Source organism: Aquirufa sp. ROCK2-A2 (genome assembly GCF_054558485.1).
The window spans coordinates 576,211-633,397 of record NZ_JBPXKA010000001.1 but is presented as its reverse complement, the minus strand read 5'-3'; the positions used below and the strand labels follow the sequence as shown (position 1 = coordinate 633,397).

Here is a 57,187-nt window from a genome sequence, read left to right as displayed (position 1 = left end):
CACTTCTTCTAGAAGGTGCTAATTCACCAATACCACCAATTTGAATCGCCACTGAACTAAAATTAGCAAATCCACATAACGCGAAGCTGGTGATGGCAACTGTTTTAGGATCTAATGTATGCTTGATTTTAACCATATCTAAATAGGCGACAAACTCATTAACGACCATTTTTTTACCCATTAATGCTCCTGCTACTTCCACATCAACCGCAGGAACTCCCATTGCAAATGCAAAAACAGAAAATACTTTTCCTAAAATCAAGTTCATAGATAAGGTAGGCAGTCCAACCAAATTTCCTATTTGACCTAAACCTAAATCGACCAAAGCAATCAAAGCAATAAAACCAATCAGCATAGCAATCACGTTCAATCCTACCTTTAAACCTTCGCTTGCACCTGCTGCAATTGCATCAACTAAATTGGCATGCGATTTTTGAATTTCTAACTTAACTTCTCCATGTGATTCCGACTTAACAGTTTCAGGGAACATAATTTTGGAAATTACCAGTGCACCTGGAGCTGCCATCAAACTTGCAGCTAATAAATATGCAGCAGGTACTCCCAACGAAATATATACAGCCATCACTCCACCTGCAATACATGCAAAACTACCCGTCATGGATGCCATTAATTCGGAGTTCGTCATGTTTTTCAAATAAGGCTTGATCATAATTTGAGCCTCCACTTGACCAACAAAAGTAGATGCCACATTGGACAATGCCTCCGCTCCACTAACACCCATTAACCAATGTACACCTTTGCCTAAAACGGAAACAACTCTTTGTAAAACACCTAAATGATAGAACATATTGACCAAAACCGCCACAAAAATGATGGTAGGAACCACTTTAAAAAAGAAAATATAATCATTTCCTGCTCCAAAAGCCTTTGTCATTAAACTACGATCCACCAAAGAACCAAATACAAAAACGGCGCCTTTATCTGCTTGTCCCAACAAGGTATTAATGGAATCACCCAACCAACGAAAAGTAGCTTGTCCAACTTCTGTTTTTAAAATAAAAACGGCTAAAATAACTTGCAATAGTAAGCCTACTCCAACGGTTCTATAATTAATCGCCTTTCGGTTATTCGACATTAAAAACGAAACGCCCAGAATAAGCACTATTCCTAAAAGGCCAGTAAATCTTTCCATAATATATTGGTATTGGTTAATTTTTGGTTTCTAAATTATGTGTGTATTGATTGAAATTAATTTCATTAACTAAATCATTCTCAGCTAAATGATAAAATTCTTCGTGAATATTGAATGGGGTATCACTTTGAATTTTCCAGTAGGTTCCATCTTCTTGCATTTCATAAGAATTGACAGAATCACGTAAATTCCAATCCAAAATGGTAATGGCTAAATTTTTAGATCGAGTGTTCACTAATTCGAACAATGATTCTATTCTTCGATCAAAACTCCGAACCATTACATCTGCTGAACCGCCATACACTTTGGGTTCACCCGCATTATGGAAGTAATACAAACGTGTGTGCTCCAAATAATTACCCACAATGGATTTAATGAAAATATTCTCAGAAAGGCCTTTCCGTTGTGGTTTTAAACAACAAACTCCACGAATGATTAACAATATAGGTAATCCTTCATTGGATGCAGCATAAAGTGCCTCGATGACTTTCTTATCCTGTAGGGAGTTGATTTTCCAACAAATACCTGCCGGAATTCCATTTTTGAAATTCGCCACTTCCTGTTCAATCATTTCCACCAACCGATTTCGCATATCTCTTGGCGCAGTAATTAAATGTTCGTAATGCGTCGGCATGGAATGACCCGTAATTACATTAAAGAACTCTGAAATGTCTTGCGTAATTCTTGAATCGGTGGTTAATAAACCAATATCAGTGTACAATTTGGCTGTATCTTCATTGTAATTTCCTGAAGATAAATGGGCATAACTCATCACATGTGTTCCTTCATTTCGAATAACTTGTAATAATTTGGTATGCGTTTTTAAACCTGGGATTCCGTAAATCACAAAACAACCTGCCTTTTGTAATTTGGTAGCTTCTCTAATATTATTTTCTTCATCAAAACGAGCCTTTACCTCAAACAAAACAGAAACGTGTTTACCTTGTTCGGCAGCACGTAACAAGGCATTGGATATTCGAGAATGCTTAGAAATTCGATAAAGAGTAATTTTGATAGCCAAAACATTGGGATCATCCGCTGCTTGCTCCAATAACTGGATCACTAGCTCAAAATTATTATAAGGATGGTGTAATAAAATATCCCCACGACGAATCGTATCAAAAATATCATCAATTTTCACCGACTTTAAGCCCAAAGGCGGAACCACGGCATGTTGACTAGGTAATTGAGCTTTAAACTCAGGATGCTTTAATATTTGCCAAAATGCTGTAAAATCAAGAATGGAAGTTTTTACAAAAATATCCGATTTTTCCAAGGACCAACGCTTCAGCATTTCATCCAATAAATATTCGGAATGGTGTTCTTCCACTTCTACCCGAGTAACACGACCCAATCGGCGATCTTTGATTTTTTTCTTGATTTCATCCACGAAATCTGTTTCAGCATCTTCATGTTCTACCACATCAAAATCGCCATTACGCGTAATTCTAAAAAGTGTTGAAGATTCTATATCGACGTTCCGATACAAAACCTGAAGATGGTGACGAATAATTTCCTCAATGGGAATAAATAATACTTGATCTTCTCGTTCAATCACATAAAATCTCGCCAAATTCAAGGGAATTTGAACAAAAGAAATCTTATGGTCTTTATCAATCTTACCTTTCCCATGTTTTTTTTCCGAATACCCCACCGTCACTACTCCAAAAATCAAGGTTTTCGCTAATAAACTCGGAAATGTATGCGTATGGTCAAAAACCATTGGAGTTAACATCGGATAAATAGTTCGATGAAAATAAGTTTCAACCTCCATCATCTCCTCTGAATTGAGGCCGTCCAAATTAGCAGCCAATGTCAGACCATTATCAGGAAATAAGGGTAAAATTTCTTCTCTAAAAATCCGATGCTTTTCAACACTAAATACTTGAGCCTCAGAAATTAAAGTATGTTTAAACGGCATTAAGGTTAAGCCGGAATAATCCGTTCTTTCTTTACCAAAATCAATGTAATTATAAAGAGAGCCAACACGAATTGTAAAAAACTCATCTAAATTAGATGCCGTAATGGCCAAAAATTTTAATCGATCGAACAAATTTTTGGATGAATCTCTGGCTTGATCCAGTACTCTTTCATCAAATTTTAACCAAGATAAATCACGTGAAATGAATTTTGACTTAGCGATAATCTCTTGCGATTTCAACAAAGTCTTATCGGATTTTTTATGCTTGGGCTGAGATACCGTTAAATTGATTTTCCAATTTTTGGGTTGTAAGAACGACAAAAGATTCCCTTTTTGGGAATCTTTTGAACTTACCTTATCATGATCTCCAGTAGTAAGACTCATATATTAATCATTATTTTGTTGATCCTTTATTGCCTCGTAATCGGAGCCCAAACGACCCACTTCCTGCATTAAATACTTTTGCAATTCAATATTAAAAAAACGTTTTTCTTCTTCGGAAAGTGATGCATAATAATCTTTTAATTCTTGATTAATTGCCGCTTTTTCTAAATCAGAATGCGCATTAATGGCTCTAACATGGTAGGATTTAAAATCAAATTCCATATCCTACACGTCAACCTTAGCGTATTTAGCATTTTTTTCAATGAAATCTCTACGAGGAGCAACTTCATCACCCATTAACATAGAGAACAACAAATCTGCCTCAATGGCCGAATCAACTGTCACTTGTTTTAATGTTCTTGATTCTGGATTCATCGTAGTCTCCCACAATTGTTCAGCATTCATTTCTCCCAAACCTTTATAACGTTGAATACCCACACTTTCCTCTTTCCCACCACCGGCTAATTCACGAATGGCTTCATCTCTTTGTTGCTCTGTCCAAACATAACGAACCGCTTGTCCTTTTTTCACTTGGTATAAAGGAGGTTGAGCGATATAGATATATCCATGATCAACCAATTCACGCATGTATCGGAAGAAGAATGTTAATATTAAGGTACGAATGTGACTACCATCAACGTCCGCATCGGTCATGATAATGATTTTATGATAACGTAGTTTTTCAATGTTCAAAGCTCTTTCGTCACCATCTTTACCGAAGTAAACGCCCAAAGCAGTGATCATGTTTTTGATCTCTTCGTTCTCATAGATACGATATTCCTGCGCTTTTTCTACGTTCAAAATTTTACCTCTTAATGGTAAAATTGCTTGAAAAGCTCTATTTCTTCCTTGCTTGGCAGTTCCACCAGCTGAGTCCCCTTCGACAAGGTATAACTCGCAAACATTGGGATCTGAATCAGAACAATCGGCCAATTTACCCGGTAATGAATTCGAGCCTAGGACCGTTTTTCTTTGAACCATTTCACGAGCCTTACGAGCCGCATGGCGTGCCTGTGCTGCTAAAATAACCTTGGCTACAATCTGACGAGCCTCTTTAGGATGCTCTTCCAACCATGATTCCAACATATCTGACATAGCAGATGAAACCGCACCGGAAACTTCACCATTTCCTAATTTGGTTTTCGTTTGACCTTCAAATTGAGGTTCAGCTACTTTGACCGAAATAACAGCTGTCAAACCCTCACGGAAATCGTCACCTGCGATATCAATTTTTAATTTATCTAAAGCACCAGATTTATCAGCATAATTCTTCAAGGTACGTGTCAAGGCTCCACGGAAACCCGCAACGTGCGTTCCCCCTTCAATGGTATTAATGTTGTTTACATACGAAACCACGTTTTCCGTGTAAGACGTATTGTACATCATGGCCACTTGAACGGGAACTCCATTTTTATCACCTTCCATGTAAATAGGCTCAGATAATAATGGCTCACGTGTTGAATCCAAGAACATAACGAACTCACGAAGTCCACCTTCAGAGAAAAATTCTTCCGTTTTCGCAACACCATTTTCATCCAGTTCACGTAAATCCGTTAATTGAATACGGATACCAGCATTCAAGAAAGATAACTCGCGCAAACGACCAGCTACTGTCTCATATTTGTATTCAGTAACCGTAAAAATGGTCTCATCTGGCTTAAATAAAACCGAAGTACCAGTACGATCAGTTGTTCCAACTTCTTTTACTGGATATTGAGGAACACCAATTTTATATTCTTGTTGGTAAATTTTACCATCTCTACTATAAACCGTTACTTTCAAATCAGTCGACAAGGCATTCACACACGAAACCCCCACCCCGTGCAAACCTCCAGACACCTTGTAAGTATCCTTATCAAATTTACCACCAGCGTGTAGTACTGTCATTACAACCTCTAAAGCAGAACGCTTCTCCTTGGTATGCATTCCGGTTGGAATACCTCTACCGTTGTCTTCAACCAATATAGAATTATCCGTATTGATCGTTACGTTGATTTGATCACAATGACCTGCTAAAGCTTCGTCAATGGAGTTATCAACTACCTCCCATATCAAATGATGTAGACCTTTAAATCCCGTATCACCAATGTACATGGATGGACGCTTACGAACCGCCTCTAAACCTTCTAATACTTGAATATTATCTGCACCATAATTTGCTCTATCCTGAGCGGCTGAATCTTGTGCTTCTGACATAATTTGTATAAATGTTATTTTTATAGCCTTCTAAATTTATAGAGACTATCCTTTATTTGATTATTAAATTTCAATCTTAAAAATACAATTTTTTCCTTTGAAAAACTAAATTATTAGCAGAAAAAAACGAGCAGTAATTTTAGTGTTTGAAATGACGAATTCCAGTCATGACCATCGCAATGCCATTCGCATCACAATATTCGATGGAATCCTTATCTTTGATAGAACCACCTGGTTGAGTTACGGCAACAATTCCTGCTTTTCCCGCAATTTCAACACAATCTGGGAATGGGAAAAACGCATCAGATGCCATCACAGATCCTTGCAAATCAAATCCAAATTCTTTTGCTTTCTCAATGGCTTGCTTCAAAGCATCTACACGAGATGTTTGACCAACTCCTGAAGCCAACAATTGGCCTTCTTTAGCTAATACAATTGTATTCGATTTCGTATGCTTGCAAATTTTCAATGCAAAAGCTAAAGCACGCTTTTGCTCTTCCGTTGGTGCCATTTGGGTAACTGTTTTAAAGTCTTCTACACCTTCCATCACTAAATCTTTATCTTGCTCCAAAACACCATTCAACAATGTTTTGAACATTACTTTTGGAAAATCTTGCGCATTTCTTTTTAACAAAATACGATTTTTCTTGGTCCTTAAAACTTCCAAAGCCTCCTCAGTAAACCCTGGAGCTATTAATATTTCACAAAACAATGGATTAATAGACTCGGCAGCTGCCTTGTCAACCGTTTGATTCGTAGCCAACACGCCTCCAAAAGCAGAAATCGGATCACAAGCCAAAGCTTTTTCGTATGCTTCTTGTACACTATTTCCTGTCGCTACTCCACAAGCATTCATGTGCTTAATAATCACAAAAGCCGTTTCTGCAAATTCATCCAACAAAGTCAAACACGCATCCACATCTACTAAATTATTATATGACAATTCTTTTCCATGTAACTTATCAAAAAGACTTTCTAAATCACCGTAAAATTTTCCTTGTTGATGTGGATTTTCACCGTATCTCAAAGAATGAGCAGGCAAAGCTTTATAACTTGCCAAATCCGCCACTTCACCCGCAAAATAGCGTTGAATAGCTCCATCATAATGAGAAGAAACCGCAAATGCTTTTTGAGCAAAACTTCTTCTTTGATCTAAGCTTGTCGCTGCACCATTCTCAGAAAAAATGGTAAGCACCTCTGCGTATTGATCGCGAGAGGATACAATTAAAACATCAGCAAAATTTTTCGCTGCACCACGAATTAATGATATACCACCAATATCAATCTTCTCAATAATATCTTCATCTGAGGCACCAGAAGCAACAGTTTCTTCAAATGGATACAAATCCACCATCACCAAATCCAAAGCTGGAATTTCATATTGTTTTGCTACCTCAACATCCGAAGGTAAATCGCGACGATATAAAATACCACCAAAAACCTTTGGATGTAGGGTTTTTACCCGACCACCAAAAATAGAAGGATAACCTGTTAAATCCTCTACAGGAATCACAGGAATCCCCATTTCCTCAATGAATTGTTGCGTTCCACCAGTGGAATACAATACAACTCCTGATTGATGAAGTTCTTGAATAATTGGCGCTAAACCGTCTTTGTAATAAACTGAAATTAAGGCTGATTGAATTTTCTTTAATGACATGGGGCTTGTAATAAATGGAAGCCCCAAAGGTACGAATTAAAACAAAATTCGACTAATTTTTAGATTTCTTATTCCTTAATTTTTCGTATCTCAATAATCCTTCCAAATAATAATAATCGGCATAAATCAAAGGTACATCGATTTCAGAATTCAAACCTTTTGCTCCCACGCAGTGCTTGATCAAGAAATTATTATTTTCTCCAAGAGCTGCACGGTAGGCAGGACTCGATAAGGATTCCAACATTTTAACCGCATCAGCGTAGTATTTTTTACCTTTAGCACCTGAATACGTGGATAATTCCAACAAAGCAGAAGCGGTAATTGCTCCAGCGGAAGCATCTCTTTCTTCGTTAGGCATGTTAGGAGCAAAGAAATCCCAATAAGGAATTTTATCGGATGGCAAATTCGGATGATTCAAATAGTAATCCGTAATTTTCTGCGCAAAATCCAAATATTTCTGATCCTTTGTTTCGCGATACATGGTCACATATCCATAAATCGCCCAAGCATGGCCACGCGTCCAAGTCGATTCATCTTGATATCCTTGATGTTGTTTTTTGGCCAAAACTTTTCCATCTATATCGTAACAAATCACATGATAGCTAGAAAAATCAGGCCTAAAATGATTTTTTATCGTATTATCAGCATGTGTAATAGCTATTTGACGAAACGAGTTATCTCCCGTTTCTCTTGATGCCCAAAACAATAATTCCAAATTCATCATGTTATCGATGATAACCGGAAATTTATATCCGCCTTTGAAACTGTTCCAAGATTTAATCAAACCAATATTTGGATCAAAACGAGAAGCCAATGATTTCGCCGACTGAATCAAAACTTTCTTAGCTTTTGGATCCTTTGTTAATCGCAATTCATTCCCAAAAGAATCAAACATCATGAAACCTAAATCATGGGTTCCTTTGTTGTATTGCTCTTTTTCAACAGCGGCAGTCCATAATCTTGCCGCTTTTTCCCATTTAACATCCTTGGTTTTTTCATACAAATACCACAATCCACCCGGGAAAAATCCAGAACACCACCAATGGGATGGCATATTTCGATAGGACCCATCTGCTTTTGCCGAATGTATGGTTACGCTCGTATCTGGATGATCTGCCAACATACGCTCATATTGTTGACCAGCTAATTGAAATTGCTTATTAACATCAATTTTTTGTGCAAAGACACTACTGGATAATAAAACGAATAAAGGAATTAATTTTTTCATAGTTTTAACAAGGTTTATATTTCTATTTTTATCTTCCCATCCAACCGCCATCAACGGTCAAAATCGTACCATTAACATAATTTGAAGCTGCAGAGGCTAAAAACACTACTGGACCCTTAAAGTCATCAGGTTGTCCCCAACGACCCGCAGGAATACGTGCTAAAATAGAAGCACTTCGGTCCGCATCATTTCTCAAAGCTTCTGTATTATCCGTTGAGATATATCCCGGTGCGATCGCATTAACATTGATTCCTTTACTTGCCCATTCATTGGCCAAAGCCATGGTCAAACGAGCAATTCCACCTTTACTTGCTGCATAACCAGGAACGTTTATTCCGCCTTGAAAACTTAATAAAGAAGCTGTGAAAATAATTTTTCCAGATCCATTGGCAATCATATTACGACCAATTTCTCTACTCAAGATAAACTGGGAAGTTAAATTTACCTCCAACACTTCATCCCAATATTCATCCGAATGGTCAGCAGCTGGATCTCTTAAGATGGTTCCTGCATTGTTCACCAAAATATCTATCCGAGGAAACTTTTTAATCAATTGTTTGATAAAATCATACAAAGATTCACGATCTGAAAAATCTGCTTGATAGGCCGTGAAATTTCTTCCTAAAGCGGTAATTTCTTTTTCAACTTCCGAATGATTTATTTCTAAATTAGCCGAAACACCGATTATATCTGCACCTGCCTCTGCCAAGGCCACTGCCATTGCTTTCCCAATCCCTCTTTTACAACCTGTTACTAAGGCAATTTTACCAGATAAATCAAATGAATTTTGCATGTTTTAAATTTACTCTAAAAGAAATTCAAAGCAAATCTTTACTCAATCAAAGGTTAATTTTTACTAATACTTCAAATGAATAACTTGCGCTCCATCTTTAACCGCTTCATACGCTACTAACCAAGTTTTACCTGTCCATTGTATGGCTGGATAAGAACAATCCCATTTCGGATCAGAAATGTATTTTTTGGTCAACTTGCCGTTCAGATCTTTTACCACTAATCCAATTTGTTTAAAATACCGATCACCTTCTTGCTTAATTGCTGCAAAAACCAAAGCAGTTTCACCTTTCGGATTCGAGGCTAACTGAGGCATCCTGATTTTATCACCAGTTAAATGGAGAATCATCTTTTTAGATCCTTGATACGCCCATTTTACACCAGAGGAACCCTCTGCACCGGTATACCAAGCAGCTTCTAGACCTTTTGACCCACGAACTAAAGATGGACCTGCGTGAGGGCACGCATTCACCAACCAATGATCCTCATACAATGGAACCGATTCTGAATAATTTTTTCCAAAATCTTCAGAATGAATATAACCCATATCTCTTTCACCTTTATCGTTTAAATCCCGATAAATTACATCTACATTTCCTTTTTCATCAGCCAAGGCATCAATTCGACAACATTCGCAGGTTTGTTTGTCGAGAATTTTCATGTCCCCAAAACCTAAACCAGGCGCAGTAGAAGCCGTAACGAGCGTACGGCCTTTGGGCCCTACTTTCACATCTAACCAATAAGCGCCCACCTGACCATTCGGCAAGGAAATGATCTTCCCAAAGGAGTGGCTCAGTCCAGCCGCGGTATCTGTGTGAATGTGTTGTGGTTTTTGCCAAACCCCATTCTCCTCCATCGCATACAGCAAATCCCCATTAAATCGAGAGGCTGCTGTAGGGCGATTCATCTCATACAAAAGGATACAAGTACCATCCGCTTTATAGGCCAGTTTAGGCATTCCCTCTGCGTGCGTTGACGCTTTTTTATCAATAGGGACCTGCTCCACAGGCCCCTGATTAACTTTTCGAAAGAATAAAACCCCATTGGCTGATTTCTCTACCCAAGATAGAACGACATCGCCGTTTGATTTCAGTGCAAAAGAGGGGTCTAACGCCTGATTAGCAGGATTAGACACCGTTTGCGCGAAAGAGACCTGCGCAAAGAAAACGAGCAAAAGGATTAATTTTTTCATTTTTTGAATAGTTGGAATACGTCGATTTGTACACCGGCAACCACTGTACGAGGAGCCGCTGGCGTATAGGTTGATTTATCTGTAGCGTTATTTCCACGAGTCGCCGTTGTGGCATATAAAGCATCACCTAGATTCAAGATGTTAGTGAAGAATTGATACGCTTTGTAGTTATACCCTACACGTAAATTGAAAACAGATACGCCTTCGAAACTTACTTTGTTCACTTGATCTTGAAACCAAGGCCCAATTTTTTGCCATTCTAAGGAAATACGCGCTCCTTTGTACTTGTAAGTTATCTCTGAGTTTGCGATGAAGTTAGGCGCTTGTGGCATCTCTTTTCCATTCACATTTTTCAATGCGTCTGACGAACGCGTACTTAATACAAAATCCACAAACGTATGTTTTGCATTTGTTCCTCCAAAGCGGAAGTTCCAAGAATCGTTCGGCCGGATCGTGATTTGGTACTCAATCCCCTCGTGCAAAGTCTTACCTGCAGATTGATAATCCGTCGTGTTATCCGGCTGGCGAATTCCTAAAAGCTCATTATTACCCTCTAAACGATAGAACGTGTAATCAAAGAAGACTTTATTTTGCCAAAGTGAAGCCCAACCTCCAACTTCGTAATTCGAAAACACAGCTGGGTCAATGCTTAAATAGAATTTCTCCCCTGTTGCCGCCGCTTGTGCCGCTGGTCTCGCGCGGAATACCGCTGAAAGGGCAGGTGGCGAGAAGCCTTTGGAGAAATTACCATAGAAACCTAGGACTGAGGAAGCCTCATACGTGACCCCTAACTTAGGCGAGAATTGTTCGTAGCTTTTTGTGCCCGTTGAATTATCGATGAAATTCGTGTAGTCAAAGGACATTTGATCGAAACGACCTCCTAAAGAAAGACGCAATTTCTCTATTGGATGCAGGTCAAACTGTGCGTAAGCCGCTTTGTTCCAAATCACCGCCGAATAATTGCCTAAGTACGTCGATGGCAAGACTTGTGTAATCGTGAATTTCTCCACCGATTTCTTGTCCGGGCGAAGCGTCGCAGCTAAGTTAATTTTGTAAGCCCAATAATCATTAGGCGAGCGATCTAACAAAAAGCCCGCTACTAATTTTGAGTTCAGAAATTCAAAATTTTGCGAGTGCTGGCCCATCAAGCCAAAGCTTTTGAAACTGTTTTGGTTTATCTGTCCTGACGCCGTAACCGCTGGACTGGTCCAAGAAATCGAATAGGATGGGTTTTGACCTAAGGCATTATCCCGATAAAAAGCGGTCAAACTAGAGTTCGCCTGATCCGACCATTTGTGCTCTAAGGTCAACCGTGAACGAGACGAGAACGAAGAACGGTAGGTAAAATCCGCCGGGCTTTTATAGCTACGAGAATAATAACCCGTACTGTCGATGTTGCCACCCGTCTGCGAGAAGTAATCATTATAGGCAAATGAGCCCCAAAGTTTTGTCTTAGGCGTAAATTGATAATCTAAACGTACGTTGATTGAAGACTTGTCGAAGTCGGAATTAGAGGCCCAAGATCCTTTTTGGCGAGCCACATAACCGCCCGTCATAATCGACCATTTCTTGCCTACTTGTGCTCCAGCTGTGAATTGAATCCTATTGTAACCCCATTCATCTACTTGTAAACCTACTTGTGCCGTCGGAATACCTGGTGCCGTCTTCGTGATCAAGTTAATCGCTCCACCCACGGCCTCAGGCCCATAAAGGGAGGACGCTGGGCCCTTAATTACTTCCACTGAATTCAATCCTTGTAGATTCGATTCAATTAAGGCGTTGTGATTAAATACCCCCAAAGGACGCAATGCAAGCGCATCTTCCATGTACAAGAAATAAGCAGATGTTCCAAAAGGCTGGCGAATACCCATCCCGTGTTGTTCATTTCGGTAATCTAACATCACCACACCGGGGACTTTATTGATAATCTCCGTTAATTGAAGCGCCTTCGTATCTTGAATCAGCGCAGATCCAATTTTATGAATGGCTACGGGCGTCTCTGCACGCGTCGCCGTTTGGCGAGAGGCAGTCACCACGACTGATTCTAAAGTTTGAGTGGATTCCTCTAGAAAAATAGGGCTTGTTTCCCCAGTCGTTTTAGCTGCTTTAAAACCTAAAGCCGTTACCGTGAATTCTCCCTTTTCTTTAACTTGGAATTCCCCTCTTTCATTTGAAATGGAAATTGTTTTATCGCCTTTTTTTAGGCTAGCACCTACGATAGGCTCGTTTGTAATCGAATTAAGTACTTTAATTTGAGCTTGAGCTACGGATGTAATGCACAACAATAGCCCCAGAATGATCTGTTTCATGTATAATTAATTAAAATGAGTAATGCCCATGACTTCCAGCCAAGGGTAAAGTGTCAAGAAAATTAATTAGACCTGTGGAGGGTGGAAAAAGCCTTTATCGGCTGAGTTAGGGAAGAATTCCGTTGAAGTGAAATGATTTTCAATGAGTTCTGAAGCAGTGAAACGGGAATTAAAAACAGGCTGAATGGCTTGAAAACTCAACACCACTTCCGGCATTTTTTCTAAACGCTCTGAATTTGATTTCTGCTCTTTTTCTTCTGCAGCCTTTAGTTTTTTCGCTAAATAACATTGACCATTACAGTTCAACATCGGTTTATCACGGTTCACACAAAGGTTTTCTGCAATGTAATCGCGATTAATCTGATAATAAGCTACCGAACCCCACTTATTAAAAAGGGGTAATTGCAAGGAAAAAAGCAAAAAGATAGCTAAAACGCGAATCATGCTGCAAAAGTAAGGAAATTGTAACAAATAAAATCTGACTTATCTCATTTTTCTATCAAATGAACAGCTGAATCATTGATTTGATATTTTTTATTGGTCAGCAATTCCATCATTGATGAACCTGCCAATAAAACAGGTCCATAACCATGTGCAGCAAAGGGTGAAATTGGACGATGGTAATAAAAAGCGGGATCCCAGGCTAAACCAGTTCCTACGCAAGTTCCTTCTACATGTCCTTTCTCATTAACTTTCGTTGCCACAGCATTCCAAGCCAAAATAGCAGCGGGTCCAAAGGTTTTTGCATCTAACCAACCCATGTTGATACCTTTTGAAATCACATAACAATAAATAGCTGTGGCTGAAGTTTCCAAATAAGAATCATTTTTATCGATTAATTGATGCCAAAAACCCGTACCATCTTGGTAAGACATTAAGCCTTTCAAATGATTTTTCAATTGCTTCATAATTTCAGGTCTAGCGGGATGATTCGCTGGTAAATATTCCAACATTTCAGCGGTTGTCAACAAAGCCCAACCATTTGCTCTGGCCCAATGAAATTCCGGATGTTCCGTTGCGTCCACCAAATAACCATGCATAAATATGTTCAAATTAGAATTAAACATCCTTTTGCGATAAGCCTCAAACTGAAAAACCGCTTCATCATATTCCCCTAATTGTAATAATGCAGGAATTGCCATATACAAATCATCCAACCACATGGTATGATGTAAAGGACGTATACGGACTAAGGTTTTATCTGGCAAACGATGTTCTTCCTTCAAAATAAAATCTTTAGCACGTTGAGTCACAAAGGACATATCGGTCGTAAAACCATCCTTTTGGGCCTTCACTACTGCCATACCCATTGCTCCAATATCATCCAATGCTCGAGGGTGAATCAATCCGTGCAATACATGTTTGGTATTGTTTTTTTGTGCAGCTGGAATTGCAGATGCAATTAAATTCAACCGATTGAATACGTACTCTTTGTATTTAGGATTTCCTGTTACTTTGGTCAATGCCAACATCCCAGAATAAGTTACTCCCCATTCATAGGAAATGGGTCGAAAATCACCTTTTGAAAAAACGGTTTGATCAGTAAATTCTTGACCTGATTTCCAAATCTCACCGGACACTTTATTGACAAATTTATTAGGAGTCGCTATTTCTAAATAAGTAAAAACACGATCAATGGTTGATTGTATATTCTCCACCGAAGGGGCACCATAAGGTATGGGATAATCAGGTTGCAAAGCATGTAATGGAGCCGTTGCGTCAGATGCTGCCGTAATGTTTTTTTGCGCAAAAACATGCACGGAAAGGAAAAGAAAAATTACTATATATCTCATAAAAAAAGGTTTCTAAGCATGAAAGCGAAGAAACCTTTTTTTTTACTTAAAATAGTAAAACCTTATTTGAAATTTAAATTCTAATTATTTTTTCATTTCAATACCCGAAATCTGAACAACAATTTGTTGCTCTTTCACTGTCGGATTAACCGCTACAAAATACACATCATGTGTTCCCAAAGTTGGAACTACTGATACTTTTTGTGCCGCAGGCGCCATTCTACGAGGTCCTTGTCCTCCAGCTGGTGCAGCTGCAGGTGCAACAGGACCTGTTGGAGTACCTAAAGGAGCACCTTTTTGATTGGGGTTAGCTGCTGGAGCCGGACCGCCAAAACCACCTTGTGCTACTTCAATTGGATTTGTTTTTCCAATGATTGCACCGGTCGGCGAATCCATATGTATTTCAATTACTCCTCCAGAAGCATTGGTTCTAGCTTGTGCAGATGCAGAAATTTCCATGGTATTGATACCTGTTAAATCTAATCCTTTGTAAGCAATGTATGGATTTTTGCCAACCATATTAGTTGCTCGCATCGGAGTAATTAATTGTTGAATTCCACTCGACAAATCTGCTTTTTCAACATCCAATGCAGGATGACGCAAAAACAACCATTCTTCAGATTGAACAGGTGCAATTTTGTTATTACCCTTATCTAAATATGTAGCACGAACTACAAAAACACCTTTTGTCCCAGTTTGATTATCTGGTTTTTTCAATGCTAACTCTCCTGACAAGGCAATGTTATTCGATGCTTTTTTCTCAGTCAAACTCATGATATAAGATACCATCGTTTTCGCATCTGCTTTTGAGATCCCCGGGTGAGCAGCCATCGAATGTTCTCCCCAAACTCCCGTACCACCAACGATGATTTTATCCGCTAATTTATCCAATACATCTTGACCTTTGTATTTTTCTGCAACTTCTTGGTAACTAGGTCCCACAGAACGAACATTTAAAATATGGCAAGATTTACAATCGCTTTTATTGATTAAACGTAAACCAGCTGATGCAAATAACTCGCTATCTGCTTTGCGGTGACTTTGAGACATTTCAATTGGATCATAACCATATGGTATATAATCTAATGTTGCAGCCACTGACTCTGGAGCAATACCTTTACCTAAAGATCCATCTTCCTTATCTTCTACTTCAATTTTATATTTAGGTGCAGAATCTGAGAAGTAAAATGATTTATTTGCATTCTCAAAAGCGATTTTTACTTTAGGAGCTTCATTTCCAACCAATAATTCCAAAGATTTTGTATTGCTCAAACCCTTAGGATCTGTTGCTTTCAAAGTAACCGTGTATTTACCTGCGTCCTTTAGATTAAGTTGAGCCGAAGAACCACTCAAATTTTTGACAAATTTACCGGCTTTTTTAATGGTCCACGTGTAAGTCAAAGCATCTCCATCATAGTCTTTGGAACCATCAGCAGAAAGTTGTGTGGTCATTGGTGCAGCGCCTTTTGTTTTGCTTGCGCTTAGTTCTACATAAGGTTTGCGGTTACCGCCTTGGTATTCAATTTTCACCAATCGAGCATTGTCATTACCTTTAAACCAAGCAGAACCATATTCCAATACATATAAATCGCCTTCTGGACTAAAATCCATATCAATTGCACTACCAAAAGAGGAATTAGGCATAAAACGCTCCATGGATTTATAATTTCCATTTTCATCCATGGTAACAGACATAATCCAACCACGCATAAATTCAACTATCAACCATTTTCCTTCATAATAAGAAGGAAATGCTCTTTTTGCATTTGGAAAATCTGAACGATGATAAACCGGCCCGCCCGTAGCACTTCTACCCGAAGAACCTACCAAAGGAAAGTCTTCTGAAATACCATAAGGATACCAAATCATAGGTTTTTGTGCGGCAGGTAATTCTCTTAAACCCGTGTTATTTGGAGAGTTATTCACCGGATGAGCAGGATCAAACTTCGGCCCAATCGCCATTGTTTCGAAATTGAAATCCGTATAAGGTTGATTGTTTCCAATAAAATATGGCCAGCCGAAAAATCCTGGACCTTTCGCTTGATTAAATTCATCAAATCCTTTCGATCCTTTATCTGAATCTACCGAAGCATCTGGACCAACTTCTCCCCAATATAAAAAGCCTGTTTTGGAATCTAAACTTGGTCTCCAAGGATTACGATGACCCATGGTATATATTTCTGGACGAGTTTTAGGAGTACCAGGCGCAAACATATTTCCTTTTGGAATGGTATAAGAACCATCTTTTTCGGGGTGAATGCGTAAAATTTTTCCCAATAAACTATTGCTATTCGCTGCCCCACGCTGATCATCCCAATAGGCTTGACCTGGACGCTCATCAATCGTTGCATAACCATCAGAATTACTATTTGATGTATTATTTCCAATCGTTAAGAATAAATTACCTGATTTATCAAAAACCATTCCACCTCCTGTATGGCAACATTCTTCCCGTTGTGTCGGAACTTCCATGATCACCTTTTGTTGATCAATCAGTAATTCCTCATCTTTTAATTCCATACGAGCCAACACATGTTTAGCTTCTGTTGGATGTGCATAATACAAATAAAGCCAATGATTTTCTTTGAACTTAGGATCTACAATGATACCCATCAAACCTTCTTCCGCCTCACGCTTCTGGCCAGCTCTGTTGGTATATTTTGTATTGACATTAATATGACCAATGACCTTCGTAATTTTAGACATGGGATCATATTGCTTGACATCACCTTTTCTTTCCGCAAAAAGTATTCGGCCGTCCGGTAAAAAAGTTAATTCCATCGGCTCATCCAATTTCTCCACCAAAACAGATTTTACAAATCTATTTTCCTCAGGAGCTTGAGCATTAGCTTGAAATAAAATGGAATAAAATAAAGAAACTAATAAAAATGAAAGAAGAAGTCGTTTCATAGATTTGGATTTGACAGGTTTTAATATGTTATTTTACAAAAATGATACAATAATACCATAACAAAAAATGAATTATCCTGAATGATACCAAATAAGGTTTTTTGTCGACAATAATTTCTCCTATATTTATCAAAAAATTTGCTAAACCTATGTTAAAACAATCCCTTTTGGTCTTCTTTATTTTCTTTAGTATATCTCTAACTGCTCAATCAACATCCGATCAAGAGGATATCAAAAAAGTTCTTTTTCAACAACAAGAACTTTGGAACAAAGGTAATATTCGAGAATTCATGGAATATTATGACAAATCGGAAGATTTGAAATTCATCGGAAAAACAAATATTGTCAAAGGATGGAATGCCACCTTGCAAAGATATCTTACCTCCTACCCAAACCAAGAGACCATGGGAAAGTTGACGTTTAACATAGTAGAAATTGACATTACAGAAGGTAAAACTGCATGGGTGCTCGGTAGATGGGATCTTAATAGGCCTAAATTAGGAGATGTGGGCGGACATTTTACCTTATTAATGAAAAAAATCAACGGAAAATGGCTCGTTCTAAGAGATCATACTTCTTAATTAAACCACTTAAATATCTATACAATATGATTTCAATTTTCGAAAAATCATTGCCTTATTTGGACAAAATCGCCATTCATTCTGATGGAAGCCAATATACCTATTCTGAATTACATCAAGCTAGTAATGCATTTGCTCAATTACTTCTTCACCCATCTTCCGATTTAAATGAAGCAAGAGTGGCCTACATGGTTAATCCCGGATTCGATTATGTTCGGGTCCAATGGGGCATATGGTTAGCGGGCGGTGTCGCAGTTCCTTTATGTTTAAGTTATCCATTACCCTCCTTAAGGTACACTATCGAAAATTCGGGCGCAAGTATTTTAGTGGTTTCTCAAGAATATGCCGAATTTTTGAAGGAACTTGCTCAAGAATTAAATTGTCGATTGATTATCCTTGGAACTAATGATGAAAATTCAAAACCTTCCGTAGCACTACCTACAATTACAGACGATAGAAGGGCTTTGATTTTATATACCAGCGGAACAACCAATTTACCCAAAGGAGTGGTCAGTTCTCACGGAAATTTAAACGCTCAAATATCATCTTTGATCGAGGCTTGGAAATGGGAAATGTCAGATACTACGGTTTGCATTTTACCATTGCATCATGTGCATGGAGTTGTTAATGTCGTATCATGTTCCTTGTGGGCGGGTGCGACCATTCTATTTCCAGCAAACAATGGATTTTCTGCAGAACAAATTTTCAAACTTATACTAGAAGACAAATTAAGTGTCTTCATGGCCGTTCCTACTATTTATTTCAAACTTATTTCTTATTGGGAATCACTAACCTCAATAGAGCAAACAAACATATCAACTGCGCTTTCTAAATTACGTTTAATGGTTTCAGGTTCAGCTGCCCTTCCTGTATCTGTTATGGAAAAGTGGCAATTGATGAGTAGTCATCGTTTATTAGAAAGATATGGGATGACGGAAATCGGAATGGCATTGAGTAATCCGTATGACGGAGAACGTATTGCAGGACATGTTGGATTTCCTCTGCCAGGTGTTTCTGCTCGTTTAGCCAATGAATTGAATGAAACGGTTAGCCATGATGAACCCGGAGAAATTCAAATTAAAGGCCAAAATGTATTCAAAGAATATTGGCAAAAACCAGAAGCTACAGCTGAATCGTTTACAATAGATGGCTGGTTTAAAACAGGAGACATAGCTGTCATTGATGAAGTGGGTGGTTATCGAATATTAGGAAGAAATTCAGTGGATATTATTAAATCAGGTGGGTACAAAATTTCAGCATTGGAAATTGAAGAGGTGTTAAGACAATACCCAGGAATTGCGGATTGTTGTGTGGTTGGATTGGAAAATGACGAATGGGGAGAATTGGTCGCTGCAGCATTGATTGTAAATACGAATGATTTAGCGATTGATGACCTAAGCAATTGGATGAGAACCCAAATGCCAGCTTATAAAACACCCAGAAAATATACAATTCTAACAGAATTACCCAGAAATGCTATGGGCAAAGTGACTAAAAAAGATGTTATTCAGTTAATTAAATAAGCTATGTTATTAAAAGGAGTTGCCCTCTTAGCAGGATGTTTTATCCTTGGACAATTAATCGGTGAGGGACTTGGACATTGGATTGGTATCAATTCCAATGTTGGTGGAGTTGGATTCGCCATGTTATTTTTAATTCTGAGTCAAAATGAATTGGAAAAAAAAGGACTTTTTCACCAAGAAATGGGTGAGGGAATATTATTTTGGAGTAAAATGTACATCCCTATTATTGTTGCCATGTCATCTGTTCAAAATGTCAAAGTTGCATTTACAAATGGCTGGTTAGCTGTATTAGCTGGAATCATTCCTGTCATTATTTGTTTATTATTTATGCCACTTTTGAGCAAAAAAGAAAATTAATATGGATTTGATTATTGAAGTATTAGATAAATTCGGTTTGGTTTTTGCTTTTGTTTGCACGGGCATTTTGATGTTTTTCTCTGATAGAATCTCCGTCATTCTTACCCGCAAAAAATTACCCGGCTCTGCTATTGCTATTTTTTTAGGATTGGTTTTGGCATATATAGGTGGAAGTTTGACTGGTGGTAAAAATGGTCTATCCGATATTCCTGGATTTAGTGGTTTCAAATTAATGGGCGGAGCCATGTTTAGAGATTTTGCCATTGTCTCTACTGCCATGGGTGCCAGCTTTGCGGTAATTAAAAAAACTGGAGCTGTCGGAATTATTTCATTATTTTTAGGAGTATTGTTTTCTTTTCTTTCAGGAGTTGGCATTGCCTATGCTTTGGGCATTACAGATGCTGAAAGTTTAACTACCATTGGCGCAGGCGCATGTACATTCGTGGTAGGACCCGTCACAGGAACGGCTGTGGGTGCTAGTTCTGACATTGTTGCCATCAGTATCGGTGCTGGAGTGGTAAAATCCATCTTAGTGACGATTGGAACCCCATTGATTGCTAAAACAATTGGATTAGACAATCCAAAATCAGCTATGATTTTTGGTGGATTAATGGGAACCACTAGCGGAACTGCTGCAGGATTAGCTGCTACAGATCCTAAATTGGTTCCTTATGGAGCCATGACGGCCACCTTTTATACTGGTTTGGGATGCTTACTTTGTCCTTCGGTATTTTATTTAATGTTAAAAGCCTTTTTATAAATAAAGCTTAGTTTTCAGATCTCAATTTACTTTTTCGATAACTGTAAGCAAAATAGATAATAATCCCTGCTAAGCACCAATATGTGAACCTTTCCCAATTTTGAGCGCCCATTTGGGTCATTAAATACATATTCACCAAAAGCCCTAAAATGGGAATTAAAGACAATTTTTTGGTGACACTGAAGATGGACATTACTAACCAAATAAGCAAAAAGGCAAACATGATGATATGATCCATTTTACTTTCTCCCGAAAAATAAGATGTTAATTCAATATCTTTAAAGGTATAGTAAATAGCAATTAACCAAGTTAAACCTACCCAATAGCTGGCATTGATATATGGTATTTTAAATTTAGATTTCTTCTGATTTTCAGGATCTAAATCCAACACCAAAACACCTCCACACACCAAAACAAATGCAAACAAGGTTCCGATGGAACTCAAATTAATCACTTCCTCTAAATTGGCGAATAATGCAGGGATTCCCACCAAAACACCAGTCATGATCGTTGAAAAAGAAGGAGTGCGATATTTGGGATGAATTCGAGCAAATGCTTTTGGCAATAATCCATCTCTAGACATAGTCATCCAAATTCGTGGTTGACCCATTTGATAAACCAATAAGGCACTGGTTAATGCGATTACCGCACTTGCCGCAACGACCCCTGCAACTCCAGGCAAATTTACTTTCATAAACATATAGGCCAAAGGATCCTCAATACCAGCCAAAGACTGAGAAGGCACGATTCCTGTTAATACTAAAGTCACCAATACATACAAAACGGTGCAAATAATTAAAGCCCACATCATGGCTTTTGGAATATCTCTTTGTGGATCTTTACATTCTTCAGCGGTGGTTGAAATAGAATCAAATCCGATATAGGCAAAACATACAGCGGCAACGCTTTTCAAAACACCACTAATTCCATTGGGAGCAAAAGGGGTCCAATTTTCCACTTGAACATAAAATGCCCCTACTCCAACCACAATCATAATGACCAATAATTTCAGTATGACCAAAACATTATTCATATTTTTGGTTTCTTTAATTCCGATGTAAACTAAATAAGTAATGGCTACCGTGATTAATAAAGCAGGAATATTGGCCACAAAATGCCATCCAAAAATGGTCGGTGCATGAGAAAAAGCAACATAACCTTCTCGTATATTCACACTCAAGCTTTCTAAAGCTTGACCTTGAGACAATAATGGTTCCGCTTGAACAAAAGCTCTTTTGGCAGAAAGATAATCCATGGTTAAATATTCTGGAACATGTATTCCTAATCCTTCGACCAAATCAACAAAATATTTGGACCAAGAAATAGCAACCGCGACATTGGAAATGGCATATTCCAATAATAAATTCCAACCCAAAATCCAAGCAACTATTTCCCCTAAACTTGTATAGGCATACGTATATGCTGAACCGCTTATAGGTACTGTCGAAGCAAATCTAGCATAACAGAAAGCCGTAAACATACAGGCTAAGGCTGTAAATACGAATAATAAAGATACTGCAGGACCACCATTGGCAGATGCTTGACCAATCGCTGAAAATATACTTGCTCCAATGATGGCAGCCACACCCATAAATGTTAAATCGCGAACTCCTAAATTTCGTAACATCGAATGCCCCTCTAGACTTTCAATAGCTTTTTGATCGGAAATAATTTTATCAACGGATTTTTTTCGGAAAATTGAGTTGGCCATTCGTATTAGTTGGATGAAATTTAATAAAAAGTAAAAATACATTTTTATCATTGAAATTCTAATTCAGTAAAACCTTTACCTTTGTGACAAATTATAAATATGTCGGTAGCAATTGTCATTTTGAATTTCAATGGTCGAAATTTTTTGGAAAAATTTTTACCAAAGGTCATTTCAACTTCCCCAGAAGGCGAAATTTACATAGCTGATAATTGCTCGACGGATGATTCCATTTTATTTCTTCAAAGCCATTTTCCTCAAATTAAATTAATTTCCTCAGATAAAAATCGCGGATATGCCGGAGGATACAATCATGCTTTGAAACAAATTAAAGCTGATTATTATGTCTTGATGAATTCAGATATAGAACCCAAAGCCAATTGGCTTTCTCCTCTTATTCAGTATTTCAAAGAAAATCCAACTACCGCAGCTGCTCAACCTTTTATATTATCCTTTGCTCAACCTGACTATTTTGAATATGCAGGAGCAGCTGGAGGATTCATAGATAAAATAGGCTATCCATTTTGCAGAGGAAGAATTTTTGATACGCTGGAAAAAAACACAGGGCAATATACAAGTTCAAAGGTGCATTGGGCAAGTGGGGCATGTTTAATGGTGGATGCCAATAAATATTGGGAAGTGGACGGTTTAGATGAGTATTTCTTTGCCCATCAAGAAGAAATTGATTTATGTTGGCGTTTAAGGAGAGCGGGATATGAATGTGCAGCGGTGGCAGAAAGCGAAGTTCTGCATGTCGGAGGTGGTACTTTACAACAAGACAACCCTTTCAAAACTTATTTAAACTTTCGTAATAACTTAATTTTGTTGCACAAAAACGTTGAGCAAAAATACCAAACCATTGGATTAAGATTACTGTTGGATGGAATAGCTGGAATTAAATTTGCCGCAAATTTACAATTTTCACATACTTGGGCGATTATCAAAGCCCATTTTGGTTTCTATCATTACCTCTTATTTTATTCAAATAAACAGATATTCAAAGGTAAAAAGCATCCTGTTGAAGTTTATCCCAAATGGATCATTTTACAGTATTTCCTTAAAGGCAACAAGAAATTTTTAGATTTGGATTAAAAATCCCAAACGGAAGGATGATTTCTTTGACGTAAATACCGGCGAATATTCATCCAAAATGCCAATATCAAATAAATAATGATGGGGGAACCCATAGTAATAAAGGAAGTGTAAATAAAATATAAGCGAATACTGCTTGTTGAAATTTTAAACTTCTCCCCTAATCGAGTACAAACTCCAAAAGCCTGATTTTCAACAAAATATTTAAGCTTTTCCATTGATGAGTAAATTTTACACAAAGATAAAACTATTTCTGAGGAATTCAATATTCAAATTTATAAATATAATATAATTATTTATTTGATAATTTATATAATTAAAATAAAAATAGTAAATTTTGAATAATTTATTTCCAAAATGCTTGCATCTAATTATTTTATTTATACATTTGGACACTTAAATTATTTAATTCTTCAAAATTCTCGACTTCCTGTCTCTAGTATCTCCTCTGATTATTCCAGTTTCTTGATTCTAAATTCATCCAGTCTTTTTTTGTGCAGTTTAAATTCTTTGGGTTTTAATTTTTTAACTTTTTTTTTATGCAAACTGGTAAAGTAAAATTTTTTAACGAAACTAAAGGTTTCGGTTTCGTCGTAGATGATCAAACAGGTGAGGACATCTTCGTACATGTAACTGGCTTATCCGGAGTAACTATTCGTGAAAACGATTCAGTTTCTTACGAGGTAACTGACGGAAAACGTGGTGCAAACGCAATCAATGTTAAGAAAATCTAATTTTTCTTCGTTGTTTTTGATTAGAGCAAATCAGTAACTAACAATATATATAGGATTACCTAAAAAGATTGCAACATTGATCTCTAGTTAAAGGGAAACAAAAAAGCCTCCAGCAATGGGGGCTTTTTTTATGATCATTTTTTAACTATTTGTGATTCATTTTAAATCAATCACAAATCCATTCTTCTCTTTTTTGAAAAAATTTCATTTTCAAAAAAATCATTTGAAAAATTTCTCTTGAAAAAAAATATATTGAAAACAATTAAGGTCGACCGCAAGGGTCGACCCTACCCATTTCTTAAAATCCACTTCTCCACCTCTTCTTTACTTGGCATAGCAGCATCAATTTTTAATTTTTTGCGCATACCGCCTAAATCATTGAATACTTTATTAGGATTCGCTTCATTCAATGCCTCAATGGTTAGAATTCCCATTTTTTGCAAAGCGGGTATCCAAATGGCATCCACTCCTCTATCTTTAAAATCTTGTTCAGAATCCACCTCTTTCACTACCTCCGGTCTCATTTGAGGAAAAAATAGCACTTCTTGGATAGACGCTTGATTCGTCATTAACATCGTTAATCGATCAATACCAATTCCAATACCCGAAGTAGGTGGCATAGCATATTCCAAAGAGCGAATAAAATCATGATCCATGGCCATTGCTTCATCGTCTCCTTTTTCGGCTAAACGCAATTGATCTTCAAAACGCTCTTTTTGATCAATAGGATCATTTAATTCCGAATAGGCATTCGCTATTTCTTTACCATTCACAAACAATTCAAAACGCTCAACCAATCCATCTTTTGAACGATGTTTCTTGGTTAAAGGCGACATCTCCACTGGATAATCTGTGATAAATGTTGGCTGAATCAAATTGGCCTCCACTTTTTCTCCGAATAACTCATCAATCAATTTGCCTTTTCCCATTTGCTCATCCACTTCCATCCCAAACGATATACATTTGGCACGAAGTTCATCTTCCGATAAAGCATCTACATCCACGCCAGAATATTGTAAAATAGCACCTGATATCGTCAAACGAGGATAAGGACCTGCAAATTCAATTTCATTCTCTCCTACCTGAATTTTTGTTTTTTGATGCAAGGTTTTTGCAACTGTTTCAAAAATCAATTCAGTTAAATTCATCATCCAATGGTAATCCTTGTAGGCTACATAAAATTCTAAGGATGTAAACTCTGGATTATGGGTTCTATCCATTCCTTCATTTCTGAACATTTTACCGAATTCATAAACGCCATCAAATCCACCAACGATCAATCTTTTTAAATACAACTCATTGGCAATTCTTAAATACAATGGCATATCCAAGGTATTGTGATGCGTTTTAAATGGCCTTGCTGAAGCTCCTCCATGAACGGCTTGAAGTACGGGTGTTTCTACTTCTAACCATCCTCGTTCATCAAACATTGAACGCATGGTTGAAATAATCTTTGCACGTTTAATGAAAATATCCTTAATTCCGGGATTAACAATTAAATCAACATATCGTTGACGGTAACGCATTTCAGGATCTGAAAAAGCATCAAATGTTTGACCATCTGCTTCCTTAACAACAGGTAAAGGTTTTAAAGCTTTCGACAAAATGGTGAATTCTCGAACATGGATAGATATTTCTCCCATTTGAGTGGTAAAAACATAGCCTTTAACACCTATAATATCGCCAATATCCAATAATTTTTTAAAAACAGTATTGTAAAGGGTTTTATCCTCTCCTGGACAAAGATCATCTCTTCGAAAATACAATTGAATACGACCGGATGCATCTTGCAATTCAGCAAAAGAAGCATTTCCCATGATTCTAAAGCCCATCAATCGACCTGCTAAAGTAACGTCTTGGAAATTATTCAATTCCTGTTTATACTCTGAAATGATTTGAGAAGATTGAATGTTAACGGGATATTCCGCCGCAGGGTACGGATCTATGCCCAATGCCATTAAGTCCAAACGTTTTTGTCTTCTTAGCTGTTCTTGCTCACTTAAAATCATAGAGTATTCAATTTGAATGAAATAAAACGCAAAATTAGCTATTTATTAGGGGATATGAAAATTTACAACTCTCAATTCAAGCTTCGAATATCAAAGTTGATTCTAAATACTACCTCATAAGATAATACCTATTACATACATCAAAAAACATACATCATTATTCCGTCTTACAACTTACTTTAAATTCCTTAATTTTTGTTAAGAAGAAACAAAGCATTCATATTTTGGTTTAAATTCGCAACAAGATTTTTCAACTTAAATAAGATTAATAGCAATGGAAATGAAAAACTCAATTAAATCCTATGTCGTTATCGCACTTTTATCTAGCGGTATCACCTTGGGTGCCTTTCAATTATTCAACCTAAGTAATTCTGGATCTAACTTTGAAGGTCCTTCCGCATTCACCACTTCCGTATCATCGACTTCCGTTCCTGGGAATCCCGGAGATTTCACCTATGCCGCGGAGAAAACAACTCCAGCTGTGGTTCACATCAAAACAAAAATGGCACAAAAATCCATGGGTAGACAATCCAGCCCATTTGACGACTTCTTTGGATTTGGCGACCCATTTGGTGGAGGAAGTCGTAGACAACCCCAAGTACAAGAAGCTTCAGGATCCGGCGTAATTATCAGCGCAGATGGCTACATTGTAACAAATAATCACGTAGTCGCAGAAGCAGAAGAAGTATCTGTCATGCTAAATGATAAAAGAGAATTTAAAGCGAAAGTTATTTCCACAGATCCTGCATCCGATTTGGCCGTGATTCAAATCAAAGCAACTAACCTTCCCTTCTTAAATTTCGGAGATTCCGATGCTTTGCGAGTTGGTGAGTGGGTTTTGGCAGTAGGCAATCCATTTAACTTAGAATCAACCGTAACTGCTGGTATCGTTTCAGCAAAAGGTCGTCAAAACATCATTGATCGAGATTCAGAAGAATCAGCAAATCCATTGGAATCTTTTATTCAAACAGATGCTGCGGTTAATCCTGGCAATTCAGGAGGAGCTCTGGTTAATTTAAAAGGAGAATTAATTGGTATCAATACCGCGATCTATTCACGTACTGGACAATTTGCTGGTTATTCTTTTGCCGTTCCAGTTAGCATTGTGAAAAAAGTTTCTGGAGATTTAATCAAATATGGCAATGTTCAAAGAGGTTTCTTGGGTGTTGAAATCAGAGATGTCAATTCTAAATTAGTAGAAGAAAAAGATTTAAAAACCACTTCGGGAGTTTATGTCAATGGATTCTCTGAGAATAGCGCTGCAAAAGAGGCTGGTATTAAAATCAATGATGTAATCACCAAAATCGAAGGCAATGAAATCAAAACCTTGTCGAAATTAATGGAGTTAGTGGGTAGCAAGCGTCCAGGTGAAAAAGTTAATGTAACGGTGAATCGTGATGGACAAAACAAAGAGTTTTCGGTTATTTTGAAAAATAAAGATGGAAATACATCTATCCTGAAAGGTGATGCAAGTGAATCATTTAAATCCGAATTTTTAGGAGCTAAATTTGGTAATCTTTCAAGTTCCGACAAAGAAAAATTCAATATCTCTTCTGGAGTGAAAGTTGTGGAAGTTTTAGCCGATGGCCGTTTAGAAATGTATGGACTTAACAAAGGCTCTATCATTACCAAAATCAATGATAAACCCGTGAATAACCCGAAGGAAGCTATCGAATTATTGGAAGCTAGAAAAGGAAGAATCAAGTTAGAAGGAATTGATGTAGATGGCTCCCGATTCATCTATGTTCTGTAATGGTTTGAGGTTCAAATCAAAAAAGCCCCAGAAATTCTGGGGCTTTTTTTTTGCTAATAAGTTAAATTTTAATCGCTCAATTATCATTTTTCCATAAGCGTATGGTCTTCACCAAATCCGATATTCCAGCATATCCTAGCAACGGAACAACCACAAATGCAGCAAATAAATCTTTGAAGGATGGATCATGGAAATATTCAGAAAAATGACTGAGTATATGATATGACGAACCTAAAAATAGAGCTAAATGAAATATTGAATTATATAATACTCCGTGTTTGTTTTTCATAAATAATTTGTTTAGTACCATTCCATACAAGAACCGAATTCATATAGTCCGAAAGCAATTCCAACCGCTCCAATATATTTTTTCGCAATCGTTTTTAAAGCCTTTTTTAAAACAGCTTTAGTCACCACTCCATCTTTAAAAATTTCATAAAGAGTTTTTACACCTCCTGCCTTCAACGCACACTCAAGCACATCAGGATCAGCTTTATTTGCATACAATTCAGTACCTAGAATACTATTTAAGTTTAAAGCTACGTCTTGGTTTTTAAATTTGGAACTAAAAATCGCTAAACTAAGAACTATAATTCTTGGATCATCTTTATCTAGACTTTCTGAAATTTCAGCTTCATCAATACCATAACTAAGTAAAAGCTCCTTTGAAGCTTCCAACAAAGGTAATAATTTACTTTTCGCCTCAATTTCCGTCATGATTTCCTTGCTCAGAGTATCTTTACGATTAACATTCATGACGGACATTCTATTAGTAAGAGAATTCTTTAATTTAAAAGTAGTTTGTTTAGCAATATTTTCAAATTTTTGAATTGATTCTTTTTGAGCAGATGTTTCAATTATCTCAGTATTCTTTTCACATGAATTTAATAATATTACTGAAGCTAAAACAACTAACTTAATTAATACAATTGATATCCATCCATTTAGATATTTTTTAAAAATAAGTTTCATTTGACAAATTATTTATAGTGATTAGTAAATATTAATGGTTATTTACTTTGACCAAACCTTGCAAGAGATTGTCAAAAAAAAAAAACGATTTTGAAAACACAAATAAAAACTAATCAAATTTCAAAATAACACAAAAACTCTCTTTGAAAAATGACAAATATCAACGAAATATTTGCTAAACCTTAAAAAAAAGAACACATCAGTCGCCCAATGTGTTCTTTGATATTATCTGATAAGGTAAATCTATTTCTTATAAGTTACCGTTTTAACTGCTTGAATGGTACGCTCAATACTTGGTAAGATTTCTTCAATCAAAGTCGGAGCATAAGGCAAAGGTAAATCCTTTGAGTTCACACGAATCACTGGAGCATCTAAATAATCAAAAGCCCAACGTTGTAAATGATAGGCAATTTCAGAAGAAATAGCCGCTAGAGGATTCGCTTCTTCCACTACTACGCAACGATTGGTTTTCTTCACTGATTCTACTACAGCAGGATAATCAATAGGACGAACGCTACGCAAATCAATTAATTCACAAGAAATTCCTTGTTTTTCCAATTCTTCAATTGCTGGCAAAACCACTCTTGAAATCATTTTACCAAAACTAACAATGGTTACATCTTTACCAGGCTTAACAATATTAGCTTTACCAATTGGAATTAAATATTCACCATCTGGAACCAAACCTTTATCTCCATACATCAATTCAGATTCCATGAAAATTACCGGATCATTATCGCGGATGGATGCTTTCAATAAACCTTTTGCATCGGCTGGATTAGCTGGTACAACTACTTTTAAACCAGGAGTGTTAGCAAACCAGTTCTCAAAATTAGAAGAGTGTTGAGAAGATAATTGTCCGGCATTCCCTGTAGGACCACGAAATACAATTGGGCAAGAATATTGACCACCCGACATCGACATTAATTTAGAAGCCGAGTTGATCACTTGATCAATCGCAACCAAAGAGAAATTGAAAGTCATAAACTCGACAATTGGACGCAATCCATTCGCGGCTGCACCAACCCCAATTCCGCCGAAACCTAATTCAGCAATGGGAGTATCGATTACACGTTCAGGACCAAACTCATCCAACATACCTTGTGAAACTTTATAAGCACCATTGTACTCAGCTACTTCCTCACCCATTAAAAAAACAGATGAATCTCTTCGCATTTCTTCTTGCATGGCCTCACGCAAGGCTTCTCTAAATTGAATTTCTCTCATAATAATATAAAGCGTCTTGGAAAATCCCAACCGAGCGCAAAATTAGCTAAGAAATCGCATACCACAAAACCAAAAATATTCGATAAATCACTCATTTTAATATTTTCGTGGTATTTTTGATATTAAATACAAATTTTCACAAGCATGTCTGTTCATATTGCCCCTATTTCCTCGTCTTTACCAGATTTTTTAAGTCAAAATGATTATTCTTTTGTTGCAGTTTTAGTGGATGAAAACACTCAAAAACATTGCTTACCTAAAGTGCTTTCATTTTTACCTAAAAAATTCACCAAAATTGTCATCAAATCGGGAGAAGGAAATAAGCATATGGGCACCTGTGAAAAAGTATGGGAAGCCATGACCAAAGCAAACATGGACCGCCATGGTTTATTAATCAATTTAGGTGGCGGTGTGATTGGCGATTTAGGTGGTTTTTGTGCATCCACATACAAAAGAGGAATCGATTTTATCCAGATACCAACAACTGTTTTGGCTCAAGTAGATGCGAGTGTAGGTGGAAAATTAGGAATTGATTTCCATGGATTTAAAAATCACATTGGTGTATTTCAATTACCCAAAACGGTTTTAATTGACCCAAGCTTTACAGAAACATTGGATTGGCGAGAAAAACGTTCTGGATATGCAGAAATTATCAAGCATTGCTTAATTCGTGATGCAGACCAATGGTACGAAATCAGTAAACAAGATTGGGACAGGGTAGATATAGCCAAATTAGTTGGCCATTCTGTTGATATTAAAAAAGCGGTAGTAGCTGAAGACCCTAAAGAAGCTGGACTTAGGAAAATCTTAAACTTTGGCCATACCTTAGGGCATGCCGTTGAAACATTTCTTTTAGATAAAGGAAAACGTCGAATTTTGCACGGAGAAGCCGTGGCCGTGGGAATGATTACGGAAGCATTTCTTTCCTACCAAAGATCTTTGATTAGTTTAGATGAATTGGAATCGATTGAAGCATACTTATTTGCCACTTATGGCAAAGTCGAATTAGCAGAAAGTGAAATACAGTCTATCATTGACTTAACCCTACAAGACAAAAAGAACAAAGGAAATGAGGTTCGATTCTCGCTTTTAACAGGAATTGGAGATTGTGGTTATGACATTCCAGTCAGCAAATCCGAGATGAAAAAAGCGCTGGAGTACTACCTTTGATGAGGTAAAAGGTAATAGGTAAAAGAAAAAAAAACTATTACCTATTACCTATTACCTTTTACCTTTTTCCTCTCATCTACTCTATCACCTGCGGAACTTTAAAATATTGATCATTAGCATCAGGCGCTAAATCTAATGCGGTTTGTCGATCTAATTTCTGAATAGCGACATCTTCTCTGAATTGATTGATGGCAGGGGTAATATGAACCAAGGGTTCTACGCCTGTCGTATCTACTTGATTCAAAGCTTCCATCCAATCCAATACTTTATTGATCGAAGTTTGAATCTCATCTGTTTTGTTTGGATCTAATTCCAAACGAGCCAAATGAGCAATTTTTTCAACGTCTTGCTTAGTTACCTTCATCTTCCTTTGATCTTATTTTTTTATCTTCTGGCATTTCTTTATCCAAAAATGCATTTATTTTATCACGATCCAGGTTGGAAATAATTTGTCCAAATGAATCAATATTCAATTCAAAACCCTCTAAGTCGGGATGTACTTTAGGTACTTTGGTTTCGGACTTTACTGGACCTTTCTTTTTCATTATGATAGTTTAGGGAATTTTTCCATAGCTAATGACAATCGTTCAAACACCGATTCCTTGCCCCAAAGTTCCATGGAAATCATCAAATCCGGACCTGCTCCTTTGCCACTCAAAGCAACTCGTAAAATTTGCATAACCTTTCCCATTTTAATTCCTGCGGCCTCTAAAGTATGGTGAATACATTCTTTGATTTGTTCGGCTTTCCAATTATCATGACAACTTGGTAAATTCTGTAAAATCAATTCTAATCCTTGCTGAGCTTCAACATTCCACTTATTGGCGATGACAGCTTCATCATAATCTCCGGGAAATGAATTAAAATCATCCACTAGAACTTGTAAATCCTTTGGATAAGTAATTCGATCAATGAATAATTTCACAAATGCCTCCGCTTGTCCTTTTTCCAAACCAGGTAAAAAATCACTGGCCAATTGATGAATATCGGATTTTTTCAAATATTGTTCATTGAACCATTGAGCCTTTTTGACATCAAATTTTGCACCTGCTTTGTTGATTCTTTCCAACGAAAATGCCTGAACTAATTCTTCTAAACTAAATAATTCTTGTTCGGTCCCTGGATTCCAGCCTAAGAAAGCTAAGAAATTCAAAGTGGCATCAGGCAAATAGCCTTCTTGCTTGAAACCTTTTGAAATAGTCCCAGAAATAGGGTCTGTCCATTCCAAAGGAAAAACAGGAAAACCACCTAAATCTGCATCTCTTTTGGACAGTTTGCCATTTCCTTCCGGTTTTAACAACAAAGGTAAATGTGCAAAAGTTGGAGCTGTCCAACCAAAAGCTTGGTATAGTAAAATATGTAAAGGCGCTGAAGGCAACCATTCTTCTCCACGAATGACATGGGTAATTTCCATGATATGATCATCCACCACATTGGCTAAATGGTAAGTCGGCATACCATCCGATTTCATCAAAACTTTGTCATCAATACTGGAAGTATGAACATGTACCCAATCGCGGATGCTGTCCTGAAAACGAATCTCACCTTTGGCAGGAACTTTCAAACGAATAACATAAGGAGTATGGGAATTCAAGAGTGCTTGAACCTCATTTTCGGTCAAGGACAATGAATTCCGTAATTTAACACGAGTTAAAGCATTGTATTGAAAAGCTGAACCTTGACTCTCAAATTGGGCACGCATGGCGTCCAATTCTTCGGATGAGTCAAAAGCATAATAGGCTTTTCCATCTTTCAATAATTGATCAGCGTATTGCTTGTAAAGATCCTTTCTTTCACTTTGACGATATGGTTCATGAGGTCCACCAACACCAACACCTTCGTCTGGCATTATTCCTAACCAGGCAAGGCTATCCAAAATATATTGTTCAGCGCCAGGCACAAATCGAGTTTGGTCTGTATCTTCAATACGCAATAAAAACTTTCCTCCTGTTTGACGAGCAAGCAGATAATTATATAAAGCAGTACGTACTCCACCAATGTGTAAAGGTCCTGTTGGACTAGGTGCAAAACGAACTCGAACGGGTAATGACATGAATTTGATTATTTATGGGCAATACAAGAAATTTCAACACGAACGTCTTTAGGTAAACGAGCCACCTCAACCGTTTCTCTAGCTGGAGGATTTTCGGTAAAATATTTACCATACACACCATTTATGGCTGCAAAATCGTTCATATTTTTGACAAAGATGGAACATTTGACCACATGATCAAAAGTGAAACCAGCCTCTGATAATACAGCATCGATATTTTTCATCACTTGATCAGTCTCTTCTTCAATACTGGCTCCAGCCTCAAAAGTAGCTAAAGCAATTTGACCGGATACATATAATACATTCCCTATCAAAACAGCTTGTGAATAAGGGCCGATTGGCGCTGGGGCGGCATTCGATAAAATGATTTTTTTTGTCATAACTTTGAAAAGAAATGCAAGTTACCAAAATTTGTTGCTAATTCCCGAATCCACCAAGGCATTACCCATTTAAATGATTAAAAAAATCCAACATTTCTTATTTGCTAAAAAAGGAATTTTATTCATGTTATTGTCTTCATTATGCTTCGCATTGATGTCTGCATTGGCAAAAGATATGAATAAGGTATTTCCTTCCATTGAATTGGTATTATTTCGAAATATGATTGGACTACCTTTTTTAATTGGGAGTATTCTCATGAAACCAACCATTCAGAAAGGCGGACGATTAGGTTTTTTAATCTACCGAGGATTTTTAGGTGCCTTTACGTTGTATTGTTTGTTTTATGCCTTAGAACATTTGGGATTGTCGTTAACCAACACTTATGGACAGGCTTTCCCCTTGTTTATTGCCATTTTCACTTTCATTTGGATACCGTCCGAAAAACTATCAGGAAAGCAAGTCTTGTATTTATTAATGGGTTTTTATGGGATTCTATTAATTTTCAGACCAGACACAGCGGTAGGATGGCAAAAACATAGTATTGGAATTTTATATGCAGTGGGCACCGCCTTGGGATACATAGCGATTAAAGAGGCTCAAAATTACTATGATTCAAGATGGGTAATTTTTTCCTTTATGGCTGCAGGCTTTACCGCTTCAAGCATTTCACTGATATTGGGTACTCACTTTGGTTTTACTCCCAATTTTTGGATTGCCCAATGGGTACAACCAAAGGGAATTGAATGGCTGAAAATTATCATTTTAGGCTTATTAGCCTTGGGCGTCCAAAGCTTTACGACTCAAGCGTTGAGATTTGAGAAAACAAGTATTGTAGGAGCGGTTGGAAATAGCAGTGTGTTATTTTCGATTATTATTGAACTATTTATTGGGCACGGGATACCAACTTGGGTAGGATTAATCGGTATGGGATTGGTACTTGTAGGAAGTTACCAAGTTAGTATTAGAGGTAATAGGTAAAAGGTAAAAGGTAATAGGTAATAGGTAAAAGGTAATAGATAATAGGTAATAGGTTTTAGTATCCGATGGCTGAGGCTCTGAAAGCTGGAGGATAAATAAGAGGTAAATGGTCAGAGAAATAATTTTGTTTGATATAAAAAAAGAGGAAAAAGATGTCATTTAGACCCTCTTTCCTCTTTTCTCATTTCTCTTTTCTCTTTTAATTCTTAAGCTGTCGTGGTATTCATTACCTCTGTTTGCTTACGAATAGATTCTAAGTGAACAAGTTTGAATAATTCTTCGATAAATTCTGGATACAATCCTAAACCTTTTGCTTGAGTAGCACGGTCACCGTGAACTTGTTTCCAACGATCTAATTGCAATACAGCTACATTGTTATCGCGTTTGTATTCTCCTAAACGTTCAACCACAGACATACGAGCAGCTAAAACCTCTAATAATTCACGATCAATGTTATCTATTTTCTCACGAAGTGATGCTAATTCATTGGAGAAATCAGATCCATAATTTGATTTTCTTACATCCAAGGAACGTAACATTTCGCCCAATTGCTCTGGAGTTAATTGTTGAGCGGCATCTGACCAAGCTGCATCTGGATCACGGTGAGATTCAATGATCATACCATCGTAATTCAAATCCAAAATTCTTTGAGATAACTCTGCTAAATATGCACGTTTTCCAGCCATGTGAGATGGGTCACCAATTAAAGGCATTTGAGGAAACAAACGCTTTAATTCAACAGCCATCGCCCACATCGGAGAATTTCTATATTTCGTTTCTTGTGCATTCGAAAAACCACGGTGAATCGCGCCTAATTTTTTAATACCAGAATTTTGCAAACGCTCAAATGCACCAACCCATAGTGCTAAATCTGGATTTACCGGATTTTTTACTAAAACTGGAACATCCACACCTTTTAATGCATCTGCTAAATCTTGTACGTTAAATGGATTAACAGTGGTACGAGCACCAATCCACAAAACGTCCACTCCATATTTTAATGCTAATTCAATGTGCTCTGGAGTTGCAACTTCAATCGCTAATGGCAATCCAGTTTCTTTTTTAGCTTCCACTAACCATTTTAAAGCGGGTTCTCCCATTCCTTCAAAACTACCTGGACGAGTACGAGGTTTCCAAACACCTGCACGCATGATGTGTGCATAACCCTCCGCTTTGATACGGCGAGCTGTTTCTAATACTTGTTCTTCTGTTTCAGCCGAACATGGACCTGCAATGATCAATGGATTTCCATCTGTATTGATCCATTCATTCATTGGCACTATTTCTAAATTGGCATTCATAATAATTCTAAGGTTAACTAGAGCCTTCGCTCAAATATGTATTATAACTAATTTCTAAAAAAAACCGATTTCAGGTAAAACTTATTCTCTTATATTTGCAAGCTATTTCAAAAATAATGGAACAAACAACTTCATCGGAAACAAATCAAATCAATTTATCTTTTGAAGATACCCAAATTGCATTTGCTTCCAAAAACAATTTTCAATTAACTAAATCATACTGGATTTTCGCCATTATGAACTTAAATTGGCTTGTAAAGTTAGGGACTTTTTTTATCAAACTATTCCTTTTTCTTCATTTTCCGATAAAAAAACTCATAAAAATCACTATTTTCCAACAATTCTGTGGTGGAGAAAGTATCGAAGAATGTAATTCTACTATAAAAAAATTAGAAGAATCAAACATAGGGACGATTTTAGATTATTCGGTGGAGGGAGAAGAAAGCCAAAAATCCTTCTTATCCACTAAGAATGAAATACTTAAAACCATTGAAAAAGCACATAAAAGCGCTTCCATTCCTTTCGCCGTTTTCAAAATAACAGGCATTTTTAATTCAGAACTTTTAGAGAAATTTCAGGCCGAACAAGAATTTTCACCAACTGAACTAGAAAATTTCGAAGAAAGCAAAACTTATTTATTGGAAATATGTCAATATTCATCGGAATTAGATGTAAAATTATTCATCGACGCAGAAGAAAGTTGGATTCAAAATTCCATTGATGAATTAGCCTATACCATGATGAAAAAGTTCAACTCAAGTAAAGCCATCATCTATAATACCTATCAGATGTACCGAGTTGATATGTTGGATAATTTACGTTTGGCTACAGAAAATGCACAAAAAGAGAATTACTTTTTGGGCGCTAAATTGGTAAGAGGTGCCTATTTGGAGAAAGAAAGGCAAAGGGCACATGAAGAAGAATATTCGGAACCTATTCACAAGGAAAAATCAGCAACTGACAAAGATTTCAATCTTGGTTTAAGTCATTGTTTGAATAATTTACCAATTATCCATTTTTGCATTGGGACTCACAATGAAGAAAGTTGTGTGCTATTGTGCGATTTAATGAATCAAAAATCCATTGAAAAAAATCATCCTAATATTTATTTTGCACAACTTTTGGGCATGTCTGATAATATTAGCTATAACTTGGCTTCCAATGGGTATAATGTAGCAAAATATGTACCTTACGGACCCATTGATGCTGTAATGCCTTATTTATTCAGAAGAGCAGAAGAGAACAGTTCGATAGCTGGACAAACTTCCAGAGAATTTGCCTTATTACAAAAAGAAGTGACGAGAAGAAATAATAATGAAAAATAATACATTGAAGTACTTTTTAATTAGTTTATTGGTCATAGCTCTTGACCAAGCCATCAAAATGGCGGTTCATTTTTACATGGAACCCGGTTATTTTGGTCAAATTGAAATCATTGGATCGTTTGTTAAGTTACACTACACCTTAAATCCTGGTATGGCTTTTGGAATTCAACTAGGTTCCATTTATGGAAAACTCATGTTAACGAGCTTTCGCATTATCGCAATGTTCGGAATAGGATATGGTTTATATAATTTAACTCAAAAAAATTCACACAAAGGTTTATTGATTTGCGTGGCTATGATATTAGGTGGAGCCATCGGAAATTTAATTGACTCAATTTTTTACGGTGTTTGGCTGGGTAATGCACCCGAATCAGCGCCTTTTACTTGGTTCCATGGCCAAGTAATTGACATGTTCTTCTTTGATTTTTGGGAAGGCACTTTACCCGAATGGATTCCACTTTGGGGAGGAACCTATTATTCAACTCCTATCTTTAATTTTGCTGATGCTTCCATTTTTTGTGGCGTGGTAGCCATTCTTATCTTTCAAAATAAATTTTTCGGAGAAGCAGAAAAATAATACCTTGTGTTTAATTAGCATAAGTTATGGAATCCAATTACTACCTTTTTTTCTTCTTAGCCTTGTTGGCAGAAATTATTGGTACCGTAAGTGGCTTTGGATCCTCTATCCTTTTTGTTCCAATTGCTTCCATGTTTATTGATTTCAAACTCGTTTTGGGTATTACTGCTGTCTACCACATTTTCAGTAATACTTCTAAAATTTATCTATTCAAAACCGGTATTAACAAAAATATCGCCTTGAGATTAGGCATCCCAGCCGTATTATTTGTCATCATGGGAGCTTTCTTAACCAATTATATTTCACAAACAGAAATCGAACTTGGAATGAATTTCATTATTCTTTTTATGGCCTTCTACCTGATTTCTGGGAAAGGCAATCAACTCAAGCAAACAAATACCAACCTTTATTCGGGAGGGATCGTTTCCGGTTTTTTGGCAGGACTTATTGGGACGGGTGGCGCCATCCGAGGAATCACATTAGCAGCATTTAATTTGGAAAAAAATACATTTATCGCCACTTCTGCATTGATTGACTTTGGGGTAGATAGCAGTAGAGCGATGGTATATATTTATAACGGCTATTTTCAAAGCAAACATTTGATATTAATACCATTCCTGATCCTAATCAGCATTGTTGGAACCTATATCGGCAAATTGTTATTAGCTAAAATTTCTGATCAAATTTTCAAATACATCGTTCTCGGAATTATCATCATCATGTCAATCATTCAAACAATGAGATTTTTTCTAACATAATTATTTTTTATCCAATATTAATCGTAATATTGCAATGTAATATTTAATACAATGGGCGTTACTAAATCCAATTTGTTTACAGAAGATCAAAATCAAATCGCGCAATATGCCAAGGTATTAGGCCATCCTGCTCGAATTGCCATTTTGGGTCATTTACTGAAAGCCAATACATGCATAAATAATGATTTGGTCTCCGAATTAGGATTAGCTCAAGCCACTATTTCGCAACATCTCAGAGAATTAAAAGACCTTGAATTGATTCAAGGTAATATTGAAGGTGTATCCGTTTGCTATTGCATTAACGCAGAGAAATGGAAACAAATTCAAGATACTTTTGAATATTTTTTTAGTCAATTTCCTTCTATTTCAACTTCTAATTGTTGTTAATTATGTCCAAATCCGCCAATTTCCCACGTATGCACGTGTCACTCTATGTGAGTAACCTCGCTGCGACTGTCAATTTTTATTCAACATTTTTCGGCAAACCAGCTGATAAAATAAAGTCCGGATATGCTAAATATATCTTAGATGCACCCTCTTTAATCATTTCTTTTATTGAAAATCCAGAACGAGTACAATCCAATTTTGGACACTTAGGATTTCAGGTGGAAACACAGGAGGAAATGATGCAAAAATTAACTTTGGCAAGAAATCAGGGAATCGTTTCCAAAGAAGAAATTGGAACCTCTTGTTGTTATGCTGTTCAAGACAAATTTTGGGCAAATGATCCGGATGGGGTTCAGTGGGAGGTTTATTATTTTCATGAAGATGTAGAATTCAATGATCCACACTACGAAAGTACGGAATCAAGTGCTTGTTGCATGCCTCCTGTTCAAGAAGTAAAAGAAAAAATTACCATAGCAGAATTAGCTACATCTTCCACATGCGCACCTGGTTCAGGTTGTTGTTAAATTGTCCGTTATATGTTACCTCAATTAGAAAACAAATTAGATGAAATCTTTGCTTTAGCCATATCTGATGAGCGAAAGGCCGTTTTACAAGTTTTGATTGATTATATCAAAAACAAAAGAAAGAAAGAAGAACCCATTCGATTGAATTTCATTTGTACGCATAACTCGCGAAGAAGTCAATTTTCCCAAATTTGGGCACAAACGGCTGCGGATATTTATGGAATTCCTGCGCAATGCTATTCTGGTGGAGTGGAAGTGACTTCATTCAATGAACGTGCGGTTGCATCCATTGAGCGATTTGGCTTTAAGGTGGTCAAAAGAGGACATGCGAATCCCATTTATTTTGTCTTTCATACTCAAGATGGTCAACCCATTATTGCTTATTCCAAGGTATTTGATGATGAAATAAATGCCAAAAATGGATTTTCAGCTATTATGACATGTTCACATGCCGACGAAAATTGCCCATTCATCCCAGGTGCAGAAGAACGAATACCTGTTCGTTTTGAAGACCCAAAAGCCTTTGATGATACCGAACTGGAATCAGAAAAATACGATGAAAGATCGATGCAAATAGCTTCCGAAATGTTCTATGTTTTTGCGAATGCGATAGAAAAATAGATATGAATGTTGAAGTATGAGTTATGATTTAAAATACCTCATACTTCATCATTTATTTAATTTTTATCATCAAACTTACATTATGACCAACCATTCCAGTGGTTCGCGAGTAATAACCATAACGGAATTCCAGGGCATTCCAATTGACTAAATTAGCTATTCCACCCGGAGGAGCAATGCGCACCCCTACACCTACAAATGCACTGGTGAATTTTCCAATATCATAATCAGAGGTATAAAACTCCTCACTTGGCAAATGCTTACCTTTGGCCTTGAAGTAGTCGACAGCCGATTGTATATTTAATCGATAAAATGGACTTACCGAAAAGAAGGGTGATATTTTATATGGAACTTCCAAATTAAACGTATGGGCATTCATTCCCCACGAATCAATATACGCACGGTAAAAAGCACGAATAATGGTTTTATCTCCCAAAAAGTAACTTAATCGTAAACCTACAGGCAACTTAAATCGAGTTCCTGGCAATTTTTCTACCGTCTCATTTCCATTGGTAAAATAAACGCGGTGAAAGGGCGTGCTCAATAATCCTTCTTGATAACTCGGTTCGATGATACCTAAAATTTGTAATCTTTGATTGATCACCTGAGAAACAGAGAAGGCTACATTAAAGGAATTTCTTGCTTTAAAATCAATGTTTCGTTGATCTCCTTGCGCACCTGATGGATAATTATAAGGTCGTAATTCAGAAGGTAAAATACACATATAGGTATCCAAATAGGCCCCTCCTTTCAACGAAATTTCGGTATTTTTATCTTTGGATAGCTTGGTGATTCCAGCATTGAAACCATGCGACTTATAGTCATATTCCGTAGAATATGCATAACCCAATGATTGCGTTATTCCCGACAAATCATTTTTGATTGACCAATTTAAACTTGGGTAAATATGCGTATCCTCTTTTGAGGCAGAAGAATAGGTCAATGGATCAATCTGATCTGACGAGGCTGAAGTATATCGATCAATATTGAAATCAGCTGTAAAACTATGTAGACGATTAAACATATCCAGTTTGGAAAAACGAATTTCGAACGAATTTCCAATGTTGGTCAATTTTTCAGAACCCACTCCACCCGTAATCGCAGAATTATTTCCGTCCTGCATATAATATCCTGAAACCAAATTCACTTCTTCAAATTTCAATTTTCGCTTTTGATATGCGATGGAATCTTGTTTGGGAACATAATCTTGTGCTTTGATACCTTGTAAGAAAGAACAATAGAGTCCGATGGCTAAAATTATTTTTTTCATCTTTCTATTTTCGATTAATTACAACCACATCCACCACCACTCTTACCGCCATTGGCTCCTGATGCACCTTCGCGATATAAATAAAAACTTTGCTCAAATTTTTCACTCTTGCGAGCAGCCAGTTCCATCTCGCTGTCATTTATCCTACTTTTTTGGTACTCCTTTACTCGAGTGCAGGAACAAGTTATTAGCAAGCAAAAGCCTGCCAAAACAATGAATAATTTGAATGATCTATCTTTCATAGGGCAATTTCTAAATGTTGGTTAATTGAGATATTTTTAGTGGTAAAAATTTTATTTTCATCGGTAACAATGACGCACGCAATGCCTTGCAATTGATTGATTAAATCCAAAGCAACATGCACTCCCATGACAGCAATTGGAGTCGTCAATGCATCGGCTAATTCGGCAAAGGGTGCCAATACCGTTACACTTTTAATCCCACGAATTGGAAATCCTGTTTTGGGATGAATTGTATGTGAATATTTCACGCCGTCTATCCAAACAAATTTTTCATAATTCCCTGAGGTAGCAACAGCCGAATTATCTAAATCAAAATCAGCAAAAATTTCGTTCGATTTATCAGGATGCGCTATCCCAATATTCCAAGGTTCGCCCGTTTCTTGTAAACCCCAGGCACACATATCACCTGATGCGTTTACTAAACCATTCTCAAAACCTAAATCGATTAGAACCCGTTTCGCTCGATCCGCTGCATATCCTTTACCAATTCCTCCAAAACCGATGCGCATGCCTTTTTTCGACAAAAAAACGGTTTGACGAATCGCATCAAGCTCTATAAGTTGATAATTGATTAATTCGACTGATTTTTCAGCAAGCTCCTTTGACGGCAATTGTGTCATCTTTTGATCAAAATTCCATAAACTTTTATCGATTGAACCATACGTTAAATCAAAGGCCCCTTGGGTGAGGCGAGATATTTTTTGAGCACGTTCAATCAATTGAAATAGTTCGATATCTACTTTTTGAGGAGAAATACCTGCGGATTGATTAATTAAATTGGTCTGACTATCTTCCTGATAAGTGGATAAAAGTTGTTCAATTCGTTTAATTTCATCCACAGCTTTTTGCAATGCGAATTCCGCTTTTTCAGCATCTTTTCCAACGACACCCAAGGCAAATCGATTGCCCATCAGTTTCTCGGTTCTTCTGAAAAGTTGGCTCATCATCAGTAATCAATTAAAATGTTTGATTTCCGAAATGAATTTGGAAATAGAAGGTTGATATCCTTCGAATTCATGCAATACTTTGCCTTTCGAGTCAATTAATACCGTTAAGGGGAATTTTCCATTGGGATTGTATTTTTCAGCCAAAACATCATTTTTATCTTGCTGAATTTTGTCCAATTGATTTTTCTTTAACCGAGGAAAATCCGCACGAATTAAGACTAATTTATCTTCAGCAAATGTTTTAAATTCAGCTGATTCAAACACATCTTTCTTTAATTTAATACAGGGCCCACACCAATCTGAGCCACTAAAATTCAAGAGAATCAATTTATTGTTTTGCTTTGAGTCAGTTAAGGCTTGATTAAAATCCAAGCCCCATTCTCCAACAAAAAATAAATTCAACAATAATAAAAAGGCTAATTTCATAAAAGGAATGGTTTAATAAATGACCAAGGTTTTACCATCATTGGCGGTAGTATAAACAGATAAATCGGATCGTGCATTTGTCGTCAACCTGGCGCCATTTAATGCAAAACGAGCACCGTGGTCTGTACAATAAAACTCGGACCGATTAAAAATAACTCTTCTTTTGGGTTCGTGCGTACATAAATTAGATGCAGCCACATAATCGCCGTCCGAAGTGGTACCAACAACGTATAAATTATTAACAATCACATATCCACCTGCGGTGGCCAAATTTTTTGCGCCCGAAGATGTTAAATCAATTTTAGCTAAAGGTGCTGTAATTTTGGCTAAATCGGCTGTCGAAACTTTTCCAGAAGGAAATTTTCCGGCAGATCCTCCCGACGTACCTCCGCCAGAATTAGATCCTCCTGAAGAACCTCCTGAACTGGATGAGGAACTTTTGGTTGTACTATCAAGACTTGCGACTGTCTCCCCTTTTTTATTCAAAATAAGGGATTCGATAAAATAGTCTTCTTTTTGACTACAAGATTGTAAAACGGCTAACAACGCAGGACCAGTAAATCCTACTTTTTTCAAAAATTGAAAACGACTTAGGCTCTCTTTCGACATAAAAATTTCAATTGAATTCCTCTAATTTATGTTTTTAATCTCAAACATTTATGAATGGCACATCATCAAGTAGACATACCCTGACATTCCGACGACCATGTATTAATCCCGGTAATTAAGAGCAGGTTTACGGTCACCCAACAAAGCCTTGTAAGTAAATCCAGGACCTTGTCGTTTTTTCAATTCTTCTTTCGCTTCTTGGACTAAAATAGGATTATTGATTAAATCCATCGCTGTGGTAGCAAGTGTTTTTGCTGCTACCATCATTCCTTTTGTTCCAAAACTCTTTCCACCGGAAGCGACAGCCTGCCAGCTATGGGCTGAGGTACCGGGTACCCATGTAGCAGATACCAAAGCAATCGTAGGTACTACCCAGCTTACATCTCCCACATCTGTGGAGGCATTACTTAAAGGGTCTTCGCGATCCGGATTTACGGTATTTGTTAAATTTAAATCCAATTTTTGCATGCCAGTGGTTTGTTGTAATTGCAGGGCAAATGCCTTTTCACTTGCATTCAACTCATAACCCCCTACCGTCTTTAGATTCGTATTTAATACTTTTGCCAAAGCATCATTGGGAAGCAATTCATAAACGCCACCAATTACTTCTGCTTTGTACCTTGTTCCTGTGCCTAAAGCTGCTCCTTCGGCTGCTTTTTCTAATCTATTCCAAACATCTTCCACCGTCTGCCTTTGTGGCGATCGTACATAATAGTAAACTTCCGCAAAATCGGGAACAATATTCGGAGCTCGCCCTCCATTGGTAATTACATAATGAATCCGTGTGGAACTGGGAACATGTTCTCTCATCATATTGGCCATGAAATCCATGGCTTCAACAGCATCTAGTGCAGACCGACCCCGTTCAGGAGAGGCAGATGCATGAGATGAAAGTCCGTAGAATCTAAATTTCCCATTTTTATTGGCTAAAGAAGTCGTATTACTTGTCGCATTGATATCATTGGGATGCCAATGAAGTACCACATCCACTTGATTAAATAAGCCTTCTCTTACCATGTATACTTTCCCTGAACCTCCTTCTTCGGCTGGACAGCCAAAAAATTGAATGGTACCTTTTTTGCCAGTTTCTTTCAACCATTCTTTCACTGCTATAGCAGCAGCGGCAGATCCAGTTCCAAATAAATGATGGCCACAAGCATGACCTGCGTTGGCTCCTAAGGTACGTTTGGTTGGAATGGTATCTTGTGATAATCCAGGCAAAGCATCATACTCTCCCAAAATTCCAATAACAGGGCCACCCGAACCATAGGTTGCAATAAAAGCAGTTGGAATTCCTGCTACGCCCGGCTGAATGGTAAATCCAGCTTGTTTCAATGTTTCTTGAAGCAATAATGAGCTCTTATTTTCTTTGTATCCTACTTCCGCGAAATTCCATATTTTTTGTGCAATTTGTTCATACGATTGGCTTTTTGATTGTATCGAAAGAAGGATTTTCTTTTTGGAAACATCTTGTGCATTAGCCAAAAAAGTCAGGAGAAATAGAACAGATAAACTTTGCAAACGAAAAGATTGTAACATGATTTAAAGTTTAGGAAAACAAAATTGAAAATGATTAGGTAATACTTGAAATACAAACTCATTAGATTCTAACATCTCTCCATCCACTTGTGCTCTTAACACACGATCCGCAGAAATAGTAATTTCGTCAATTTCCATGGTTTGAACAAACGGGAAATGAACATGCCAGCCAAATTGTACGGTAGGCATAAATATGATTCTTTTCAAAATATGAATTGGGTCACAAATTAACATATTCAATTTACCATCTTGAATGGATGCCATTGGAGCAAACAAAAATCCACCTCCAGCCCTAGAGGAATTGAAAACCATGCATAAAAAAACCTTCTTTTGGATTCGTTTACCATGATTATCCTGATATGCAATCGTGTATGACTTGAACGTGAAAATATGAGGAATAGCTGCCAAAAAATACCCCAAAAACCCACCCAAAATTCGGATGGACTTCATTGATTTAAGGACTTCGCCTTCTATCCCCATTCCCACACCATTTAAAAAATATTTACCATTGCAAATTCCAGCATCTACTGATTCAATCTGGCCGTAGATCGCTGATTGAAAATGGTCCTCACGACTTATATTTTTATAGATTTTCCAATAAAAATCATTGCCGGTACCACCTTTAAATAATGAAATAGGTTGAGAACAATTTGGGTATTGGTTAATAAAATAGCACATCGTTCCATCTCCACCTAATAACCAAATTCGGTCAAATAAAGCCAACGATTCTGGCCAATTTTGATCAAATAATTGAATAGTGATTTCTATGTCTGTAACTTCTTTGGATTTTTCTAGTACCCACAAAACATATTCCCTAGTATGGGCTTTTGTCTTTAACGGATTAACTAGAAAAGCAATTTCTAATTTATTCATATGACAATAATAAATAGAAAAAAAGAAATATAAAAAAGAAGATTACAGATAATTCGATTCATATCTTTTCTTCATACCTGTAAATTTATCCTGATTCTTTATTAGATTCGCATTCGATTCATCTTACCTATTTTAAATCCAAAAAAATGAAAAAGCAATTACTAACCTTGGGGTTAATTTGCGCAGGAACATTAAGCATCATGTCTTTAAAGGTTTCCAATACTGCCAAACCAATTCTACAAGATCCAGAAAAAAATTACACACAATATTGTTCGAGTTGTCACGGCGAAAAAGTAGAAGCATTTGTTGACCGCCAATGGAAACATGGAAAAAGTAAAAATGAATTAGTTGCGAGTATCACGAATGGTTATACAGATTTAGGTATGCCAACTTGGAAAGGGATTTTAAGTGCCGAGGAAATCAATCAATTAGCAGATTTAATTGTTGAAAATCTAAAAACTGTTGATCAATACAAATTTGCCAATAAGCCAACATCGAACAAATTTAGTTCGGAAGGTATGAAAATTGTTTTGGATACTGTGGCAACAGGCTTTGATAGTCCATGGGGATTTGCACAATTACCCAACAATGATTACTTAATCACAGACCGTGCAGGTTCTTTATACTTAGTTGATCAAAAACAACATAAGACATTGATCAAAAATACACCGGAAGTGATGTCGAAAGGACAAGGCGGTTTATTGGATGTTGTTTTACATCCAGATTACAAAAACAATGGTTGGGTGTATATGTCGTACTCTAAATTCAAAAAAGATGGTGCGATCACATTGACCAGTACGGCAATTGTGAGAGGGAAAATCAAAAACAATGAATTTGTGGAAGCGCAAGAGATTTTCCAAGCAATGCCTTACACCAAAACCTTTCATCATTTTGGATCACGAATTGCGTTTGACAAAAAAGGATATTTGTTTTTCAGCGTTGGAGAAAGAGGAATGGAAAAAGAATTCCCTCAAGAAACCAACAATGATAACGGAAAAATACATCGTTTAAACGATGATGGAACTATTCCTAAAGACAACCCATTTGTGGGGAAAGATGCTAATAAATACCATCATAGTATTTATTCCTACGGACAAAGAAATCCACAAGGCTTAACATTGAATCCATATACAGGGGCTATTTTTGAAACGGAACATGGCCCAAGAGGTGGCGATGAATTAAATATTATTCAAGCCGGTAAGAATTATGGATGGCCTGTTATTTCTTATGGCATCAATTACGATGGAAAACCCATCACCAATATCAGTCAAAAAGAAGGAATGGAACAACCTATTAATTATTGGATTCCATCCATTGCTCCTTCTGGATTAGCCTTCGTTACAAGCGATAAATATCCGGCGTGGAAAGGTAATTTAATGATTGGCTCTTTACGTTTCAATTATATGAATCGTTGTATCATTAAAGACAATAAGGTAATTGGGCAAGAAAAAGTATTGTTGAATATTGGTCGAATGAGAAATGTAAAAATGGGCTCCGATGGATATTTATACGTGGGAGTAGAAAATCCAGGAATGGTATTTAGATTGAGACCGGAGTAGAGGTAAAAGGTAAAAGGTAATAGGTAATAGGTAAGAGGTGGCTTTGAATTCGTTCAGCCACCTTTTATTTTTATTGAATTTTATTTTTCAAATAACTAACCACAACTTCCAAGCCTTTTTCGAAATGAACATTATTGGGAATAACAATATCGCATGTACGTTTATGTGGACGAATAAATTCCTCAAAAGTAGGTTTTACGTGATATTTCCAACGATACATCACATCTTGAAGGTCATAACCTCTTTCTTCATTATCTCGTTTGATTCGTCTTTTTAATTTGATTTTATCTTTGGCATCGATAAAGACTTTCAGATCCAACAAGTTGGCAACTTCTTGAAAATGAAAAACAAAAATACCTTCAACTACCAATATTTTCCTTGGTTCAAATGTTAAGGTAGCAGGAATTTTCTCCGAATTATTGAACGTATATTCCAGACGGGTAACTATTTCACCATTGCGTAATTTTTCCACATCTCTAGCAAAAGCGACATCATCTATGGCACCTGGTAAATCAAAATTTTCGATTCCATTGTGATCCTTCGTTTGTTCATGCTTAGGACGATAATAATTATCTTGGGAAAGCAAACAAATATCATTTTCTTGGAATTGCTCCATTAAACTTTGTAAAAACAATGTCTTACCCGAAGCGCTACCGCCTGTAATTCCAATAATAAAGGGTCGATCGATGGATGTCATGCAAAATATTTGGACGCAAAATTGCAAAAAGCAATTGATTATTTCTGAATTAAAATGCTTTTTTTCACTTAATAAATTTAAAATAAGCGGCAACATCGTCTTTTTCTAGAAGTGAATCCAAGGTAAATCCCTTTTCAAGAAATAACTCAATGAGTTCCTTTTGAAAGAACAAAGGCATTTCGCAGCCTGAATGAATTTTTCTTTCGGTCATAGAAAGGTCCTCTTCCACCAAAATGAATCCACCAGATTTCAAGATTCGAAAACACTCGTCAACGACTTCTTTTTGACCATTCATTTCGTGCAATGCATTGAAGATAAAAATACCGTCCAATTCGCAGTTAGAAATTCCAGTTGATTTAGCATCAAAATTCGAAACTTGCACAAAGGGTAAAAAGCTTTTTTGGTAGTGATTTTCAAAATATTGAATACTTGATTGAATTTCATCAGTGTTCAGAATTTCCTCATTTCGATCGAGAAGAATTATTTTTTGACAAGGTTTATGGAACAATAAATTAATTTCCCACCAGGCACCTCCGCAACCTAAGGACAATAAATGATCATCTTTTCCCCAATCAATAAAATTCAATACATTTTTCATCCAATAAATTTGTTTAAAAGTACATACTTGGAGCTATATTTGAAAAAAATATAGCAAAATGGCCAATTTTATCGCACCCAACTCGAGTGTTATGGGAAAAGTTACCATCGAAAAAGATGTTACCATTTGGTATGGTGCAGTGATTCGTGGCGATGTGGAAGAGATTATCTTACATGAAGGATGCAATATTCAAGACAATGCTGTCTTGCATGCAGATGAAGGTGATAAAACTATTATCGGAAAATTTGTAACTGTTGGACATTCTGCTATTGTTCATGGCGCAGAAATTGGTGAAGGCAGTTTGATTGGGATGCATGCTACCGTTTTAAATAGAGCTAAAATAGGCAAATATTGTTTGATAGGAGCCCATGCTTTAGTAACAGAAGGAATGATAATTCCTGATTGCTCCTTGGTTTTAGGCACTCCTGCAAAAATCATCAAAACCCTAAGTGTTGAACAAATTCAAAAAATGAAAGATGGGGCAAATCATTACATTGAAATGGGGCAAAAACACGCCAATGGAGATTTTCCATTGATTAAAGAATAAATAAAATGGTTGAACTTATTCTTATTCGACATGCCAATGCAGGTTTGTATACAGAGCCAGATTTTGATCGTTCATTATCTGAAAAAGGAAAATTAGAAGCCAATCAATCCGCACAAATTCTCAAATATTCTAATCATCAAAAAGGCATATGGCTATGTTCTTCTGCCAAAAGAACATTGGAAACTGCACAAATCATTCGTGAAAAAAATCCGACAATCTGTGGTGAACTCCAAATAGATGAATATTGGTACAAAGAAGGGGGAAAAAAATACTTGGAGAAAATTTATGAACAAAAGGATCCTACCCTATTTTTAGTTGGACATAATCCTTCCATTTCATTTTTGGCTTCCCATTTTACCAATCAAGCGATTCAAATGCAAACTGCAGAAATCATTCATCTACAATGGGAATATGCCGACAATTGGATGGAAACCAGTGCCAATTCAGCAGAAATAATTTATCAATATCACCCCAATATATAATCATGAACCGAAATCGAACCATTTTCCGTTGGGTAATTATTTTATTTACTCTCCTAATGATTGGATTAGCCATTGATATGGCCAGAAATACAACAGCACCTTGGAATAAAGTCAAAAAGAGGTAATAGGTAATAGGTAAAAGGTAATAGGTAAAAGGTAATAGGTAAAAGGTAATAGGTAAAAGGTAATAGGTAAAAGGTAATAGGTAATAGGTAATAGATTTCTTCTTTTCTCTTTTCTCTTTTCTCTTTTCTCTTTTTTATCTTCTCTTTTCTATCTTCACTTTTAACAATTACGCAGATCCTAAACTATACTTTCACGAACTCGAAGAAGTTTTTCCAATAATCTTTCTAATTGATCCAATGGAAGCATGTTGGCTCCATCCGATTTAGCAATACTTGGATTGGGATGCGTTTCAATGAATAAACCTTCAGCACCAACAGCAATTGCCGCTTTTGCTATGGTTTCAATCAAGGCAGGTTGCCCGCCCGTCACACCACTACCTTGATTTGGTCTTTGCAATGAATGCGTACAATCCATAATCACTGGCACATTAAAAGCTGACATTTCAGGAATATTTCGATAATCCACTATCAAATCTCCATAACCAAAAGAATTACCACGATCAGTTAAATATACAATGGCTTCTGGATTTTCATGTAAGACTTTTTCCACAGCAAATTTCATGGATGCGCCCGACATAAATTGTCCTTTTTTAATATTAACAGCTTTACCAGTTCTAGCAGCGGCAGCTAATAAATCAGTTTGTCGACAAAGAAAAGCAGGTATTTGCAGTACATCTACATATGCTGCAGCCATAGCGGCCTCGGAACTTTCATGAATATCGGTTACCGTGGGCACATTAAAGTGGGCACCCACTTCTTTCAAAATCTCTAAGGCTTTAATATCACCTATTCCTGTGAAGGAATCTATTTTGGTTCGATTAGCTTTCCGATAAGAACCTTTGAAAATAAAGGGAATTCCCATGGATTTACACATGGTATCAATTTTTTCACCAATTTCAAATGCTAAATCTCTACTCTCGATTGCGCAGCTTCCTGCCATTAAAAAAAATGGACCATTACCAATGGATGATAAAGTGGGTAATTGCATATTATAAAATGTTTACTTCTGTTTCTAATTGAATTCCAAATTTTTCAAAAATGGACTTTTTGATTTGTTCGGATAAAGATAAAATTTGATGACCGCTAGCATGGCCATAATTAACCAAAACCAAAGCTTGTTTCGCATGCACACCTGCATCTCCATCTCGATATCCTTTCCAACCTGCTTGTTCAATCAACCAGCCAGCGGGAAATTTCACGTCCGTACTTTCAGCAACTGGATAATGGGGAATACCAGGGAATGCATGCATCATTCGATCCGCCTCCTCTTTATTAACGGTCGGATTTTTAAAAAAACTACCTGAATTGCCGATTTCCTTGGGATCAGGTAATTTACTTTTCCGAATGGCTATTACTGCATTCGAAACATCCTTGATGGAAGGGTTTTGAATATTTTTTTCATTCAAAACATCCTGAATTGCTCCATAAGAAGTTTGAATTTTTGATACTTTATTTAATTTGAAGCAAACAGAAATGATCAAATATTTTCCTTTTCCCTTATGTTTAAAATAACTTTCTCGGTAGCCAAATTGACATGCTAAATTATCAAATTTTTCAATCTGACAAGTTTCTAAATTCAAAGCCTCCAAGTAATCAAATGTATCTTTAATTTCCACTCCATAGGCTCCAATATTTTGCATAGGGGCAGCCCCAACAGTGCCTGGAATCAATGATAAATTTTCAATACCTGCCCAATGATGGTCTACAGCAAATTGAACAAAATCGTCCCAAATTACTCCTGCACCTGATTTTACCCACACATGATGATTATCTTCTGCAATAACTTCAATCCCTGATATAGAATTTTTAACCAACAATGCATCAACATCTTGAGTTAGCAAAATATTACTTCCACCTCCTAAAAATACATGAGGGACATGGGCAAATTCACCAGATTTAAGTATGGAAATATATTGCTCAATTTGATGGATTTCCACAAAATATTTGGCCTTTACATCAATACCAAAGGTATTGTAGGCTTTTAAAGTAATATCATTCTGAACAACAGGGGCGCTATAATTCTGCTCCATATTAGATTAACTTAGTTGACAAGAATTCTTGCAAGGAAGGAACAGTAGTTTGTAATAAATTGGATTTATCTCCTTCCCACAATTTTTTCCCATCTTTCAAAAACATAATATATTCTCCCATTCGCATAACAGAATTCATATCATGAGAAATTACCACCGTGGTGATATTATATTCTTCGGTAATTTCTTGAATTAATAAATCGATTTTAACGGCGGTCAATGGATCCAAACCAGAGTTGGGTTCATCACAAAATAGATATTTAGGGTTCATTACAATTGCCCGAGCAATTCCGACACGTTTTTTCATACCACCTGAAATTTCCGAAGGCATTAGATTGGCTGCATGCTCTAAACCGACTCTTTGCAAACAATGCATGGCCCGGTCATTTTTCTCTGAAATTGTTTGTGTTGATAAAATATCCAAAGGAAAACGAACATTCTCTATGACTGTTTTTGAATCGAATAAAGCTCCTCCCTGAAAAAGAACTCCCATTTCTCGACGGATTTCCTTAACGGTTTCTAAATCGCCATTTATGATATTTCGACCATCAAAAAGAACTTGGCCTTTTTCTGGATTCAAAATTCCAATCATACATTTCAACAAAACGCTTTTCCCCGTACCGCTACCTCCGATAACCATACTGATGGTACCTTGTTTGAAAACTCCATCGATTCCATCCAAGACTACCCGACCGTTAAATTCCTTATGTATGCCTTTAATTTCAATCATAGCTTTTATTCTCAGCTAGCAAAAATATTATTTCAAAATGGTATGACCCATTTTATCTCTTTTGGTTTTTAAATAATTTTCATTGTGCGGATTTGATTCAATTTCGATAGGTACTGATTCAATAATTTCCAGACCATATCCCAACAATCCAGCTCGTTTTTTAGGATTATTCGAAATTAAACGAATTTTATGAACTCCTAAATCGCGTAAAATTTGGGCCCCAACGCCATAATCTCTTTCATCCATCGCAAAACCTAATTCCAAATTTGCCTCCACCGTATCTCGACCCATTTCTTGAAGCTTATACGCTTTCAATTTATTGAGTAGGCCAATTCCTCTACCCTCTTGAAACATGTACAAGATAACGCCTTTACCTTCCTTTTCAACAATTTGCATGGCTTTATGCAATTGACCTCCACAGTCACAACGACAAGAGCCAAAAATATCACCGGTAACACAAGAGCTATGAACTCGAACCAAAACTGGTTCATCTTTTTCCCAAGTACCTTTAATCAAAGCTAAATGCGTATCTCCTGTATTTTTTTGTTTAAATGCAATGAGTTCGAAATTACCCCATTCTGTTGGCATATTGACACCAATTTCACGGTGAATCAAGGACTCTTTGTTCAATCGATATTCAATTAAATCTTTAATCGTAACCAACTTCAAATTAAATTTATCCGCAATTCGACGTAAATCAGGTAGCCGAGCCATTTCACCATTTTCATTCAACACTTCGATCAAAACGCCTGAAGGTTTGAATCCCGCCAATCGTGCAAAATCCATGGAAGCTTCTGTATGACCAGTTCTTCTTAAAACGCCTTCTGTTTTGCTTTTTAATGGGAAAATATGTCCTGGACGACCCAAATCTTGGGGAGTGGTGGACAGATCCACCAAAGAACGGATGGTTTTAGAACGATCCGAAGCCGATATCCCCGTGGTACATCCATGACCTAATAAATCGACAGAAACCGTAAAAGGTGTTTCATGTGAGGTCGTATTATTATCGACCATCATTTCTAAACCCAATGCATGACAACGATCTTCCGTTAATGAAACACACATCAAACCTCGTGCTTCTGTCACCATAAAATTGACTAATTCAGGAGTAATTGCTTCAGACGCACAAATCATATCCCCCTCATTTTCTCTATCTTCATCATCGGCAACTATAATGATTTTTCCTTGACGAATATCTTCAATTGCATCTTCAATACTATCTAAACGAATCACTTCTTCCTGCATAATTGGAGCTTTTTTAACAACGAAAACACAAAGGTAAGCAGATTTAGTTCCCATTTTACCTACCTTTGTAATATTATCAATTTTCTTTTATCTATGTCGATTCAAGTTAGTGGGTTATCCAAAAATTTTGGGAAACAAAAAGCCGTAAATTCCATTTCTTTCACTATCCAGGAAGGCGAAATTGTGGGTTTTTTGGGACCCAATGGAGCAGGTAAATCGACAACCTTAAAAATGCTAATGGGGCATCTTACGGCCGATGAAGGATTTGCCAAAATTGACGAATTAGATGTCATCAAAGATCATTTAGCCATCAAAAAGATTATTGGTTATTTAGCTGAGAATAATCCACTATATTCCGAAATGTATGTAAAAGAATTTTTACAATTCATTGGTCAAATGCATCAAATTCCCACAAAACTATTAAAAAATAGAATTCAAGTAGTCATTGATTTAGTTGGATTACAAAAAGAGCAGACTAAGAAAATCCATGAATTATCAAAAGGCTATCAACAACGAGTAGGAATTGCTCAAGCCATTTTACATGACCCCAAAATTTTGATTCTGGATGAACCTACCAGTGGTTTGGATCCCAACCAAATGACCGAAATTAGAAACCTAATCAAGCAATTGAGTCCAGGAAAAATCATTTTATTTTCAAGCCATCTACTGAGCGAAGTAGAAGCGATCTGTGATCGAATATTATTGATCAATGAAGGAAATTTGAAAGCGGATTATAGTTTAGATCACATTCAGAAATCCTTAGGCGGATTGGAACAATTCTTCAAAAAAGAAACACAAAAAAATCAATAGCATTTCGACCATTCTAACCCCTTAGAATAATTATTTTTTTACTGCATTTTTTCATACATTTGTTTAAATTATACATCTAACCATTAATATCACGTACAAAACCCATTCTGGGAGTTGAATTAATCGGTTATCTGTATTGCATTTTTGAAAAAATTTCTTTTGAAATTCAGTCAATTTTAACCATTTATTTATTCATTCTTATGTACAAAAATTTCACTCAAACAACAGACGGTGGCTATTCACTAAAAAAACAAGGAATTATTTCGGTCATTATTTTTGGCACAGTATTTTCTATTTTAACCATTTACCTTTTTATCAATTATTTTAGAACATTATCTCCAACTATTCTTTACACAGCATTATTCATGCTAGCGATCACAGCCTTGGTCTTTTGGCGTACTACCAAACAATTCATTATTTATCCACAACAACAAATTTTCAAATATTCAAAAGGAATTGGTGCAGGCTTTGTGGAATTTCAATTTGATGAATTAGATGGATCTACTCAAGAAAACATCAAAAATATGTATGGCATCAAAACGGGAAATGCCTTTAAATTAGGATTTGATCAAAATGGCAAATACCAGGAAATTTTATTAGGCCAAAATATATCGGGTAAAACCATGCAGAGTATAAATGAAGAAATACATCAAATTATGTCTCTAAAATAATTACATAAAGCTGATGACCCACTATTATGATTTTCTAGGATCAGAAAAATGCATCGAGTATAAACCCTATTTATACGATGAGAAAGAAAACAAAATTTACATCTACATCGGATTTAGTTTTTTGTTTATTGCTTTTTTAATGTTTCATTTTTCTATTTTTCGCGAATACCTAGTATATGCATTAATAATGGGCATCAGCATAATTTTGAATGGACTCTATCGGATTTTCATTGAACAACATACAGTTATCAACATTAATCTGACGACAAATGAAATTAGACGACAAAATCCGATTCGAACCCAAAAAATACGAATTGATGATATTTATGATTTGTTTATTAAAGAAGAAAATAATAGTTATATCTATTGCGTCAATCTGATTAGTAATCCCTCTAAAACAATGAAAATTAGCACATTTATTGATAATAAGCGAAAAAAACGGCCGGAAGTATTATACTTGGAAAATGAACTAATCCACACTATTTATGAATTTCTCGAATTGGATAAAAAAGCGATTTACGGACAACAGAATTACATGAATAGGCCTTAAATCTATTTAAAACCTATCACCGCCAACATTCTGCCAGTAAGTCCTTTTTCATTGCGAAAAGAGAAAAAAAGATCATTGTTTTTTACCGTACAAAAAGGAGATATTTCTATTTGTTTAACTCCAGAATGTTGCAATTGCAGAGTATTGGCAAGCTTTAAATCAATATGGTATTTACCATTTTTTAATATTTGGACCTCTGGTAAAAATTGCATGGCTACCTCATCTCCCACTTCAAAAAACTCTTGACTAATACAAGGACCCACATAGGCTAAAATATCACTAGGATTGGACTGGTATTCAATCACCATTTTTTCTACTGTCTTCCTGGCGATATCCTTGACTGTCCCTTTCCAGCCAGCATGAATGGCAGCAGATACTATTTTAATGGGATCAGCCAATAAAATCGGGCAACAATCGGCTACACCAACTGCTGGAAATACACCACATTGATGAGTGATGATGGCATCAAAATTTTCAGCATAAATGGGAACTTGAGTTTGTAATATCTCATCACCATGGCATTGATAACTTCTAGCTAAAGCATCTACTTTAATTCCCAAATGATTGGTGAATAATTCGAGGTTTCTTTGAATATTTTCTGATGAATCGCTGGTATGAACTCCAAGATTCAAAGAGCTAAATGGAAATGGACTTACACCACCCTGCCGCGTGCTAACGCCTGCAACAATTTCAGGAAAAGCTTGAAAAATTTGGGGGGAAATGGTTAATTCCAAATGATTAAAAATAAAATATAATGAAAGATGTAAGATGTAAGAAGTTGCCCTCTTACTTCCTACATCTTACTTCATTCCTAAATTAACTTTCGTAAGATAATCCGTATTGAGCTAAAACCTCTTTAGGAACACCTTCCCATTCGTTCGGAACATTACCCTTATAACCTAGGTATT

60 protein-coding genes (2 of these 60 running past the window's edge) are annotated in these 57,187 nt (G+C 36.6%); 22 read left to right on the top strand and 38 right to left on the bottom strand.

Annotation, left to right across the window (positions count from 1 at the left end):
- The 12 genes from V7S76_RS02720 to V7S76_RS02665 all read right to left on the bottom strand — a co-directional run.
- Window positions 1–1,153, bottom strand: partial view of a NupC/NupG family nucleoside CNT transporter gene (locus V7S76_RS02720; RefSeq protein ID WP_459508473.1) — the 5' portion only. 86 nt of this gene lie to the left of the window's left edge; the window shows 1,153 of its 1,239 coding nt (coding positions 1–1,153); it begins with the start codon at window positions 1,151–1,153; the stop codon falls past the left edge of the window.
- A gap of 16 nt (window positions 1,154–1,169) precedes the next feature.
- Window positions 1,170–3,458: a polyphosphate kinase 1 gene (gene ppk1 / locus V7S76_RS02715; protein ID WP_459508472.1), complete on the bottom strand. Its 2,289-nt coding sequence runs from the start codon at window positions 3,456–3,458 to the stop codon at window positions 1,170–1,172.
- A 3-nt stretch (window positions 3,459–3,461) separates the two neighbouring features.
- Window positions 3,462–3,680 (bottom strand): hypothetical protein, encoded by a 219-nt coding sequence (locus tag V7S76_RS02710; protein WP_459508471.1) that lies wholly within the window; start codon window positions 3,678–3,680, stop codon window positions 3,462–3,464.
- Window positions 3,681–3,683: 3 nt separating this feature from the next.
- Window positions 3,684–5,654, bottom strand: coding sequence for a DNA topoisomerase (ATP-hydrolyzing) subunit B (gene gyrB / locus V7S76_RS02705; RefSeq protein ID WP_459508470.1), 1,971 nt, complete (start codon window positions 5,652–5,654; stop codon window positions 3,684–3,686).
- 139 nt (window positions 5,655–5,793) lie between these two features.
- Window positions 5,794–7,314 (bottom strand): bifunctional phosphoribosylaminoimidazolecarboxamide formyltransferase/IMP cyclohydrolase, encoded by a 1,521-nt coding sequence (gene purH / locus V7S76_RS02700; protein ID WP_459508469.1) that lies wholly within the window; start codon window positions 7,312–7,314, stop codon window positions 5,794–5,796.
- A gap of 52 nt (window positions 7,315–7,366) precedes the next feature.
- On the bottom strand, window positions 7,367–8,542 hold the full coding sequence (locus V7S76_RS02695; protein WP_459508468.1) for a glycoside hydrolase family 88 protein: 1,176 nt from the start codon (window positions 8,540–8,542) through the stop codon (window positions 7,367–7,369).
- Between the two features lie 28 nt (window positions 8,543–8,570).
- A complete protein-coding gene (gene kduD / locus V7S76_RS02690; protein ID WP_459508467.1) occupies window positions 8,571–9,335 on the bottom strand; it encodes a 2-dehydro-3-deoxy-D-gluconate 5-dehydrogenase KduD in 765 nt (254 codons plus the stop codon).
- 63 nt (window positions 9,336–9,398) lie between these two features.
- Window positions 9,399–10,526: a hypothetical protein gene (locus tag V7S76_RS02685; RefSeq protein ID WP_459508466.1), complete on the bottom strand. Its 1,128-nt coding sequence runs from the start codon at window positions 10,524–10,526 to the stop codon at window positions 9,399–9,401.
- A complete protein-coding gene (locus V7S76_RS02680; RefSeq protein WP_459508465.1) occupies window positions 10,523–12,835 on the bottom strand; it encodes a TonB-dependent receptor domain-containing protein in 2,313 nt (770 codons plus the stop codon). The genes V7S76_RS02685 and V7S76_RS02680 overlap by 4 nt, the downstream gene beginning before the upstream one ends.
- A gap of 66 nt (window positions 12,836–12,901) precedes the next feature.
- The gene (locus tag V7S76_RS02675) at window positions 12,902–13,279 is read right to left on the bottom strand and encodes a hypothetical protein (protein WP_459508464.1); all 378 of its coding nucleotides are present in this window, start codon (window positions 13,277–13,279) and stop codon (window positions 12,902–12,904) included.
- A gap of 44 nt (window positions 13,280–13,323) precedes the next feature.
- Complete coding sequence (locus tag V7S76_RS02670) at window positions 13,324–14,628, bottom strand: glycoside hydrolase family 88/105 protein (RefSeq protein WP_459508463.1); 1,305 nt, start codon at window positions 14,626–14,628, stop codon at window positions 13,324–13,326.
- A gap of 84 nt (window positions 14,629–14,712) precedes the next feature.
- Window positions 14,713–17,538, bottom strand: a complete 2,826-nt coding sequence (locus V7S76_RS02665) for a PQQ-dependent sugar dehydrogenase (protein ID WP_459508462.1) — start codon at window positions 17,536–17,538, stop codon at window positions 14,713–14,715.
- A gap of 149 nt (window positions 17,539–17,687) precedes the next feature.
- Here V7S76_RS02665 and V7S76_RS02660 point away from each other — a divergent pair, with 149 nt between their 5' ends.
- The 4 genes from V7S76_RS02660 to madM are packed head-to-tail and all read left to right on the top strand — an operon-like array spanning window position 17,688 to window position 20,759.
- A complete protein-coding gene (locus V7S76_RS02660) occupies window positions 17,688–18,119 on the top strand; it encodes a YybH family protein (RefSeq protein WP_459508461.1) in 432 nt (143 codons plus the stop codon).
- Window positions 18,120–18,145: 26 nt separating this feature from the next.
- Window positions 18,146–19,642: an acyl-CoA synthetase gene (locus tag V7S76_RS02655; RefSeq protein WP_459508460.1), complete on the top strand. Its 1,497-nt coding sequence runs from the start codon at window positions 18,146–18,148 to the stop codon at window positions 19,640–19,642.
- A 3-nt stretch (window positions 19,643–19,645) separates the two neighbouring features.
- Entirely contained in the window at window positions 19,646–19,999 is a 354-nt protein-coding gene (gene madL, locus V7S76_RS02650; protein ID WP_459508459.1) for a malonate transporter subunit MadL, read from the top strand.
- 1 nt (window position 20,000) lies between these two features.
- On the top strand, window positions 20,001–20,759 hold the full coding sequence (gene madM, locus V7S76_RS02645) for a malonate transporter subunit MadM (protein WP_459508458.1): 759 nt from the start codon (window positions 20,001–20,003) through the stop codon (window positions 20,757–20,759).
- Between the two features lie 7 nt (window positions 20,760–20,766).
- Here madM and V7S76_RS02640 read toward each other — a convergent pair whose 3' ends face one another.
- The gene (locus V7S76_RS02640) at window positions 20,767–22,470 is read right to left on the bottom strand and encodes an amino acid permease (protein WP_459508457.1); all 1,704 of its coding nucleotides are present in this window, start codon (window positions 22,468–22,470) and stop codon (window positions 20,767–20,769) included.
- Window positions 22,471–22,569: 99 nt separating this feature from the next.
- On the opposite strand from V7S76_RS02640, the gene V7S76_RS02635 reads away from it, so the two are divergent.
- On the top strand, window positions 22,570–23,559 hold the full coding sequence (locus V7S76_RS02635) for a glycosyltransferase family 2 protein (RefSeq protein WP_459508456.1): 990 nt from the start codon (window positions 22,570–22,572) through the stop codon (window positions 23,557–23,559).
- On the opposite strand, the gene V7S76_RS02630 is transcribed toward V7S76_RS02635, so the two are convergent.
- Entirely contained in the window at window positions 23,556–23,777 is a 222-nt protein-coding gene (locus V7S76_RS02630; RefSeq protein WP_459508455.1) for a PspC domain-containing protein, read from the bottom strand. The two genes, V7S76_RS02635 and V7S76_RS02630, sit on opposite strands and share 4 nt — an antisense overlap.
- Window positions 23,778–24,098: 321 nt before the next feature.
- On the opposite strand from V7S76_RS02630, the gene V7S76_RS02625 reads away from it, so the two are divergent.
- Window positions 24,099–24,293: a cold-shock protein gene (locus tag V7S76_RS02625; RefSeq protein WP_395783928.1), complete on the top strand. Its 195-nt coding sequence runs from the start codon at window positions 24,099–24,101 to the stop codon at window positions 24,291–24,293.
- Window positions 24,294–24,580: 287 nt separating this feature from the next.
- Here V7S76_RS02625 and lysS read toward each other — a convergent pair whose 3' ends face one another.
- Complete coding sequence (lysS, locus tag V7S76_RS02620) at window positions 24,581–26,302, bottom strand: lysine--tRNA ligase (protein WP_459508454.1); 1,722 nt, start codon at window positions 26,300–26,302, stop codon at window positions 24,581–24,583.
- Window positions 26,303–26,582: 280 nt separating this feature from the next.
- On the opposite strand from lysS, the gene V7S76_RS02615 reads away from it, so the two are divergent.
- A complete protein-coding gene (locus V7S76_RS02615) occupies window positions 26,583–28,055 on the top strand; it encodes a Do family serine endopeptidase (protein WP_459508453.1) in 1,473 nt (490 codons plus the stop codon).
- Window positions 28,056–28,131: 76 nt separating this feature from the next.
- Here V7S76_RS02615 and V7S76_RS02610 read toward each other — a convergent pair whose 3' ends face one another.
- The 3 genes from V7S76_RS02610 to V7S76_RS02600 all read right to left on the bottom strand — a co-directional run bounded on the left by V7S76_RS02610 (window position 28,132) and on the right by V7S76_RS02600 (window position 30,254).
- Window positions 28,132–28,344, bottom strand: a complete 213-nt coding sequence (locus V7S76_RS02610; RefSeq protein WP_459508452.1) for a hypothetical protein — start codon at window positions 28,342–28,344, stop codon at window positions 28,132–28,134.
- Between the two features lie 11 nt (window positions 28,345–28,355).
- Window positions 28,356–29,027 (bottom strand): hypothetical protein, encoded by a 672-nt coding sequence (locus V7S76_RS02605; RefSeq protein WP_459508451.1) that lies wholly within the window; start codon window positions 29,025–29,027, stop codon window positions 28,356–28,358.
- A gap of 243 nt (window positions 29,028–29,270) precedes the next feature.
- Complete coding sequence (locus V7S76_RS02600; protein WP_459508450.1) at window positions 29,271–30,254, bottom strand: pyruvate dehydrogenase complex E1 component subunit beta; 984 nt, start codon at window positions 30,252–30,254, stop codon at window positions 29,271–29,273.
- A gap of 144 nt (window positions 30,255–30,398) precedes the next feature.
- Here V7S76_RS02600 and aroB point away from each other — a divergent pair, with 144 nt between their 5' ends.
- Window positions 30,399–31,424, top strand: a complete 1,026-nt coding sequence (gene aroB / locus V7S76_RS02595) for a 3-dehydroquinate synthase (protein WP_459508449.1) — start codon at window positions 30,399–30,401, stop codon at window positions 31,422–31,424.
- Window positions 31,425–31,500: 76 nt separating this feature from the next.
- Here the strand turns inward: aroB and gatC are convergent, their stop codons facing one another.
- Genes gatC through V7S76_RS02575 form a run of 4 tightly spaced genes read right to left on the bottom strand, consistent with a single transcriptional unit; the run spans window position 31,501 to window position 33,857 of the window.
- Window positions 31,501–31,788 carry an Asp-tRNA(Asn)/Glu-tRNA(Gln) amidotransferase subunit GatC gene (gene gatC, locus V7S76_RS02590; protein ID WP_459508448.1) on the bottom strand — a complete coding sequence of 96 codons (288 nt, stop codon included), beginning with the start codon at window positions 31,786–31,788 and terminating at the stop codon, window positions 31,501–31,503.
- Window positions 31,775–31,969, bottom strand: coding sequence for a hypothetical protein (locus tag V7S76_RS02585; protein WP_459508447.1), 195 nt, complete (start codon window positions 31,967–31,969; stop codon window positions 31,775–31,777). The genes gatC and V7S76_RS02585 overlap by 14 nt, the downstream gene beginning before the upstream one ends.
- Window positions 31,969–33,477 (bottom strand): glutamate--tRNA ligase, encoded by a 1,509-nt coding sequence (gene gltX, locus V7S76_RS02580; RefSeq protein WP_459508446.1) that lies wholly within the window; start codon window positions 33,475–33,477, stop codon window positions 31,969–31,971. Before gltX ends, V7S76_RS02585 begins: the two co-directional genes overlap by 1 nt.
- Before the next feature lie 8 nt (window positions 33,478–33,485).
- A complete protein-coding gene (locus V7S76_RS02575) occupies window positions 33,486–33,857 on the bottom strand; it encodes a RidA family protein (protein WP_459508445.1) in 372 nt (123 codons plus the stop codon).
- Between the two features lie 73 nt (window positions 33,858–33,930).
- Here V7S76_RS02575 and V7S76_RS02570 point away from each other — a divergent pair, with 73 nt between their 5' ends.
- Window positions 33,931–34,836 (top strand): DMT family transporter, encoded by a 906-nt coding sequence (locus V7S76_RS02570; RefSeq protein ID WP_459508444.1) that lies wholly within the window; start codon window positions 33,931–33,933, stop codon window positions 34,834–34,836.
- A gap of 206 nt (window positions 34,837–35,042) precedes the next feature.
- Here the strand turns inward: V7S76_RS02570 and V7S76_RS02565 are convergent, their stop codons facing one another.
- A complete protein-coding gene (locus V7S76_RS02565) occupies window positions 35,043–36,137 on the bottom strand; it encodes a chorismate mutase (RefSeq protein WP_459508443.1) in 1,095 nt (364 codons plus the stop codon).
- A gap of 116 nt (window positions 36,138–36,253) precedes the next feature.
- Between V7S76_RS02565 and V7S76_RS02560 the strand changes: the two genes are divergently transcribed.
- The 6 genes from V7S76_RS02560 to V7S76_RS02535 are packed head-to-tail and all read left to right on the top strand — an operon-like array spanning window position 36,254 to window position 40,329.
- Window positions 36,254–37,462 carry a proline dehydrogenase family protein gene (locus V7S76_RS02560; protein WP_459508442.1) on the top strand — a complete coding sequence of 403 codons (1,209 nt, stop codon included), beginning with the start codon at window positions 36,254–36,256 and terminating at the stop codon, window positions 37,460–37,462.
- Window positions 37,452–38,039 (top strand): lipoprotein signal peptidase, encoded by a 588-nt coding sequence (locus tag V7S76_RS02555; protein WP_459508441.1) that lies wholly within the window; start codon window positions 37,452–37,454, stop codon window positions 38,037–38,039. Before V7S76_RS02560 ends, V7S76_RS02555 begins: the two co-directional genes overlap by 11 nt.
- Before the next feature lie 26 nt (window positions 38,040–38,065).
- Entirely contained in the window at window positions 38,066–38,797 is a 732-nt protein-coding gene (locus V7S76_RS02550) for a sulfite exporter TauE/SafE family protein (RefSeq protein ID WP_459508440.1), read from the top strand.
- A gap of 51 nt (window positions 38,798–38,848) precedes the next feature.
- Entirely contained in the window at window positions 38,849–39,184 is a 336-nt protein-coding gene (locus tag V7S76_RS02545; RefSeq protein WP_459508439.1) for an ArsR/SmtB family transcription factor, read from the top strand.
- 2 nt (window positions 39,185–39,186) lie between these two features.
- Window positions 39,187–39,708: an ArsI/CadI family heavy metal resistance metalloenzyme gene (locus tag V7S76_RS02540; protein WP_459508438.1), complete on the top strand. Its 522-nt coding sequence runs from the start codon at window positions 39,187–39,189 to the stop codon at window positions 39,706–39,708.
- A 12-nt stretch (window positions 39,709–39,720) separates the two neighbouring features.
- Window positions 39,721–40,329, top strand: coding sequence for a low molecular weight phosphatase family protein (locus V7S76_RS02535; RefSeq protein WP_459508437.1), 609 nt, complete (start codon window positions 39,721–39,723; stop codon window positions 40,327–40,329).
- A 52-nt stretch (window positions 40,330–40,381) separates the two neighbouring features.
- Here the strand turns inward: V7S76_RS02535 and V7S76_RS02530 are convergent, their stop codons facing one another.
- The 7 genes from V7S76_RS02530 to V7S76_RS02500 form a co-directional block, all read right to left on the bottom strand.
- Complete coding sequence (locus V7S76_RS02530) at window positions 40,382–41,599, bottom strand: DUF3570 domain-containing protein (protein WP_459508436.1); 1,218 nt, start codon at window positions 41,597–41,599, stop codon at window positions 40,382–40,384.
- A 14-nt stretch (window positions 41,600–41,613) separates the two neighbouring features.
- Window positions 41,614–41,841, bottom strand: coding sequence for a DUF4266 domain-containing protein (locus V7S76_RS02525; RefSeq protein WP_459508435.1), 228 nt, complete (start codon window positions 41,839–41,841; stop codon window positions 41,614–41,616).
- Complete coding sequence (locus V7S76_RS02520; protein ID WP_459508434.1) at window positions 41,838–42,788, bottom strand: FAD:protein FMN transferase; 951 nt, start codon at window positions 42,786–42,788, stop codon at window positions 41,838–41,840. The genes V7S76_RS02525 and V7S76_RS02520 overlap by 4 nt, the downstream gene beginning before the upstream one ends.
- A gap of 6 nt (window positions 42,789–42,794) precedes the next feature.
- A complete protein-coding gene (locus V7S76_RS02515) occupies window positions 42,795–43,214 on the bottom strand; it encodes a thioredoxin family protein (RefSeq protein ID WP_459508433.1) in 420 nt (139 codons plus the stop codon).
- A 12-nt stretch (window positions 43,215–43,226) separates the two neighbouring features.
- Complete coding sequence (locus V7S76_RS02510; protein ID WP_459508432.1) at window positions 43,227–43,823, bottom strand: Rieske 2Fe-2S domain-containing protein; 597 nt, start codon at window positions 43,821–43,823, stop codon at window positions 43,227–43,229.
- Window positions 43,824–43,925: 102 nt separating this feature from the next.
- The gene (locus V7S76_RS02505) at window positions 43,926–45,362 is read right to left on the bottom strand and encodes an amidohydrolase (protein ID WP_459508431.1); all 1,437 of its coding nucleotides are present in this window, start codon (window positions 45,360–45,362) and stop codon (window positions 43,926–43,928) included.
- Between the two features lie 3 nt (window positions 45,363–45,365).
- Window positions 45,366–46,235, bottom strand: coding sequence for a diacylglycerol/lipid kinase family protein (locus V7S76_RS02500; protein WP_459508430.1), 870 nt, complete (start codon window positions 46,233–46,235; stop codon window positions 45,366–45,368).
- Window positions 46,236–46,381: 146 nt separating this feature from the next.
- Here V7S76_RS02500 and V7S76_RS02495 point away from each other — a divergent pair, with 146 nt between their 5' ends.
- Window positions 46,382–47,794, top strand: a complete 1,413-nt coding sequence (locus tag V7S76_RS02495) for a PQQ-dependent sugar dehydrogenase (RefSeq protein WP_459508429.1) — start codon at window positions 46,382–46,384, stop codon at window positions 47,792–47,794.
- A gap of 70 nt (window positions 47,795–47,864) precedes the next feature.
- On the opposite strand, the gene udk is transcribed toward V7S76_RS02495, so the two are convergent.
- Window positions 47,865–48,491: a uridine kinase gene (gene udk, locus V7S76_RS02490; protein WP_459508428.1), complete on the bottom strand. Its 627-nt coding sequence runs from the start codon at window positions 48,489–48,491 to the stop codon at window positions 47,865–47,867.
- Window positions 48,492–48,555: 64 nt separating this feature from the next.
- Window positions 48,556–49,089, bottom strand: a complete 534-nt coding sequence (locus tag V7S76_RS02485; protein WP_459508426.1) for a methyltransferase domain-containing protein — start codon at window positions 49,087–49,089, stop codon at window positions 48,556–48,558.
- A gap of 58 nt (window positions 49,090–49,147) precedes the next feature.
- Here V7S76_RS02485 and V7S76_RS02480 point away from each other — a divergent pair, with 58 nt between their 5' ends.
- The 3 genes from V7S76_RS02480 to V7S76_RS02470 are packed head-to-tail and all read left to right on the top strand — an operon-like array spanning window position 49,148 to window position 50,243.
- Window positions 49,148–49,636 carry a gamma carbonic anhydrase family protein gene (locus V7S76_RS02480; protein WP_459508425.1) on the top strand — a complete coding sequence of 163 codons (489 nt, stop codon included), beginning with the start codon at window positions 49,148–49,150 and terminating at the stop codon, window positions 49,634–49,636.
- A gap of 5 nt (window positions 49,637–49,641) precedes the next feature.
- A complete protein-coding gene (locus V7S76_RS02475; RefSeq protein WP_459508424.1) occupies window positions 49,642–50,118 on the top strand; it encodes a SixA phosphatase family protein in 477 nt (158 codons plus the stop codon).
- A 2-nt stretch (window positions 50,119–50,120) separates the two neighbouring features.
- Window positions 50,121–50,243 (top strand): hypothetical protein, encoded by a 123-nt coding sequence (locus V7S76_RS02470; protein WP_459508423.1) that lies wholly within the window; start codon window positions 50,121–50,123, stop codon window positions 50,241–50,243.
- Window positions 50,244–50,421: 178 nt separating this feature from the next.
- Here the strand turns inward: V7S76_RS02470 and kdsA are convergent, their stop codons facing one another.
- Genes kdsA through V7S76_RS02450 form a run of 4 tightly spaced genes read right to left on the bottom strand, consistent with a single transcriptional unit; the run spans window position 50,422 to window position 54,248 of the window.
- Window positions 50,422–51,231, bottom strand: a complete 810-nt coding sequence (gene kdsA / locus V7S76_RS02465; protein WP_459508422.1) for a 3-deoxy-8-phosphooctulonate synthase — start codon at window positions 51,229–51,231, stop codon at window positions 50,422–50,424.
- Window position 51,232: 1 nt separating this feature from the next.
- Window positions 51,233–52,273 (bottom strand): UDP-N-acetylmuramate dehydrogenase, encoded by a 1,041-nt coding sequence (murB, locus tag V7S76_RS02460; protein ID WP_459508421.1) that lies wholly within the window; start codon window positions 52,271–52,273, stop codon window positions 51,233–51,235.
- A gap of 1 nt (window position 52,274) precedes the next feature.
- Window positions 52,275–53,003, bottom strand: a complete 729-nt coding sequence (locus V7S76_RS02455; protein ID WP_459508420.1) for an ABC transporter ATP-binding protein — start codon at window positions 53,001–53,003, stop codon at window positions 52,275–52,277.
- Between the two features lie 27 nt (window positions 53,004–53,030).
- A complete protein-coding gene (locus tag V7S76_RS02450) occupies window positions 53,031–54,248 on the bottom strand; it encodes a bifunctional 3,4-dihydroxy-2-butanone-4-phosphate synthase/GTP cyclohydrolase II (RefSeq protein ID WP_459508606.1) in 1,218 nt (405 codons plus the stop codon).
- Window positions 54,249–54,341: 93 nt separating this feature from the next.
- On the opposite strand from V7S76_RS02450, the gene V7S76_RS02445 reads away from it, so the two are divergent.
- The 3 genes from V7S76_RS02445 (at window position 54,342) to V7S76_RS02435 (ending at window position 56,279) form a co-directional block, all read left to right on the top strand.
- Window positions 54,342–55,058: an ABC transporter ATP-binding protein gene (locus V7S76_RS02445; RefSeq protein WP_459508419.1), complete on the top strand. Its 717-nt coding sequence runs from the start codon at window positions 54,342–54,344 to the stop codon at window positions 55,056–55,058.
- 200 nt (window positions 55,059–55,258) lie between these two features.
- Entirely contained in the window at window positions 55,259–55,729 is a 471-nt protein-coding gene (locus V7S76_RS02440; protein WP_459508417.1) for a hypothetical protein, read from the top strand.
- A gap of 187 nt (window positions 55,730–55,916) precedes the next feature.
- Window positions 55,917–56,279, top strand: a complete 363-nt coding sequence (locus V7S76_RS02435) for a hypothetical protein (protein ID WP_459508416.1) — start codon at window positions 55,917–55,919, stop codon at window positions 56,277–56,279.
- 2 nt (window positions 56,280–56,281) lie between these two features.
- Here the strand turns inward: V7S76_RS02435 and pgeF are convergent, their stop codons facing one another.
- Complete coding sequence (pgeF, locus tag V7S76_RS02430) at window positions 56,282–57,013, bottom strand: peptidoglycan editing factor PgeF (RefSeq protein ID WP_459508415.1); 732 nt, start codon at window positions 57,011–57,013, stop codon at window positions 56,282–56,284.
- 82 nt (window positions 57,014–57,095) lie between these two features.
- Window positions 57,096–57,187, bottom strand: partial view of a gluconate 2-dehydrogenase subunit 3 family protein gene (locus V7S76_RS02425; RefSeq protein WP_459508414.1) — the 3' portion only. The gene runs 550 nt beyond the window's last position; 92 of the gene's 642 nt are visible here — the last part of the coding sequence; its start codon lies off the right edge, out of view — the gene reads right to left on this strand; it ends in the stop codon at window positions 57,096–57,098.

What these genes read in the sequence shown, in the direction of transcription:
- ppk1 (WP_459508472.1), bottom strand. Translation starts at nt 3,458, where the DNA reads ATGAGTCTTACTACTGGAGATCATGATAAGGTAAGTTCAAAAGATTCC.
- V7S76_RS02710 (WP_459508471.1), bottom strand. Translation starts at nt 3,680, where the DNA reads ATGGAATTTGATTTTAAATCCTACCATGTTAGAGCCATTAATGCGCAT.
- gyrB (WP_459508470.1), bottom strand. Translation starts at nt 5,654, where the DNA reads ATGTCAGAAGCACAAGATTCAGCCGCTCAGGATAGAGCAAATTATGGT.
- purH (WP_459508469.1), bottom strand. Translation starts at nt 7,314, where the DNA reads ATGTCATTAAAGAAAATTCAATCAGCCTTAATTTCAGTTTATTACAAA.
- V7S76_RS02695 (WP_459508468.1), bottom strand. Translation starts at nt 8,542, where the DNA reads ATGAAAAAATTAATTCCTTTATTCGTTTTATTATCCAGTAGTGTCTTT.
- kduD (WP_459508467.1), bottom strand. Translation starts at nt 9,335, where the DNA reads ATGCAAAATTCATTTGATTTATCTGGTAAAATTGCCTTAGTAACAGGT.
- V7S76_RS02685 (WP_459508466.1), bottom strand. Translation starts at nt 10,526, where the DNA reads ATGAAAAAATTAATCCTTTTGCTCGTTTTCTTTGCGCAGGTCTCTTTC.
- V7S76_RS02680 (WP_459508465.1), bottom strand. Translation starts at nt 12,835, where the DNA reads ATGAAACAGATCATTCTGGGGCTATTGTTGTGCATTACATCCGTAGCT.
- V7S76_RS02675 (WP_459508464.1), bottom strand. Translation starts at nt 13,279, where the DNA reads ATGATTCGCGTTTTAGCTATCTTTTTGCTTTTTTCCTTGCAATTACCC.
- V7S76_RS02670 (WP_459508463.1), bottom strand. Translation starts at nt 14,628, where the DNA reads ATGAGATATATAGTAATTTTTCTTTTCCTTTCCGTGCATGTTTTTGCG.
- V7S76_RS02665 (WP_459508462.1), bottom strand. Translation starts at nt 17,538, where the DNA reads ATGAAACGACTTCTTCTTTCATTTTTATTAGTTTCTTTATTTTATTCC.
- V7S76_RS02660 (WP_459508461.1), top strand. Translation starts at nt 17,688, where the DNA reads ATGTTAAAACAATCCCTTTTGGTCTTCTTTATTTTCTTTAGTATATCT.
- V7S76_RS02655 (WP_459508460.1), top strand. Translation starts at nt 18,146, where the DNA reads ATGATTTCAATTTTCGAAAAATCATTGCCTTATTTGGACAAAATCGCC.
- madL (WP_459508459.1), top strand. Translation starts at nt 19,646, where the DNA reads ATGTTATTAAAAGGAGTTGCCCTCTTAGCAGGATGTTTTATCCTTGGA.
- madM (WP_459508458.1), top strand. Translation starts at nt 20,001, where the DNA reads ATGGATTTGATTATTGAAGTATTAGATAAATTCGGTTTGGTTTTTGCT.
- V7S76_RS02640 (WP_459508457.1), bottom strand. Translation starts at nt 22,470, where the DNA reads ATGGCCAACTCAATTTTCCGAAAAAAATCCGTTGATAAAATTATTTCC.
- V7S76_RS02635 (WP_459508456.1), top strand. Translation starts at nt 22,570, where the DNA reads ATGTCGGTAGCAATTGTCATTTTGAATTTCAATGGTCGAAATTTTTTG.
- V7S76_RS02630 (WP_459508455.1), bottom strand. Translation starts at nt 23,777, where the DNA reads ATGGAAAAGCTTAAATATTTTGTTGAAAATCAGGCTTTTGGAGTTTGT.
- V7S76_RS02625 (WP_395783928.1), top strand. Translation starts at nt 24,099, where the DNA reads ATGCAAACTGGTAAAGTAAAATTTTTTAACGAAACTAAAGGTTTCGGT.
- lysS (WP_459508454.1), bottom strand. Translation starts at nt 26,302, where the DNA reads ATGATTTTAAGTGAGCAAGAACAGCTAAGAAGACAAAAACGTTTGGAC.
- V7S76_RS02615 (WP_459508453.1), top strand. Translation starts at nt 26,583, where the DNA reads ATGAAAAACTCAATTAAATCCTATGTCGTTATCGCACTTTTATCTAGC.
- V7S76_RS02610 (WP_459508452.1), bottom strand. Translation starts at nt 28,344, where the DNA reads ATGAAAAACAAACACGGAGTATTATATAATTCAATATTTCATTTAGCT.
- V7S76_RS02605 (WP_459508451.1), bottom strand. Translation starts at nt 29,027, where the DNA reads ATGAAACTTATTTTTAAAAAATATCTAAATGGATGGATATCAATTGTA.
- V7S76_RS02600 (WP_459508450.1), bottom strand. Translation starts at nt 30,254, where the DNA reads ATGAGAGAAATTCAATTTAGAGAAGCCTTGCGTGAGGCCATGCAAGAA.
- aroB (WP_459508449.1), top strand. Translation starts at nt 30,399, where the DNA reads ATGTCTGTTCATATTGCCCCTATTTCCTCGTCTTTACCAGATTTTTTA.
- gatC (WP_459508448.1), bottom strand. Translation starts at nt 31,788, where the DNA reads ATGAAGGTAACTAAGCAAGACGTTGAAAAAATTGCTCATTTGGCTCGT.
- V7S76_RS02585 (WP_459508447.1), bottom strand. Translation starts at nt 31,969, where the DNA reads ATGAAAAAGAAAGGTCCAGTAAAGTCCGAAACCAAAGTACCTAAAGTA.
- gltX (WP_459508446.1), bottom strand. Translation starts at nt 33,477, where the DNA reads ATGTCATTACCCGTTCGAGTTCGTTTTGCACCTAGTCCAACAGGACCT.
- V7S76_RS02575 (WP_459508445.1), bottom strand. Translation starts at nt 33,857, where the DNA reads ATGACAAAAAAAATCATTTTATCGAATGCCGCCCCAGCGCCAATCGGC.
- V7S76_RS02570 (WP_459508444.1), top strand. Translation starts at nt 33,931, where the DNA reads ATGATTAAAAAAATCCAACATTTCTTATTTGCTAAAAAAGGAATTTTA.
- V7S76_RS02565 (WP_459508443.1), bottom strand. Translation starts at nt 36,137, where the DNA reads ATGAATGCCAATTTAGAAATAGTGCCAATGAATGAATGGATCAATACA.
- V7S76_RS02560 (WP_459508442.1), top strand. Translation starts at nt 36,254, where the DNA reads ATGGAACAAACAACTTCATCGGAAACAAATCAAATCAATTTATCTTTT.
- V7S76_RS02555 (WP_459508441.1), top strand. Translation starts at nt 37,452, where the DNA reads ATGAAAAATAATACATTGAAGTACTTTTTAATTAGTTTATTGGTCATA.
- V7S76_RS02550 (WP_459508440.1), top strand. Translation starts at nt 38,066, where the DNA reads ATGGAATCCAATTACTACCTTTTTTTCTTCTTAGCCTTGTTGGCAGAA.
- V7S76_RS02545 (WP_459508439.1), top strand. Translation starts at nt 38,849, where the DNA reads ATGGGCGTTACTAAATCCAATTTGTTTACAGAAGATCAAAATCAAATC.
- V7S76_RS02540 (WP_459508438.1), top strand. Translation starts at nt 39,187, where the DNA reads ATGTCCAAATCCGCCAATTTCCCACGTATGCACGTGTCACTCTATGTG.
- V7S76_RS02535 (WP_459508437.1), top strand. Translation starts at nt 39,721, where the DNA reads ATGTTACCTCAATTAGAAAACAAATTAGATGAAATCTTTGCTTTAGCC.
- V7S76_RS02530 (WP_459508436.1), bottom strand. Translation starts at nt 41,599, where the DNA reads ATGAAAAAAATAATTTTAGCCATCGGACTCTATTGTTCTTTCTTACAA.
- V7S76_RS02525 (WP_459508435.1), bottom strand. Translation starts at nt 41,841, where the DNA reads ATGAAAGATAGATCATTCAAATTATTCATTGTTTTGGCAGGCTTTTGC.
- V7S76_RS02520 (WP_459508434.1), bottom strand. Translation starts at nt 42,788, where the DNA reads ATGATGAGCCAACTTTTCAGAAGAACCGAGAAACTGATGGGCAATCGA.
- V7S76_RS02515 (WP_459508433.1), bottom strand. Translation starts at nt 43,214, where the DNA reads ATGAAATTAGCCTTTTTATTATTGTTGAATTTATTTTTTGTTGGAGAA.
- V7S76_RS02510 (WP_459508432.1), bottom strand. Translation starts at nt 43,823, where the DNA reads ATGTCGAAAGAGAGCCTAAGTCGTTTTCAATTTTTGAAAAAAGTAGGA.
- V7S76_RS02505 (WP_459508431.1), bottom strand. Translation starts at nt 45,362, where the DNA reads ATGTTACAATCTTTTCGTTTGCAAAGTTTATCTGTTCTATTTCTCCTG.
- V7S76_RS02500 (WP_459508430.1), bottom strand. Translation starts at nt 46,235, where the DNA reads ATGAATAAATTAGAAATTGCTTTTCTAGTTAATCCGTTAAAGACAAAA.
- V7S76_RS02495 (WP_459508429.1), top strand. Translation starts at nt 46,382, where the DNA reads ATGAAAAAGCAATTACTAACCTTGGGGTTAATTTGCGCAGGAACATTA.
- udk (WP_459508428.1), bottom strand. Translation starts at nt 48,491, where the DNA reads ATGACATCCATCGATCGACCCTTTATTATTGGAATTACAGGCGGTAGC.
- V7S76_RS02485 (WP_459508426.1), bottom strand. Translation starts at nt 49,089, where the DNA reads ATGAAAAATGTATTGAATTTTATTGATTGGGGAAAAGATGATCATTTA.
- V7S76_RS02480 (WP_459508425.1), top strand. Translation starts at nt 49,148, where the DNA reads ATGGCCAATTTTATCGCACCCAACTCGAGTGTTATGGGAAAAGTTACC.
- V7S76_RS02475 (WP_459508424.1), top strand. Translation starts at nt 49,642, where the DNA reads ATGGTTGAACTTATTCTTATTCGACATGCCAATGCAGGTTTGTATACA.
- V7S76_RS02470 (WP_459508423.1), top strand. Translation starts at nt 50,121, where the DNA reads ATGAACCGAAATCGAACCATTTTCCGTTGGGTAATTATTTTATTTACT.
- kdsA (WP_459508422.1), bottom strand. Translation starts at nt 51,231, where the DNA reads ATGCAATTACCCACTTTATCATCCATTGGTAATGGTCCATTTTTTTTA.
- murB (WP_459508421.1), bottom strand. Translation starts at nt 52,273, where the DNA reads ATGGAGCAGAATTATAGCGCCCCTGTTGTTCAGAATGATATTACTTTA.
- V7S76_RS02455 (WP_459508420.1), bottom strand. Translation starts at nt 53,003, where the DNA reads ATGATTGAAATTAAAGGCATACATAAGGAATTTAACGGTCGGGTAGTC.
- V7S76_RS02450 (WP_459508606.1), bottom strand. Translation starts at nt 54,248, where the DNA reads ATGCAGGAAGAAGTGATTCGTTTAGATAGTATTGAAGATGCAATTGAA.
- V7S76_RS02445 (WP_459508419.1), top strand. Translation starts at nt 54,342, where the DNA reads ATGTCGATTCAAGTTAGTGGGTTATCCAAAAATTTTGGGAAACAAAAA.
- V7S76_RS02440 (WP_459508417.1), top strand. Translation starts at nt 55,259, where the DNA reads ATGTACAAAAATTTCACTCAAACAACAGACGGTGGCTATTCACTAAAA.
- V7S76_RS02435 (WP_459508416.1), top strand. Translation starts at nt 55,917, where the DNA reads ATGGGCATCAGCATAATTTTGAATGGACTCTATCGGATTTTCATTGAA.